Below are 56108 nucleotides of genomic sequence, written 5' to 3' on the forward strand. Positions count from 1 at the left end.
AGCCTTAAAAGCTCCTTTGCCGCTAAAAATGCAGGTTTAAGCCCCGAAGTTACGATTGCTCCTAAAATCGACTTCATCAGAAGACAATATCAGCCCCCAGCTGTATCCAGCCTGTTCAGATGAGCACACGGAAGCTGCAACTGAGCATACGCTAAACCCGGCCTGTTCCATGGTTCCGCATGGACTGGATTCCCGCCTGCGCGGGAATGACGCCCCACGGAGAGGGGAGTTCTTCCTCCCTGCCCTGGATTCCGGTCTGTGCGGGGATGAGAGGGAGATTGCCTTCACAGCTGCTCAAGGGAGGCTCCGGTTCGTGAGTTCCCCCTTGTGCGGGGACAAGGGGGACAAAGCTCCTGCAGCAATGATGGGATTGAGCGATCAGGAGCCCACCCCCTATGTCAGGATCTCTCAGCAGGAACGGTGGGCCTCTCGGTCTGCCTGAGTGCCCACAACCGGGGTGTCGCGCTCTGCCGCGCTCCTCCCGGCCAGCCAACCCGTGGAAAAGGCGGCCTGGAGGTTATAGCCGCCGGTGTCGGCCTGGAGATCGAGGAGCTCGCCAACCACATAGAGGCCTGCCACCTTTTTCGAACCCATGGTCCGGGGATCGATCTCCCGGGTGTCCACCCCGCCGGCGGTGACAATGGCCTCGGCCAGGGGTCTGGGCCGGCGGACATCCAGGCGGAAATCCTTGAGCCAGCTGCGAAGGCGTCGTCGCTGTTTGGCAGAGATGGTGAAACCCAGCTGATCTGCGGCAAGCCCTGTTTTTTTGAGGCAGACCGGTACCAGCTCCCTGGGGAGCAGCCCCCGCAACAGACTCTGCAGCTCCTCCTTGCCTCGCCCGGCGATATCTCGCTGGAGCCGGGCCTCCAGCTTCTGCTCATCCAGGGCCGGTTTCAGGTCCAGGGAGAGGCTGACCCCATTTCCCTGGCGCAGCTCGTCCACCACCTGACCACTCAGGGTCAGGGTCACGGGCCCGCTCAACCCGAAGCTCGTGAAGAGCACCTCTCCAAATTCCTGGCGCCGCCTCTTGCCATTCACCAACAGACGCACCCCGATATTGCGCAGGTTGAGATCCGCCAGCTTGGCTGTATCCACGCCGCTGGTCTCCAGGGGAACCAGGGCCTGGCGGGGGGCGATGATGGTATGGCCCACCGCCTCCAGGAGATGGTAGCCGTCACCACTGGAACCGGTGCGAGGGTAGGAAGCACCGCCCGTGGCCACCACCACAGCATCGCATTCCAATTCCTTGCCCTGGGAACGCACCCCGACCACCCGGCCATCCCTGAGCACCAAGCCATCCACCGGCTGTGCGGTCTGGATCCTGGCCCCGCAGGCCGTGCACCAGCTCCGGAGCTGCTCCGCCACCTCGGTTGCCTTACCACTGGCCGGAAAGACCCGCCCTCCCCGCTCGGTAACCAGCTCCAAACCAAGTTCCTCAAAAAAAGCCATCAACTCCTCACTGAAAAAGCGGGCAAAGGCCTGGCGCAGGAACCGCCCTGAGGGACCGAAGCGGTTGATAAAGTCCCTCACCTCGGCCACATTGGTGAGGTTGCAGCGGCCCTTGCCGGTGATCCGCAGCTTGAGCCCGGTACGCTTCATCTTTTCCAGAACCAGGGTCTCGGCCCCGGCAGCAGCTGCCTGACCGGCAGCCATCAGGCCGGCCGGACCGCCGCCTATCACTATCACTTTACGTCCTTGCATGGTCTTCTGATCCACTCCCCTGGTTATAAAAAATATGGCTATATCCGAATTTCCCAAAAGGGCTTAACAGGTACCCTTCCCAGACAACATGGTTGGGAGGTAAGGTCGCCTGTTCAAAGATTCAGAAACTCCTGAACATTTTTTTGTTCCAGACATGCCGCAGTTAATTAATCCCTGCTCAGGCCGGTATAGAGTGTACCCTTCGCTCTGCTCGCTAAGATGGAGACGCTGGGGGTACGTCACGCTTCCTCCAAAACTGGATTCCCGCCTGCGCGGGAATGACGACTACAAAAACACCAAGTAGGTTGCCAGCAGCCTGGACTATCGCCTGCGCGGCAATGACAGCCAAAAAGCGAATGACTGAAAGGCCCCCCTCGCTGCTCAGGACCTTGGGAGATTCGGATAGAACCAAAAAATGCCGCCCACAGCAGGCCAGCTCCCTATACCATGTCTCCTCGGTCCTGTCTCCCGCCGTAAGCAGCAGAGATGCGAGCTTTTCCGAGCCGACTGTTCCATGGCTGCTTGACAGCCGGAGAGAGCAGACTTAAATGTGCATATGCACATTAATATTCTCTTCCCTCCAGCCTCATGGGATGTGGTGACCCCGCTCCCCCGGCTGGCAGAGGGAAAACCTGCTCACAAGGAGACCCCATGTGGCGCCTACTCAAACTCCTCCACGCTCAGCTGATCATTGCCATTCCCCTGATGTTGGCGGCCGGCTTCCTGGTCGGCTCCCTGGCCGGCTCTGCCAGGGTAGCCCCGCTCAAGGCCCTGATCATGCCCCTGACCTTCCTGATGGTCTACCCGATGATGGTCACCCTCAACGTCAATCACCTGCTCCAGGGCTTGAAAAACGTCCGCCTGCAACTCATCAGCCAGCTGATCAACTTTGGGCTGATCCCCTTTATCGCCTATGGCCTGGGCCTGATCTTTTTTCAGGACCAGCCCTACCTGGCCCTGGGCCTGCTGCTGGCCGCCCTGCTGCCCACCAGCGGCATGACCATCTCCTGGACCGGTTTTGCCCACGGTAATACCGGGGCTGCGATCAACATGACCATCATCGGCCTGACCCTGGGCTCCCTGGCCACCCCCTTCTACGTGCTGGCCCTCCTGGGCACCGAGGTGAGCGTCAACATCTCCATGGTGCTGCAACAGATCCTCTTGATCGTCTTCGTTCCCATGATCCTGGGGATACTCACCCGCCAGTACCTCTTGAAGAGATTCTCCCCAGCCACCTTTAAGCAGGAAATCGCCCCCCGCTTCCCCACCCTCTCCACCGTCGGGGTGCTGGGCATCGTCTTTGTGGCCATGGCCCTCAAGGCCGGCACCATCCTCAGCGACCCCTCCCTGCTGCTCCGGATCCTGCTGCCCCTGGTGCTGATCTACCTGCTCAACTTCTCGCTCTCCACCCTGGTCGGCAAGCTGCTGTTCAACCGCGGCGACGCCATCGCCCTGGTCTATGGCACGGTGATGCGCAACCTCTCCATTGCCCTGGCCATTGCCATCAACGCCTTTGGTGAGGCCGGCGCCAACGCGGCCCTGGTGATCGCGGTCTCCTACGTCATCCAGGTCCAGTCTGCCGCCTGGTATGTCAGGTTCACCGATACCCTCTTCGGCCCCTTGAGCGACCAGCTCCAGGGCTGAACTCGAGGCTGAACTCGGGGGTGGAACTGAAGACCGATCTCCAGGCAGATGGGACTGCCGAGAGCGGCCGGCGGCAGCAGGGATTATGCGAACATACTTTATCGGTCACAACTATAAACTTCTCTTTCCATCCGGCCTGTGTTGCTGCTAACATAGTGGAGTCTGACTGTTCATCGCTGAACCGGCACCGCAACCGACACCGCAACCACCACAGTAACCGGTACAACGCTCACCTTAAGGAGGATCCCATGTTCCAGCAGCAAGCCAAAAGCATCGTACCCCTTCTCACCCTGGTCGCCCTGATCGCCCTGGCCGCGCCTGTCCTGGCCGTGGACTACGGCTCCATGTCCACCGAGGAGCTGCACCGGCTCCGGGGCAGCCTTCGCCAGGCTCCGGCACAGCAGCAGGAGGCCTTCCGTGCAGCCTGGCAAGAGCGGGTCAGGACAATGACGCCCCAGGAGCAGAGCCGTTACCTGGGGCCGGCGAATCGTCCTGCCGCTGTCGGTAAAAAGGGCCCGGGACAGGGGCAGGGGCGCGGCCAAGGACGCGGTCAGGGCCAGGGAGCGAAGCGTTCCGGTCAACGACCCTAATCCTGCAACCAGGGAGCAACCATGACACTGGTCACAGCCAGACAGCTGAACAAGACCTACCTCAGCGGCGAGATCCCGGTCCACGCCATCGTCGATGCCGACTTCACCATCGCCTCGGCCTCCTTTGTCTCCTTTGTGGGTCCCTCGGGCAGCGGCAAGTCCACCCTGCTCAACATGATCGGTTGTCTGGATCCGCCCAGCAGCGGGAGCCTCGAGGTGGCTGGCCAGGATCTCACCACCCTCGGCTCCAGGGAGGCGGCTCGATTTCGCGGCAAACAGATCGGCTTTATCTTCCAGGACTTCAACCTGATCCCGGTGTTGACGGTCTTTGAAAATATCGAGTACCCCCTGCAGATGGTTCAGAACTGGCCCAGGGCAGAGCGCCGACAACAGGTAGAGGCCCTGCTGGCGGCGGTGGACATGGCTGACCAGGCCGGGAAGTTCCCCCACCAGATCTCCGGCGGACAGAAACAGCGGGTGGCCATTGCCAGGGCCCTGGTCAGCCGGCCGCAGCTGGTCCTGGCCGACGAGCCCACCGCCAACCTGGACCGGGAGACCGCCCTGAAGATCATCACCCTGATGAAGAGCATGCGCGACGACTCAGGTACCAGCTTTATCTTTTCCACCCATGACCCCAAGATCGTCGACAATGCCGAGACCATCTACACCTTGGAAGACGGCCGGGTCAAGACAGCGCACAGGGAGGCCAAGGATGCGTAATATCATAAAGATAGCCACCCGCAACCTGCTGCGCTACCGCCGCCGCACCATCCTGACCTCCATCCTGATCACCCTGGGGGTGGTGGCGGTGCTGCTCTTTATCTCGGTCTCCGGCTCCTTCAAGTCGATGATGATCTCCCAGATCACCGACTCCATGATCGGTCACCTCCAGATCCATCGTCAGGGCTACCTGGCCTCCATGGACAGTCTGCCGCTCAACCGTAACCTCAAGCCCGGACAGCTGGCCCGGGTGGAGCAGGCCCTGAAAAAGCTGCCCGAGGTGGCCGCCTTTTCGCCCCGGATCAAGCTGGGGGCCATGTTCAGCAACTACGCAGAGACCACCAACATCCGCCTCAACGGGGTGGACCCGGAGAGAGAAGCGGCCACCGTGCCCATGCTGATGAAGCGGATCATTGCAGGCCAAGGGGAAGGCTTGTTGGCAGCGGGTGAGATCCTGGTGCCGGAGCTGATTGCCCGGGGGATGAAGGTGAAGGTGGGCGACGGTATCGTGCTGGTGGCCACCAACAGGGATGGCTCGGTCAATGGTCAGGCCTTCACCGTCCGGGGGATCCTGGAGGGGATCTCCGGGCCTGGCGGCCGGGATGGCTTCATCCACCTCAACGACGCCCGCAGCCTGCTCCGCCTCCAGGACATGGAGGTCAGTGAGATCGCCGTCCGCCTCCACAGCATGGCCCAGCTGGAGGCGGTGACCCAACAGCTCCGCTCCACCCTGGGCAGCCAGCGAAACCAGCAGGACCAACCGCTCTTTGCCGTCCATACCTGGGAAAAACTGACCCCGTTTTTCAATATTGCCCGGATGATCGACCTGATGACCCTGTTCATCAAGATCATGCTGGTGGCCATTGTCCTGGTCTCGATCATGAATGTGATGGTGATGGCGGTCTACGAGCGGATCAACGAGATCGGCACCATCGCGGCCATAGGTACCAGCCCTGCCAGGATCCTCTGGCTCTTCCTCTGCGAAGGCTTGCTCCTGGGGCTGCTGGGTACGACCATCGGCGTGGTGGTCAGTCTGCTCTCGATCCGGGGAATGGCTGCGGCTGAGCTCAGCTTTGATTTCGGTCGGCAGAAGGGGTTGCTGCTCCAGCCGAGCATCGCCCTCTCCGATATCGTCACCGTCAGCCTGATCGTGATCGCCATCGCCGTGATCGGTAGCCTCCAGCCGGCCATCAAGGCCTCCAGGATGGACCCCATCACGGCCCTGCGCCATGTCTGAGTCGAGCCCACGGTGCGCCGCCGCTACAACGCCATCCCCCCTACTCTTCTCCCGAGGAACTCATCGATGAACGACTCGCCCAATCGCCTGCTCCGTCCGCTGCTGCTCCCCCTCTGCGCCCTGCTGCTCATGGTTCCGGCCACGGCCCTGGCCCTGGACGGTGAGCAGATCCTGGCCCAGGTCGACCGCAACCTCCAGCCCCGGAGCTACGAGATGTACCGCAAGCTGATCAATCTGGAGCCCGACGGCAGCCGCCGGGAATTTGTGCTCTACACCCTGAAGAAGGGCGAGGACAAGATGGTGGCCCTCTTTCTGGCCCCGGCCAGCGAAAAGGGACGCGCCACCCTCAGGCTGGGAGAAAACATCTGGCTCTATATCCCCAAGGTGGGTAGGCCCATCCGGATAACCTCCCTGCAGTCGGTGATCGGCGGGGTCTTTAATAACGCGGATATCCTCCGCCTGGATTTCAGCAGCGAGTACCGGGTCGAGCAGCTCAGGGAAGAAGACGCGCACTACCTGCTGACCCTCAAGGCCCGGACCACGGCCGTGGCCTACGACAGTCTGATCATGGAGGTGGAAAAAAAGCGGCTCCTGCCCACCACCATTGCCTGCCACGCGGCCAGCGGCATGCTGATCAAGACCCTGCGCTACAGCGAGATCAAGGATTTCGGCGGAGGTCTGGTCCGCCCGGCCCGGCTGGAGACCGACAGCCCCCTGCACAAGGGCTATCGCTCCATCATGCTCTTTGCCAGGCTCAGGAACAGGAGCGTCAGCGATGAGGTCTTCTCCCTAAACGGCTTTGCCAAGGTAGATGAACTCAGGTAGGGAACCGGTCCGGGATTCTTGCACCCCCAGCCGCTCACCGGGCAGAGCTTGCCCTGCCGTCCTGCGTGCGGCCAGGCGGGCGGCCCTGGCATGTATGACGGCCCTGGCGTGTCTGGCGGCCACGGCAGGCGATGACTTCAGCTTTGAGCCGGAGGAGTTTGCCAAATCGCCACTGACCACGGGCGGCTACCTGGAGGCCAGCTGGGAGCACCTGGATCTCAATCAGGACTCGGCCCTGAGCAGGCTCAGACAGGACCAGGATCTCCCCGCTTCCAGGGACCGCCTGGCGGGCGCAGTCCAGTTGGACGGCTCCTACCTCAAGGGGATCGCCGGCCTCCACTGGCTGCTCAAGGCCGCAGGCCAGCTGGATGATCAGGGCTGGCTGGACCACGCCGATATCTTTGCCTCCTACCTGAGCCTCAGCCCCGGCCCCCAGCTGGAGCTGAGCCTGGGCAAGCAGAGCTATCGCTGGGGTAAGGGCTATGCCTGGAATCCGGTGGGCTTTCTCAACCGCAGCAAGGACCCCAACAACCCGGAGGAGACCCTGGAGGGCTATCTCACGGCCGAGGCCGAATGGATCAGGAGCAGCTCGGCCCTGGTGGAGAATATCGCCCTGACCGGGGTGGTGCTGCCGGTCTGGCAGGGGGTGAACGAGGAGTTCGGCCGCCGGGATCAGCTCAAGCTGGCGGCCAAGCTCTACCTGCTGTTTAGGGATACCGATATCGACCTGCTCTGGTACAGCGGCTCCGACGGCTCCAGCGGCTCCAACCGTTCCAGCAGCTTCGGCCTGGATTTTTCCCGAAACATCACCACCAACTTCGAACTCCACGGGGAGTTGGCCCACTCCCCCGGGCGGGAAAGAATCATCCTGGAGGCCGACAGCACCACCGCCACGGCCAGGGAGTCGCTGACCTCCTGGCTGCTGGGGCTGCGCTACCTCAACCGCTGGAACCTGACCACCATCCTGGAGTACTATCACAACGGCAGCGGCTACTCGACAGAGGAGCTGGACCGCTTCTATCAGCTGGGAGCAGAGGCGGAGCAGGCCCTCTCCCGGGAGCAGAGGGAGCAGCTCCTCAACCAGGCCAGAAAACTCAGCCTCCAGGGCTATGGCCGGCCCAATCCGGGACGAGACTACCTCTACGCCCGCTTCAGCCTCAGGGAGCCGGGGGAGATCCTCTACTTCACCCCTGCCCTGACCACCATCATCAACCTGGAAGACCGGAGCTGCTCCCTGACCCCGGAGCTCCTCTATACCGGCTTGAGCAACTGGGAGATCCGGCTGCGTTTTGCCCTGCTCCTGGGCAGCAGCCAGAGCGAATTCGGAGAAAAACTGAACAGCAACAGGCTGGAACTGCGGTTGCGCGCATTCTTCTGAGCCGAACGGCCAGGTTCAACCGCCCTGCTCCCCCTGGTGAGGGGGAGCCAGGGGCAGACCAAAACGATCCTGGCCCAGGAGATGGATGGCATCGCCTCCAAAGAGATCGAGAAAGCTGCTGTCTGCCAAGGTACAGCGAAATCCCCGGCAGACCCGGGGTCGGTGGTGATAGATCCTGCAGACGTAGCGCTCATTACGCCGCTCCAGGAAGACGCAGCCCTGGTCATCGGGATGGATCATGAACAGACGCCCCCGGGCCCTGGCCGCCTCCACCAGCTCCTCCATGCTCTGCTCACGCAGTTCATTGAGGCCGATATCCACGCCCACATGGCCTCCCATCTTCTTGATAAACTCCACCTCATCCGGGTGAAGGGCAATCTTGCGAAAGGAGCGGCAGCAGGTGCCGCACTGGCGGCACTCGGCAAAGAGGGTCCGCAGTTCAGCCTGCTCAGGTGAGGTCTTGGCGATCACAGCTTGCTCCCTGGGGTAAAAGTGGTACAGGCCCTGGCTTCATCCCCCTGGCTCAACTCAGGAGGTCACAGGGTCCAGTAGTGGTGGAGGGGATGGTCTGCCAGCACCCGGGCAGCCCGCTGGGAATAGACGAAGCCAGGCCTGGCAGCCACCGGCTCCAGGAGGGCGTCAACGGTGGCCAGGACCGAACGCTCCAGCGACTCGGGATTATAGCCCCCTTCCAGAACAAAGAGCAGCCGGTTCTCACAGACCTCACGGGCCAGGACCTTCAAGAGGGTGGTGATGATCCCGTACCATTGGGTTGAGAGCAGCGTCTTGCTGATGGACTCCTCCTGATGGCCGTCATAGCCGGCAGAGACCAGGATCATCTGGGGCAGATACTGTTCCGCCACCGTACCCAAGACCTGTCCCAGCAGAAAGGAATATTCCTGATCGCCGAACTGGCCGAACACCGGCAGGTTGATGGTATAGCCCCGGCCCTGCTCGCTGCCCACCTCGTCGAAGGAGCCGCTAAAGGGAAAGAGACGTTCCTGGTGGATGGACAGGACCAGGACCTGGTCGCTGTCATAAAAAATCGACTGGGTGCCGTTGCAGTGATGAACATCGAAGTCAACGATCAGCAGCCGCTGCAGGCCGTAGACCCGACAGAGGTACTCGGCCACGATGGCCACATTATTCAACACACAGAAGCCCATGCCCCTGCCCGCCTCGGCATGATGCCCTGGCGGTCGGATCAGGGCAAAGCCGTAATCAAGCTCTCCGGAGAGAATGCGGTCGCTCAGCTCCAGACAGCCGCCTGCGGCCAGATGGGCGGTATAGAGGCTCTGCTCCATCAGGTAGGTATCCTGATCATAGGAGTAGGGATCAGCCAGGTTCAGATGCTCCCGCAGCTGATCGAGATAGAAGTCGGAATGTACCGCCGCCACCTCCGAGGCCGTAGCCTCTCTGGGGGTAACAAGGCGCAGCTTCGAGGCATAGGGTGCGGCCTCCAGGACGGTATAGAGCGATTTGACCCGGTCGGCATTCTCCGGGGAAGGACGGTTGATCTTGTGCTGAAAGTACCTGCGGTCAAGCAGGATTCCCGGAGGTTTAGCCATGGACATAGTGGTAGCTCAGCTCCTCGGCAAAATGATCCTGGTCCAAGCGGTAGAGATGGCCGGTCCGCTCGACCTGGTGATCGAGATAGCCCAGGGAATCGATGAGTTCAAAGCCGAGTTTTTTCAGACATCGTTGCTGGGCTGTGTTGTTGATATCAGTATACATCTCGATGGCACGCACGCCCAGGCGGTTAAAGAGAAAGGTGACCATGATCCGCTGGGCCTCGGTGCCATAGCCCTTGGCGCGCTCTCCGGCCACCGCTATCTTCACGGCCATGACAGCGGTCTCCCGCGCCTCGGCCCGCAGCCAGTAGTGCAGGGTACCGATGGCTGCGCCATCTTTCAGCTCGATCACAAAGGTCTTGCTCTGACCGTTCCAGAGGATCCCTGAGCGCAGTTGATGCGCCAGCTGCTCCAGAGAGAGCCGCTCAGGGGTAAGATAGTCACCATAGGCAAGCCCTTGGTTGCTCCAGGAGGCCAGCTGCTCCAAATCCCTCTCCTCGACACGCCTGAGCTGCAGCCGTAACGAGAAAATACGATCACCAAACAGGGTCATGATTGCTCTCCCCTATTTCAAGGTACCCTCAAGGGCGACGGCAGGATCCGCCCCTGCCGCCGCCTGTTTACAGCTACTGGCACATGTTGTTGACGGCACGCTGCAGGGTCCTGCTGGACTCCATCAGCCGTTCCAGAGCCTGCTCGGTATCGCCCACCGAAGACTCCACCCCCTTGACGGTCTGCTCATTCTCCCCCGAAGAGCTGACCACGTTCTGGATGCCGTCCATGACATGCTGACCATGACCGGCAAGCTGACCGGCCCGGTCCTTGACCTCGTCCACCGAGCCTGAGATCGTCAGGATACCGTCTGAGATCTGATCCATGGCATCCAGGGCGGTGTTGATCACCTTGGAGCCGTCATCCAGCATCTTCATCCCCTCCTGCATGGCGTTGATGGTCTGGCGGGAATCATTCTCCACCATCTTGACGATGTTGGAGATGTCCACTGCGGATTTTGAGCTGTTCTCCGCCAGCTTGCGGACCTCATCGGCAACCACTGCAAAGCCGCGGCCCGCATCCCCGGCCCTGGCAGCTTCGATGGCGGCGTTAAAGGCCAGGAGGTTGGTCTGGGAGGCGATCTCCTTGATGATATCGACAAAGCCGCCGATCTTTTCCACCTGGGTGACCAGGGTGGAGACCATGGTATTATTCTCTTCCATGGACTTGTTGATCTCCTGCATCTTGCCGCCGGCCTCGGCTCCCGCCTTACGGCCGTTTTCCGCCTCCCTGGACATATCCGTGGCCAGCTGATTGACCTTCTCGGTCATGGACAGCATCTTGTTGGAGGAGGACAACATCTTGTTGACGGTCTGTTCCGACTGGGCAAGCTCAACCACCTCACGACCCAGGGTCTCACCCATGACCCCCATGTTGGCGGAGACCAGGGCCATCTGCTGCTGTGAGTCTGCAACCAGCTGGGCCACCTCTTCACTGGCCTGACTGACCAGTCGCTCCACCCCGACCTCACTGGTCACGTCCAGGGCAAACTCAAGGGCCCCCTTGATGTTGCCCTTGGCATCCTTGATCGGGGCACCGGTATACTTGATGGGAATCTCCTTGCCCCCCACCTGGGCCACGGTCTTGGCCATCACCACCTGATCGGTCTTCATGGCCAGGCCACAGGCACATTCTGCGGTGTTGCAGTGGCTGGTGTTGAACAGGGAGTAGCACTTACGGCCGATCACCTCGTCGGTGGAGAGGTTGAGCAGACCGGCACCGGCCGGATTTATATAGGTGATGGTGAAGTCGGTATCAATGGAGAAGATCGGGGTGGGGATGGCATTGAGGTTCTCGATCTTCTCATTGGCCTCCTGACGCTGTTTGGCCTCATCGGTGATATCCAGGATAAATTCCAGGGCGCCGGTGATGTTGCCCTTGGCATCCTTGATCGGGGCGCCGGTGTACTTGACAGGAACAATCAAACCATCCCTGGGACGGGCGATGGTCTCCTCGGAGACCACGCTGTCAGACTCCATGGCCCGCCGACAGGCACACTTGCCGGTCTGGCAGTGGGGGGTCTTGAGGAGGTCGTAGCACTTCTTGCCAATGGCCTCGTCCGGGCTCAGCCCGACCGTCTCTCCACCTGCCGGATTGATGTAGGTGATGGTGTAGTCGGTGTCGATGGAGAGGATCGGGGTGGGGATGGCGTTGAGGTTTTCTATCTTGGCATTGGCATCGTGGCGCTGTTTGGCCTCCTCGGTAATATCCAGGATAAACTCCAGGGCGCCCTTGATATTGCCCTTGGCATCCTTGATCGGGGCACCGGTATACTTGATCGGAACAATCACGCCGTCCCGGGGCCGGGCAATGGTCTCCTCGGAGACCACCCTGTCCCCCTGCATGGCCTGCTGGCAGGCACAGCGTTTGGTCTGACAGTGGGCAGTGCGAAAGACCTCGTAACACTTCCGGCCCACCACCTCATCCGGGGTCAGGTCGACCACCGCCGCCCCGGCAGGATTCATATAGGTCACCGTATAGTCGGTATCGATGGCCATGATCGGGGTGGGAATCACATTGAGGTTCTCGATCTTTTCATCGGCCAGCTGCTGCTGCTTGACCTCTTCGGTCACGTCCAGGATATACTCCAGGGCGCCCTTGATGTTGCCCTTGGCATCCTTGATCGGGGCGCCGGTATACTTGATCGGGACGATCACCCCGTCCTGGGGGCGGGCGATGGTCTGTTCGGTGACCACGGCGTCGGTTCGCATGGCCCGGGCGCAGCCACAGCGCTCGGTCTGGCAGTGGGGCGTCTTGAAGAGATCATAGCACTTCCTGCCAATGGCCTCGTCCGGAGTGAGGCCGGCTATGGCGGCACCTGCCCCGTTCATATAGGTGATGGCAAACTCGGTATCTATGGCCATGATCGGAGTGGGAATGGTGTTCAGATTTTCAATCTTCTCCTGGGCAAGCTGCTGCTGCTTCGCCTCCTCGGTCACGTCCAGGATATACTCCAGGGCGCCGACGATATTGCCCTTGGCATCCTTGACCGGGGCGCCGGTATACTTGATGGGCACAATCACCCCATCCCTGGGCCGGGCAATGGTATGTTCGGTGATGACGGAATCGGTCTTCATGGCCCGGCTGCAGGCGCAGCGCTCGGTCTTGCAGTGGGGGGTCTTAAAGAGATCGTAACATTTTCTGCCCAGGGCCTCGTCCGGGGTGAGGCCGGCGACGGCAGCACCGGCTGGGTTCAGATAGGTGATGAAAAACTTGTCATCGATCTCCATGATCGGGGTGGGGATGACGTTAAGGTCGGTTTCCAACTGCCTCAGCTTGGCCTCGACCCCCTTGATGTCGCTGATATCGGTCAGGGTGACCAGGCTCGACGGGGTCGGGCCATCGATCATCCTGGCCACGGACTGAAAGAAACGGATCCCGTTCTCGGAGTGTTGCACGGCTTCACTGGTAACAGGCCTGTTCAGCCGCCTGGTTTTTTCCACTGCGCAGTCCTTGGTCCCGCAGAGATGGAGGCTGCAGACCTCTTCGCAGGCCATCTTGTTGATGACCTCTGCAGGGCTTGTGTTGAAGGTCGTAAAAAAGGGTTCATTGGCCCAGGTGATGACCAGCTGCTCATCGACAATAAAGCCGGGCTCCACCAAAAGGTCCAGGTAGGATATGGTATTTCCGCTCTTGCCTTCTACTGTTGCTCCCATCTCTTCCTCCGTTCTGCCGTTACATAGGAATGTTTCTCCAGGTGCACTCTTCAGGTCGATGCCAGGGTGGGCTCGGCCGGTTCTTCCCCCTGTCGACAGACCTCCTCCTGCTCCGCATTCTCCGGGACGATTCCCAGATGGTTGCGGACAATATTCTTCACGTTCAGCACCAGCACGTGTTCCATCAGGTCTTCTTCGTTGATAAACTCGATCAAGCGGTCCAGGGTATCCTTCTTCTCCTGCAACTCCGGGCGGAGTGAGGGGGTGGCGTGATACTGCTCCTGTTTAAAGATGGTGACAATCTCATCCACCAGCAGGGCAACCTTTCCCGACTCTGCCCCGGCGATGACCAGCTTGCAGGAGTCACCGTGGCTCCGCTCGCCATGGATCGGATAGAACCGGCGCAGATCCATCACCGGCACAATGGTGCCGCGCAGGTTGATGATCCCGCAGATCATCTCACCGGCGGAGTCGGTGTTCAGGTAGGCGTCGGTATCCAGGATCTCCTGCACGTCTCTGAGTTCTATGGCGTAATGTTTGCCGATGGTGAAGATCAGATAACTGTTCTGGGTAATGATATGCCGCGCCGCCCTGCTGATTGCCTGGGGCTCCTCTTGATCTTCGTTGCGGATCTGCCCCATGGCCTTGATCTTATCCAGCTGCGGTTCGATGAGTTCAGGAATATGGAGCAGGATGATATCCTGATCACTCCCCTCTCTGCAGACCCCGGCAAGGAAGGAGAGGTGATCACCGGGAATGGGCAGGATCTCATCTTCTCCGACCATCAGGATCTTATGGACCCCATCCACGATCATGCCGAAAACGGTCTCTTGGGCGCGCATCACCAGGATCCTGGTCTGGCTGTCGGGAACAAAAGGGGTGTTCCGCTCCCTGCGTAAGATGGCCGCGCTGTTGAGTACAGGGATGGTATGGCCCCGCAGTTGGAGCGCCCCTTCGATCTCACCCTGCCTGAACACCGGATCGAGATCGGCAAAGAAACAGATCTCCTGGGTATCTGCCGCCGAGACCCCGTAGCGTTGTCCGCAGCAGGAAAAAATCACCTGACGCTGGTAGCTCCGAATGGCGGGGACCGGGCCAGATTCCGTTTCCTCCTCCTCTGCCGCCTGAAAGGGAAAGAGCAGCTCCAGGTCCAGGAACTCCAGGGTGCGCTCACCGTTCTCCAGAGTAATCAGGTCGGTGATAACCGCCCCCTCGGCCATCAGCTCCTGAGCCAGGGGTTCTATGGCCCCTGCCTCAACCCGGAAGACGTCACGGATGTCCTCAAACAGGAGACCATACCTGCGCTCAGCCATCTGAATGACCGCCACCTTGGCATCCTGACCATACTCGCTTGCAGCCAGCTTGAGCCGCTTCTTGAGGTTGATGATGGGCAGCACCTCCTGACGGAGGGTCATATAGCCTTCCAGAAAGTCCGCACTGCTGGGTACGGCCTGGATTCTGCCGCCAAGGGAGGTCGCCTCGACCACATGATCGGCCCGGAGAGCGATCTCCAGATCGGTTGAACGATCCAGGATAAAGGATGCAATAAGTCGATCTTGATGTTTCATGCCGTTCTCCCTCTCAATGCACGGATGGATGCAGCCGCTGCCCTGGAGTCAGAGACGCTCTTCGAGCTCTCCCCCTGATCCGGGCTGCTCTCTACTTTTTCTGGCCGCGATCCGGGTGAGGACCGCGACCACATCCTGAAAGTCGCTGTCATGATAGGTGATAAAACGGGGACAGAGGGAATGCCCCAGGGCGATGGTCTCTTCCCCTGCATCCGGCAGGACCAGGATAACAAACAGCTGCTCGAGCCGTGAAGCCAGGTTGGTAAAGGCCTGCAACTCTTCCCGGTCCCGGGCCACCAGCACGATGGCCTCGGGCAGTGAGCCAGGTTCACGAAAACAGCGCATCAACCAGCTGAGCTCCCGACATTTCTCCACAGAACAGAGCGCCTCTATTGAAGGCATGTTCTGCTTGAGCCTGGTTTCCAGCTCACCGTGGTCAGAGTTGTAGAGAAGGATATCCATGGGGCGTACTCACAGGTAGACGAGATCTGGCTTGCTCCCTGCCCCTCCAAAGCAAGAATGGCGCCAGCTCTCAAGAACACCCTCTGACCGGGGGGAAGCCCCTGGGGGCACAAGATAATCAAAGAGAGCCCGGAAAGCCCCCTCCCCTCACTGGGCGGTGAAGGTGTACAGAAAAGGTGACACTGTAGCAGAAAGGGCACACCAACTGTGTACAGAGGTTTACTCGGCCTATGGGGTGGAGAGGGAGAGCTGGTACTTCTTGAGCAGTTGATAGAGGCGGGTCCGGGAGAGCCCGGAGACCCTGCCGGCTTCGCTGATATTACCCTGGGTCTGGGCCAGGAGTCTGTGGAGATAGCCCTCTTCAAAACGACTGCGGGCATCTCTCCAGGCCGGAAGTTCACCCTCCCCGGCGTCAACCTGTGGGCAGGGAGGACTCCCCTGCTCCACCCTGGAGCGGGCATAGGCGGTTCTGATATAGAGGGGAAGATGCTGGGTAAAGAGCAGGGGGGAGTGAACCGCCTCGACAAAGGAGGATTCTATGGCATGGGAAAGTTCGCGCACGTTGCCGGGCCAGGGGTAGGCGCTGAGGTGCTCGATAAAATCCGTCAGATACTCCTTTTTTTCCTGACCATACCTGCGCGACAACCGCTCCAGAAAATAATCGCTGAGCAGACGGATGTCCTGGTTCCGCTCCCTCAAGGGGGGCAGCTGGATATGGATGCCCCGAAGCCGATGGAAGAGGTCTTCTCGAAAGAGCCCCTGCTCGGTCATCGCGGCAAGATCACAGTTGGTGGCGGCAATCAAACGGAAATCGCTGGCCTGCTCCTCATAGCTGCCCACCGGGCAGAAGCAACGTTCCTGGAGGACCCGTAAAAAACTCTTCTGCATCGCCAGGGGCAGCTCCCCGATCTCATCCAGAAACAGGGTCCCCCTATCGGCATGACGGACAAGACCGCGATTGGCCCGGTCGGCACCGGTAAAGGCCCCCCTGACATGGCCGAAGAGGACGCTCTCCACCAGCTGCTCGGGCAGGGCTGCACAGTCCACCACCACAAAATTTGCCTGCTTGCGGCGACTGTTGGCGTGAACCGCCCTGGCAAAGGCCTCTTTGCCGGTCCCGGATTCACCGGACAGCAACACATTGGCATCGCTGAATGCGGCCTTACCCAGCAGCTCCAGACTCTGCAGAAAGGCGGGACTCTCCCCCACCAGCTGCTCCCGCTCCACCGCCTTCATGGTAGCCCGCTGGGAGCGCAGGGTCTGCCTGTACTGCAGGACCCTGCTCAGGGTAAGGCTGAGCTCCTCGAGGATGGCCTGTTTTTCAAGATAGCACCAGGCCCCGGAGTGAAGAGCCGACTCGGCCCCATCCGGATCTCCCTGGTCGGCGATGATAATAATCTGGGGCTCAGAGTCAAGGCCGCGAAGCTGCTCGATGGCCTCCAGGCCGTTGCCGTCGGGAAGGCAGACATCCAGCAGGATCAGGTCATAGTCACCCTGCCCGGCCCGCGCAATCCCCTGCCTCAGTGTATGGGCAGATGACGGCACCTGCCCCATGGCAGCCAGGGTATCACAGACGCTCTCTGCAAAGCGATGATCCTTATCAATAATCAGAATTGAAGCCATTGTCTTTCCTTGGTGACGGTGAGGGAACAGGCCCAGGGCGGAACAATGCTGCTTACTTCATGAAATGATAGAAAAATTGTAGCTGAGGACAGATTCATTGTCAACGCCGGATCATCTTTTTTCCGGGACCCGGTTTTTCAGCGGGACCAGTTTGGCAGAGCGCCCCTCTCCGGCTTCCTCGCCGCCGGCTGAGCCAGCTCACCTGCCCCTGGAGACAACGGCCTCTGCCGGGCGCACCTGGGCGCGCCCTGCTCCCCTGGCCAGAGTTTGCCCCCTGGCCCGGGATAGAGCCGCTGATCCCGCTCTTTCCCCTGCTCGCTTGCCGGCGGCCAGGGGGCAGGCCAAAACTGGGTCGTTTCCCCGGAACTCAAGTAAAACGGCAGGAGACCGCGCCCACATCCCCTTGATCTTTCATAAAGATTAGATTGTCCCTGAGCTGATAATCAGGTATATGATTCCCCAGGGGCAGGCCCTGGAGCAGCAGGCGGCCATGCCCTACCCCGCTCGACAGAACAGCTCCGGACTCTTCCCGTTTTTGCCCCCTCCGGGGAGGGGACAAAAAAGAGCAGGCCATGCTGATGGTTCCTGTTTACATCCAGGGATGGAAGGACTATGTTGGCATTTTTTCATGCTCTCCCCACCTATTCCACCGTGGAATCCCTTACGTTGCTGCAGGTCAGCCAGGGGCAGAGGCAGAGTTATCCGTTACCAGCACCACACCCCCCGAAACGCTCCCCTGCAACCACGCTTAACAACATCTATCCCGAATAAATTCATGGCGATTGTACGAAGAAAGCATACTAAAAAGAAACAAGCGCTCCAGTTCACTGCAACCTGTGGATCCGGACTGGAATCCTTGGTCGAGGAAGAGATCATCTCCTTTGGCGGCCGGGAAACAACCACATCGCCGGGCGCCGTCTCCTGGACCGGTACCCTGGAATCCGCCTACCGGGCCTGCCTCTGGTCGCGCTGCGCCTCACGGGTTCTCCTTGAGCTCTCCCGCTTTGATGCCGCAGACCCGGATATCCTCTACCGGCAGGCCGGCAGAATCCTCTGGGATGAACACTTTGATCAGGAGGCCACCTTTGCCGTCTTCACGACCCTGGTTGATGCCAAGATTACCCACAGTCAATACGCCTCACTCCGGGTCAAGGATGCCATTGTCGACCAGTTCCGCAAACGCTTCGGCAAGCGGCCCACCGTTGACACCTATCAACCCGCGGTCCGTTTTCATCTCCACATCAATGGAGTCAAGGCCACCCTCTCCCTGGACCTTTCCGGGGACAGCCTCCATCGGCGCGGATATCGAAACACCGGCGGCGAGGCACCGCTGAAGGAGACCCTGGCCGCAGCCCTGATCCAGCTCTCCGGATTCCTCCCTCAACTGGACCAAAACAGCTACCTGCTTGACCCCATGTGCGGCAGCGGCACCCTCTTGATCGAGGCCGCCTTAAAGCTCAACAACTCTGCCCCGGGCCTGCTCCGCAAGCACTTCGGATTCATGGGCTGGCAGAAGCATGATCCCAGGCTCTGGGATCGGCTGATCAAGGAGGCCCTGGAACTGGAAGAGGGGGGGGTGCCGGAAGAGATGCCCCAGATCATCGGCTATGATGCCGATCCACGGGTGGTGGCGGCGGCCCGCCAGAATGTGATTGCCGCCGGCCTGCGCGGGATGATCACCATCCGCCAGCGTCAGCTGGCCCACCTCCAGTGCCCGGGAGCGCGGGGATTCATCATCACCAACCCACCCTATGGCGACCGGCTTTCGGAGAAGCAGGCGGTCAAGTACCTCTACCGCTTCCTGGGAGAGCGTTTTCGCGCCGAATTCAAGGGCTGGCAGCTGGCCTTCTTTACCGGCAACCCTGATCTGGCCGAGATGCTCAAGCTGCCCTGGCAGGAGCGACACAAGCTGTTTAACGGCCCTATCCGCTGCCAGCTCCTGGTGGGCGGCGCTGATGCGGAGCAGGCGGTGCCGGAAACAGCACCCTTCCCCTGGACCCTGGCCCCTGTAAGCGAAGCCGGCCCGGCAGAGGACTTTGCCAATCGCCTCCGCAAAAATTGCCAGATCCGTCTGCCCTGGGCCGAGGAGGAGGGAATCAGCTGTTTTCGCATCTATGACCGGGACATCCCGGAATACAACCTGAGCGTGGACCTCTATGAAGAGTGGGTGCATGTCCAGGAGTATGCTCCACCGTCCACGGTGAGCGAGGAAAAGGCGGCAGAACGGTTTAACCTGGCCCTCCAGAGCCTGCGCCAGGTCCTGGAGGTCCCCCACAGTCGAATCTTCATCAAGACCCGCAAGAAACAGAAGGGGAAGGAGCAGTATCAGAAGAAGGCAAAGACGACTAAGCAGGAGAAAAAGGCGGCGCCCCTGTTGATCGTCCGGGAAGGGGGGTGTCGATTCCTGGTCAACTTTACCGATTACCTGGATACCGGCCTCTTCCTGGACCACCGGCGCACCCGCGCCTTCATCGGCCGCCAGGCCCAGGGGCTCAGCTTCCTCAACCTCTTTGGCTACACCGGCTCGGCCACCGTCTTTGCCGCCCGTGGCGGCGCCTCGGCCACCACGACGGTGGACATCTCGGACAAGTATCTCCAGCGGGCCCAGGCCAATCTCTCGCTCAACGGCTATGGCGGCCCCCTTCACCAGACCGTGGAGGCCGACTGCCTGGAGTGGTTGCGCAGGGAACGGAGCCGCTACGGCCTGATCTTCGTGGATCCGCCCACCTTTTCCAACGCCCGCCACCGCAAGACCACCTTCGACATCCAGTCTGACCATCAAGACCTGCTGGAGTTGGCCATGCAACGCCTGGCCCGGAAGGGACTGTTGGTCTTTTCCACCAACTTTCGCAAGTTCAAACTGGCCCCGGAACTCAGTGAACAGTTTCTGGTCGAGGAGATCACCGAGACCACCCTGCCCCCTGATTTTGCCAGGAAACCACCAATCCATCGCTGCTGGACCTTCAGACACCCCCTGGAAGAGCAGGAGGAGGCTGAGCAGTTCTGAGGCCAGGCGCTGCCGAGGGGGCCTTCCCCGGCAGCGCCTCTTTTCCCCCCTGGATCGCCCAGATCCAACACAGCAGCCTCCTGCTGCAGTGCCCCCCTGCCCGCCTGCCCGGTCTCAGCTCAGCCTGCCCAGGGCTGAGCCCTACACTCCTGCTCATCTTCACCTGCTGGAGCCGGCTCTCAAGCCTCTGCTTCGCTCCACTCCGGGAGCGGCTACAAAGGCTCTCCCCTTGCCCGCGCCCACAGGCCAAGACAGGAGAGAACAGACCGGGAGGAGAGATGCACGATGGCAGGAAAAGAGCTGAGAGCAGGAGGAAGCGAGGGTTCTGGAGGACCTTCCTGGAGGACCTTCATGGAGGCGTGATGGTGGAGGCGGCTTAAAGGCTTAAGAACTTAAGCTCGGAGCAGCGGACGGATTGCCCGGCATAGACCGGCACGGACCGACATAAGGGAAGAGCCGGGAGCAGACCGCTGCCAGCCCCCGGCCAGCTGGGCAGGGCAAAGCTCAGCAGCCGGGAGCGGCGACGCCTCATCAGGGGGCGTTGGCCTTTGCAGAGACAGGCCTGCCTGTCGTCTAGGGAAGCGGTTAGAGGACGATCAGGGGAGCGGTTGCTGCCAGAGGGTGAAGAGCTCTTCGATGCCCTTCTGGGCCAGGGCAGCCATCCTGGGAAACAGGGCCGGGCTAAAGGGTTGCCCTTCGGCAGTGGACTGGATCTCGATGAAACGGCTATCCCCGCTCATCACGAAGTTGGCATCCACATCTGCACTGGAATCAAGCCCATAGTCCAGATCGAGCACTACCTCGCCAGCCACAACCCCTACACTGACCGCAGCCACGGGCAGGATCTTGGGCAACTCTGCCAGCCGCCCCTGGGCCACCATGGTCTGCAGGGCCTGACGCAGGGCCAGGGCCCCACCGGTGATGGAGGCGCAACGGGTCCCACCGTCGGCGTTAATCACGTCGCAGTCCACCCTGAGGGTATGTTCCCCCAACTGCCGGAGATCAACCATCATCCGCAGCGAACGGCCGATCAGACGTTGAATTTCATAGGTGCGCCCGGATTGGCCGGAAACCGCCTCCCGGCGGCCGCGGGTATGGGTGGCCCTGGGCAGCATCCCGTATTCGGCGGTGATCCAGCCCTTGCCGCTGCCGGAGAGAAAGGGAGGGACCCGATCCTCCACCGAGACTGCGCAGAGCACCTGGGTATGACCCATATGGAGAAAGACCGAGCCTTCGGCCTGGGGTTGGACATTGTAGTCCAGAGAAAAGGGCCGCAGACAGTCCTGGGCCCTGGTGGTGGTATCCATTAGCTTGTTCCTCTTTAGCTGTTGTCTGCCGGCCGCAGCCGACCTTGCCTCTCCGGCCGATCCCCCCTTACAAGACCACCAGGGTCACCCCGGGATTGGCCCGGTTCAGGTCCCGGTGATTGGCCAGAAAGGGAAAACGACGGACCAGCCGGCGAATCCGGCTGGAGTTGCGGGAAAACTCTTCCCCTAAGATCAGGTCATTGATCCGGCCGCCATGGAGGAGAAAGCCCAGGTGGCGACGCACCTCTTCCCTGATCACCCCACCCTTGCCCGAAGAGCCGTAACCATGGATCAGGGTCAGGACCCGGACCCGATGCTGCCGCCCGACCACCAGCTCGCTGCGCAGTCGCTCCAGGGCCTGATGGAGCTGCGGCCGGCCCTGCTCAAGGTTGACCAGTCGGTGCTGGGGCCCGGCTGCGGAAGGCGGGGAGGCGATCCGGCTGGACTGACAGTGGGGGCAGAAGGAGCAGGCCGGGTCCACCTCATTGCCGCAGACCGCACAGATCACCTCGGAGTTCTCCATTCTCCCTTCCTCGGATACGCCCTGCGGCCTAGACCCTGCGGACCTCGATGACCACCGCCATCTGCTGGAGATGCTGCTTGATCAGGCGAAGCTGTTGGAGGTCGGTGACCTCGACCACCACCTTAATCGCAGTGATATTCTCCGCCGTGGTCCGGACGGTCATCTCGACGATATTGGCGTCATCGGTACTGATGGTGCTGCTGATCTCGGCCAGCACATTTTTCTTGTTCTCAGCCCTGATCAGGAGCGCAGAACGATGGCTGGTTTCCACGGTCCCGGACCAGGTCACATCGAGCCAGCGGCAGGGATCGGAGTTGAGCAGGTTGGGACAGTCGGAACGGTGGATGGAGACCCCGGAACCCATGGTGATAAAGCCCATGATGGCATCGCCGGGCACCGGCCGGCAGCACTGGCTGATCTTGACCAGCATGTCATCCACGCCATCGATATCAAAGGCCTCCTTGCCCGGGGCCGGGGGCCGTTGCTCGGCGGCCCTTCTGGCGCGTTCCTCCAGCTCTTCCTGGCGGCGTTTTTCTTCGGCCTCTCGATACTCTTCGGGCTGAAGGGCCCGCATCAGCCTGGGGATGGTGATGGCCCCGGAGCCCACCTTGATCAGGAGGTCGTCCAGGGAGCTGCAGCGCAGATCCTTTAAGAGCAGACGCAGGTGCCCCCCCTTGACCAGGCCGCGAATGGAGACATGGTACTTGCGCAGCTCCCGCTCACAGATCTCCCGACCGAGCTTAAGGGAACGTTCCCTCTCCTCCCGCCGCAACCACTGACGGATGCGGGTCTTGGCCCTGGAGGTCTGGACAATCTGCAGCCAGGCCTGTTTGGGATGCTGTTGTTTCTGGGTAAGGATCTCGACGATATCGCCACTCTGCAGCTCATGCTTGAGCTGCACCATCTGACCGTTGACCTTGGCACCGACACAGGTATCCCCCACCGCCGTATGGATGGCATAGGCAAAATCGATGGGCGTGGATCCCCTGGGCAGTTCCCGGACCTCGCCGGTGGGGGTCAGGGCATAGACATCGGGCTCAAAGAGCTCACCGCGTACCGACTCCATAAACTCTCCCGGATCCTCAACATCCTGGAGATTCTGGACCAGCTGCTTGAGGTCCTGGAAGAGCCGGGCGTCGTTACCGGAGATCTTCTGCCCCTCCTTATAGGCCCAGTGGGCCGCGACCCCCTCCTGGGCAACCTTGTCCATCTCTTCGGTCCGGATCTGGATCTCGATGAAATGCTCATGGGGCCCCACCACGGTGGTGTGGAGCGACTGATAGTTGTTGGATTTGGGGGCAGAGACAAAGTCCTTGATCCGACCCGGTACCGGAGTCCACTCGCCATGGACTGTGCCCAACGCCTCGTAGCACTCCTTGATGCTGCGGACGATGATCCGAAAGGCCACCTTATCGTAGACCCGCGACAGGGGGATCTTCTGGACCACCAGTTTCTTATAGATCGAGTAGATATGTTTGGGCCGGCCGATGATCCGCACGGGCACCACCTGGTTGACCCGCAGCTTCTGATAGAGGATGCCGATGACCTCCTCCACATAGGCCTGCCGCTCCTCCAGGGTGTCCTCCAGGTGGCTGACCAGGTCTTCATATTCGGTGGGAAAGAGGTATTTAAAGGCCAGGTCCTCCAGCTCCCGTTTGAGCCAGTCGATCCCCAGACGACTGGCCAGGGGTGCATAGAGATCCATGGTCTCCCGGGCCTTGTGGCGGCGAACCTCCTCATCCACCACATCCAGGGTCAGCATGTCCTGGAGCCGGTCGGCCAGCTTGACCAGGAGCACCCTGATATCGGCACCGATGGCCAGCAGCAGTTTGCGGATGTTCTCGGCCTGATGGGCCAGCTCGGAGTTGTAGCGGACATGGGTGATCCGGGTGGCACCGTCCACCAGGTGGGCCACATCCCGACCAAAGCGCTCTTCCAGCTCCTTGAGGGAGGCGACCTCCTCCTTGAGGGTCCCATGGAGCAGGCCGGCGATCACCGTGTCCAGGTCCAGCTTCATGGCGGCCAGACTGGAGGCCACCTCCGTCAGATGATCGATATAGAGCTCACCTGAGGCATGGCGTTGACTGGCATGGCGCTCGCAGATAAAGTCATAGGCGCTGCTCAGCCTTGTCAGATCGACATCATGGAGATAGCCTGTGGTCAGGGCCAGGAGATTTTGAAAATCCGACATCTCTATCCTCGTGGGACAAATTCAGGCATGATTTCAGCTCAGGGCCTTGGAGAGCAGGTCATCCACATAGGCCACGGTCTCTGCATAGGGCAGGCTCACGGTCTCGCCGCTCCTGCGCTGACGCAGTTCCACCTCACCGCTCTTCTCATAGGTCTTGCCGATGGTCACCCGCAGGGGGATGCCGATCAGGTCCGCATCCTTGAACTTGGAGCCCGGCCGCTCATCACGGTCATCGTAGAGGACATCGTAGCCCAGCGCCCTCAGTTCCTGGTACAGCCCTTCTGCGGCCTTGCAGGTCTCCTCGTTCTTCAGGTTGAGATTGAGGATGATCACCTGAAAGGGGGCCATGGGAACGGGAAAGATGATGCCGTTCTGGTCGTGGTTCTGCTCAATGGCCGCTGCCACCACCCGGCTGACCCCGATACCGTAGCAACCCATCACAAAGTACTGCCCCACCCCTTCCTGATCCTGGTAGGTGGCATTCATGGCCTCGGAATAGCCGGTACCCAGCTTGAAGATATGGCCGGCCTCGATCCCTTCGGTGAGGGTGAGGTTGCCGCCGCAGAGGGGGCAACGATCCTCCGGGGTGATCTGGCGCAGGTCACCCACCAGCTCAGGCTGGAAGTCGCGGCCAGGGTTGACCCCGGTCAGGTGGGCCCCCTTGGCATTGGCACCACAGACCGCGTTGACCAGGCCCATCACCTCATAATCGGCAACGACCCTCATATCCAGCCCCACCGGTCCCAGATAGCCCACCGGCAGCTGCAGCCTGGGCCAGACCTCTTCCTCGGCCAGGGGTTCAACCTCGGAGGCGCCCAGGAGGTTCTTGAGCTTGACGCCCTGGACCTCACGGTCGCCCCGGACCAGCACCGCCACCACCTGATCGTCGGCCTCAAAGAGCAGGGTCTTGATGATCTCCTTGGCCTCGACCCGGAGAAACTCGGCCACCCGATTCACCTTCTTCATTCCCGGGGTCTCCACCTGCTGCAGTTCTGCCAGGGCGATCCCGCTCTGCGACTCTTCCGGGGGAGGGGCGATGGCGGCCTTCTCCACGTTGGCGGCATAGTCACATCCGCTGCAGATCACCAGGGTATCCTCACCGGTGTCGGCCAGGACCATGAACTCATGGGAAAAGGAACCGCCGATGGCCCCGCTGTCCGCCTCAACGGCCCGGAATTCGAGGCCGCAACGCTGGAAGATCCGGTGATAGGCCTGGCGCATGGTCTCATAGCTGATGCTGGCCGCCTGGTCATCCACATCAAAGGAGTAGGCATCCTTCATCACGAACTCACGGCCCCGCATCAGGCCGAACCTGGGCCTGATCTCATCCCTGAACTTGTTCTGGATCTGGTAGAGGTTGATGGGCAGCTGACGGTAGGAGTGGAGCTCCATCCGGGCGATATCGGTGATCACCTCCTCATGGGTGGGTCCCAGACAGTAATCGCGGTTGTGCCGGTCGCTGAAACGGAGCAGCTCAGGACCATACTTCTGCCAACGCCCGGACTCCTGCCAGAGGTCTCCCGGCTGGACCATGGGCATCAGGATCTCCTGGGCCCCGGCCCGGTTCATCTCCTGGCGGACAATCTCGGTTACCTTCTGGAGGACCAGAAATCCCAGGGGCAGGTAGGTGTACATCCCGGAGGTCAACTTACGGATAAAACCGCCCCTGAGGAGCAGTTGATGACTGATCACCTCGGCCTCGGCAGGGGTTTCCTTGGTGGTGGGCAACAACAGCTGTGAGTAGCGCATGGCTTTTCTCCAAACAGTAAATAAAAAAAAATCGCTTAAATGAGTATCTCTTGCTCGCGGCCTTTCGGCACCGGCCCGGAGCGTAGCGGTTCGCCTGGCTGGGGCTGAGCACTCAGCTTCAGGCGCATCGGGCCGGGAGGGGGAAGAGCCCGCTTCAGGAGAGCCGAAGGCCCCTCAAATCCGCGGACAGAGACAGGCCGGGAGAGCATTCAGGAGGAACGCTTATTCTCCTGCTCCAGCTGTTCCAATTCGGCCAGAAAGACAGGCAGGAGCTGCTCTTCTGCCACCTTTTTAAAGATCTTGCCCTTCTTGAAGATGATCCCCACCCCATGGCCCCCGGCGATACCTATGTCCGCCTCCCTGGCCTCACCCGGACCGTTGACCACGCAGCCCATGACCGCAACCTTGAGCGGACTCTCCATGGTCTGCAGCCGCGCTTCCACCTGTTCGGCCAGGGCAAAGAGATCGATCTTGGTCCTGCCGCAGGTGGGGCAGGAGATCAGCTCCGGGCCACGCTCCCGGATGCGCAGAGAACGCAGCAACTCATAGCCGACCTTGATCTCTTCCACCGGATCCCGGGTGAGCGAGACCCGCAGGGTATCGCCGATGCCCTCGTAGAGGAGAATCCCCAGGGCAACGCTGGACTTGACGGTCCCGGCAATCAGTCCGCCGGCCTCGGTAACGCCGATATGGAGGGGATAGTCACTGACCTGGGCCAGCTGCCGATAGGCCGCAATGGTGGTCAGGGTATCCGAGGACTTGATCGAAATCTTGAGCTCGTGGAAGCCCTGCTCTTCCAGCAGGGCAACGTTACGCAGGGCACTCTCGATCAGGGCATGGGGATGCTCCGGGCTTGGGTAGCCATGTTCCTGGAGCAGATCCTTCTCGATGGAGCCGGAGTTGACCCCGACCCGGATGGGCACCCGGTGCTGCTTGGCCGCAGCCACCACCAGGGCCAGTTTTTCCCGCCCCCCCAGGTTGCCGGGATTGATCCGGATGGCCTGGGCCCCATGTTCCATGGCAGCCACGGCCAACCGGGCATCAAAGTGAATATCAGCGATCAGGGGCAGATCAATCTGGGCCCGGATTTCGGTCAGGGCCCGGGCCGCCTCCAGGTCCGGCACCGCCACCCGGATGAGCTCACAGCCCACCTCCTGGAGCCGATGGATCTGGGCCACGGTGGCCTCCACATCGGCGGTGTCGGTGTTGGTCATGGACTGGATGATCACCGGGGCATCGCCGCCCACGGCAACGTTGCCGATGAAAATCTGTCGGGTCTTCCTGCGTTCAATCATAGCTGCGCTCCTGGAACATCTCTCTCTATCTGGAGGCTGCGTCGGCAGCCTTTTTTTTGGCCAGGTTGATCTCGGCCTCTGAGGCCCGGACATAGAGCGGCGCAAGCCCGGCAGGAGTGCTTTCTGTGCCTGCTGCCAGCAGTTCGGCCCCCAGAAAACCGATCATGGCGGCCCTGGGCTGAATCAGCGCCGGCGACACCAGGGTGATCAGGGGGTTGGCGGCAAATGATTCCTGATAGACCTCAAGCCCTGGGCCCACCATCAGGGTAGGTTCGCTGATAAGGCGGCTCAGTTCCTCGGGAGTACAGCCTAGGATTTCTCCCCGACGCTGTGGATTCCCGCCGGGAGCGGCCGCATCATAGAAGGCTCCATAGACCTGCTCCTTGCGGGCATCGAGCAGGACGCAGAGTTGGCACCCGGCCGGCGGACATTGACAGGCCAGGCCGTCGAGGGAGGTGACACCGAACAGCGGCAGGCCAGCGGCCATGGCGATCCCTTTGGCCGCAGCCATGCCGATGCGCAGGCCGGTAAAGGAACCGGGGCCCAGGCTGACGGCCACCGCGTCCAACTGGTCCCAACCGAGTCGGCTGGCGGTCATGATCTCCCGGACACTGCCCAGGAGTCTGCGGGAGTGGCTGAGATCAGGACGATGGGTATATTCGGCCAGGACCCTCCCCTGCTGGAGCGTACCCCGGGTCAGGGCAACACTGCCGCAGCCGGTGGAGGTCTCTATGGCCAGGATCAGTGAGTCAGCCAACGTTGGACGAGCCGTAAAATATCATTATAAAAGACGAATATCATCAGGGTTCCCAACAGGGCGATGCCGATCCGCTGACTTATGGCCATGGTCTGTTCATTCAGGGGTCTTCTCCGGATCCCCTCCAGGGTGAGGAAGACCAGGTGGCCGCCGTCCAGTACCGGGATGGGCAGCAGGTTGAGGATCCCCAGGTTGACGCTGAGCATGCCCATGAAGGAGATCAGATTAAGCCAGCCTGCCTCCAGCTGCTGGCCGGCAATCTCGGCGATCCGGATGGGACCGCCCAGTTCGCTGGCCGGGATCACCCTCTGGATCATCTTGACTATGGCCATGACCGTCAAGTAGGAGAGGTTCCAGGTCTGCACCAGGGCCGCCTCTCCTGCCTGGAGCAGGGAGACCGGCTGATAGACCAGCTCCTCGGCGCGGACAATGCCCAGAAGGTAGCGCTCACCCACCTCCTCGCCAAAGAGGTTCTTGGTCTTGGACATGGTGGGCCGGGCAATGATATTCAAGAGCTCGCCGTCACGACGGACGCTCAGCTCCACCGGCTCTCCGCCGCTCTCCCGGATCATCCCCGAGACCTCCTGCCAGCTGGTGGTTTCGACCCCGTTGATGGCCAGAATCTCGTCGCCTGACTCGATCCCGGCCTGCTGGGCGGCGGAATCGGCGGCGACCTCACCGATCACGGTGGTATCGATGGCCTCGGGCAGGCCGGTGACGGCAAAGATCATGAAGAAGAGGCCAATGGCAAAGAGCAGATTAAAGAGGGGGCCGCCAAGCACGATCCCGAAACGTTGCCATACCGGCTTATGGGCAAAGGAGCGGTGCTGTTCCTCACCAGCCACCTCATCGCCCTCATGTTCGCCGTACATCTTGACATAGCCGCCCAGGGGAAAGGCACTGAGCAGGTACTCGGTCTCACCCCACTTGCGGCCGACCACCTTGGAGCCGAAGCCCAGGGAAAACTTGAGCACCTTCACCCCAAAGGCCTTGGCAAAGAGGAAATGACCCAGCTCATGGACAAAGATGAGGATACCAAGGACCAGGATAAACGAAAACAGAGAATTCATAGGGGAATGCTCCCTAAAGGAGATGGGCGGACATGATCAGCCGCGGCAAAGCCGCTCGATCTGGTTAGAGGCAATGCCGCGGGCCTGATGATCGGCAGCCAGGATGGCCTCAAGCTCCAGCTCATCACCCTGGGTCACACTGCTCAGGGCCTCTGCCACCACCTGGGTAATCTGGAGAAAAGCGATCCGGCCCTGGAGAAAGGCCTCCACCGCCACCTCATTGGCAGCATTGAGCACCGCCGGGTGTATTCCCCCGGCTTCAAGGGCGTCATAGGCCATCTTCAAGGCCGGAAAACGTACCAGGTCAGGGGCTTCAAAGCAGAGGTCGCCGCACTCCACCAGGCTGAGCCTGGAGAGCCCCAGCTCCAGCCGCTTGGGATAAGAGAGGGCATAGGCGATGGGAATCTGCATGTCAGGGATACCGAGCTGGGCAACCACCGAACCATCCACATACTCCACCAGGGAGTGGACGATGGACTGGGGATGGACCACCACCTCGATCTGGCTGGGCAGGACCGCAAACAACCAGCGCGCCTCGATGACCTCCAGCCCCTTGTTCATCAGGGTGGCGGAATCGATGGAGATCTTACGCCCCATATCCCAGTTGGGATGGGCCAGGGCCTGTTCCGGTGTCACCTCGGCCAGCTCTGCCTGTCCCAGGCTGCGGAATGGGCCTCCCGAGGCGGTGAGGAGGATCTTCTCCACATCCTGGCTCCTGCCGGCTTCCAGGGCCTGGAAGATGGCACTGTGTTCCGAGTCGATGGGAAAGAGCCTGACCCCAGCAGCCTGGACCGCGTCCATGACCAGCCGCCCGGCCATCACCAGGGTCTCCTTGTTGGCCAGGCCGATGTCCTTGCCGGCCTCGATGGCGGCAAGGGCGGGCAGGAGGCCGACACTGCCCACCACGGCGGAGACCACCATCTCGACTTCCGGCAGGGCAGCGGCGAGGCAGTTGCCGTCACTGCCGCTGACGATACGGCTACGCAGAGGCAGGGGCAGCAGTGCTGCCAGGGCATCCACCAACTGCGGATCCCCGATGCTGATCAGCTCGGGCTCGAACTCGCAGGCCTGTTCAGCCAGGAGCGTGACGTTGCTCCCGGCGGTGAGGGCCGCGACCCGGTATTTCTGAGGAAACCTGCGGACAACAGCCAGAACATTGCGGCCGATGGAGCCGGTGGAGCCGAGGAGGGATATGGTCTTCATCGCAGGAGGTTCCAACTGAGCAGAAAGTAGAGGGCAGGTCCGGCCAGGAGCAGACTGTCGATGCGGTCCAACACGCCCCCGTGTCCGCCCAGGAGGGTGCCGGAATCCTTGATGGCAAAGGAGCGCTTCAAGACCGATTCGGCCAGATCACCGATCATGCCGATGAGAATAAGCAGCCCACCGGCCAGGAGCAGTCGACCGGGATGGGGGTTCAAGGGCAGCAGCCAGGAGATCCCCAGGGCCACTGTAAGCCCGCTGACCAGGCCGCCCACGGCACCGGCAACGGTCTTTTTGGGACTGACCGCGGGCAGCAGTTTTCGCCTGCCCCAGGTCTTGCCCACATAGTAGGCGCCGCTATCGGAGCCGGCAATCAGGGCAAGCAGGACCACCATCCAGAGCGGACCGTTGGCCTGGGTGGTCACCAGCCCCAGCAGCGCCAGGGAGGTGGAGATGTAGAGGGCCCCGAAGGCGCAGCAGCAGAGGGTGGTGAAGACATTCTCCAGCCTGGGATAGCGCTGCAGGCAGCTGATGACCGCGGCCAGGAGACTGGCCACCAATCCGGCAAGGACCGCCTCAACCGTGCCAAAGAGGCCGCCGATGGCCGGCAGCAGGCTGACGCCCAGTGCCTGGCCGAGACGGAGGCCGGACAGCGCCGGGGCAATGATCCGAACATACTCCAGCAGACCCAGGACGGCGACCAGCAGCAGCACGCTGCGAATCATGGCACCTGAGCCCAACAGCAGCAGAGCAAGGCAGCCCCCTGCCATCAGGACTCCAGGTATCAGCCGATTCATTTCCCGGCTTCCCCCTGTACCTGGGCTCCGGTACGACCAAACCTGCGCTGGCGCTGATTAAAGACCTGGATGGCCTCCATGAGCTGGGCCTTGCGGAAGTCGGGCCACTTGGTATCGGTAAAATAGAGCTCCGCATAGGAGGCCTGCCAGAGCAGGAAATTGGAGAGTCGATGCTCGCCGCCGGTACGGATGAGCAGGTCCGGGTCTGCCTGGCCGGCGGTGTAGAGGTGATCGCTGATGGTCTGTTCAGAGATCTCCTCCCAGTTGAGTTCACCGCGCTCACAACCGGCCGCGATCCGGCGGATGGCATCACGCAACTCGACCCGGCCGCCGTAGCTCAGGGCCAGGTTCAGGTTCATGGTGCTGCAGCCGGCAGTATCCGCGATGGTCTGCTCCAGCACCTGACGGACCTCCATGGGCAGCCGCTCGGCCTGACCAAGACAGCGCAACCGGATATCGTTGCTGCGCAGGTTCTCCAGTTCGGCCGAGAGATAGGTCTTGAGCAACCCCATCAGGCCGCTGACCTCGCCGCTGGGCCGATTCCAGTTTTCGGTGGAAAAGGCATAGAGGGTGAGATGCTGCACCCCGATTTCCCGGGCTGCCTCAACGATGTCCCGCACCGAATCCACCCCGGCCTTATGACCGAACAGACGGGGACGCTTACGTTCTTCAGCCCACCTGCCGTTGCCATCCATGATGATGGCAATATGGCGGGGGACCAGTTGATCTTCCAGATGATCTATCACAGATGCAATACCGCTGTAGGGGTTAAACTTCCATCACCTCTTTTTCCTTACCGCTGACGATTTCATCGATCTGCTTGATGAAATCGTCCGTGGCCTTCTGGGCGTCTTCCTGGAGGCGAAACATATCGTCTTCGGAGATCTCCTTATCCTTCTTCAACTTCTTCAGGGAGTCGTTGGCCTCACGGCGGACATTACGGATGGCGACCTTGAACTCCTCACCGATCTTCTTGACCTGCTTGACCAGCTCCTTGCGCCGTTCTTCGGTAAGGGGCGGAATGTTGAGACGGATGACATTGCCGTCGTTGGCAGGGGTGAGGCCCAGGTCTGAGGCAAGAATGGCCTTTTCGATGGCCGGCAGCATCTGGGGGTCCCAGGGCTTGATCGCGATCATGCTGGACTCGGGGATGGTCATGGTACCGACCTGATCCATGGGCATCTGTGATCCGTAGGCATCAACCCTGACACCATCGAGCAGGGAAAGAGAGGCCCGACCGGTACGAATCCTTACCAGCTCTTTTTTCAGGGCGTCAATGCTTGAGCTCATTTTCTCGTTTACTTGCACTAGAATATCGTTTGCCATAACATACACTCCTTGGAGGTCATCAGGATCATCGGATGGTTTTCAAGAGACACGGGGATACACCTGAGCGCCGGCTCAACGGGTGGTAATCAGACTCCCTATCCCCTCGACGCCGGCGGCGGCCTTGGCAATGTTGCCCTCCACTTTCATGTTAAAGACCATGATGGGCAGCTCATTGTCCCGGGCAAGGGAGATACCGGCGGCATCCAGGACCCGCAGGTCGTCGCGCAGCACCTTGTTATAGGTGAGGTGGAGGTAACGGTTGGCCTCAGGATTCTTTTCAGGGTCAGAGTCGTAGACCCCGTCCACCCGGGTCGCCTTCATCACCACATCGGCCTTGATTTCCAGCCCCCTGAGTACGGCTGCGGTATCGGTGGTAAAGTAGGGATTACCGGTACCGGCGGCAAAGATCACCACCCTTTTGTTTTCCAGGTGGTCCAGGGCCTTGAGCCGCTCGTAAGGTTCACAGACGTTGAGCATGGTGATGGCGGACATCACCTTACAGGGTATGCCGATGGATTCAAGCCCATCCTGGACGGCCAGGGAGTTCATCACCGTACCCAGCATCCCCATGTTATCCGCCGAGCCGCGATCCATCCCGCTGGCAGCACCGGCAACCCCGCGGAAGATATTGCCCGCTCCAATGACCATGGCCAGCTCGATACCCTGATCATGCACTTTTTTTATCTCCGCAGAGAGATAGCGAATGACATCGGTACTGATACCGTAGTTGTTGTCGCCCATCAGCGCTTCGCCGCTGATCTTCAAGAGGATTCTGTTAAATCTCATGCTGTTGCCCTGCTTTTCTGTTTGCCTGGGAGTTATACTGAATGGATGCTTGTACTGATACTACACGACAGGACCCGAAGGGTCTGTAAAGAAAGGGGCCAGGGGCCGATCATGGAGACGATCGGCCCGGGGTCCGACAAAAAAAGCTAGAGCTTACTCACCGATCTGAAAACGAGCCATTTTCTTGATGGAGATGTTCTCGCCCATCTTGGCGATGAGTTCGTTGAGCTTGTCCTGAACACTGAGATCAGGATCTTTGACAAATTTCTGCTCCAGCAGGCAGATCTCGGAGAGATATTTTTCAATCTTACCGGTAACGATCTTTTCGACGATCTGCTCTGGCTTACCAGATTCCAGGGCCTGGTTGGTGTAGATCTCTTTTTCCCGTTCCACCAGTTCGGCAGGAACCTCGTCACGGCCGATGGAGACGGGATTGACCGCTGCGATATGCATGGCCACGTCTTTGGCAAAGGCGCGGAAATCGTCGGTCTTGGCGACAAAGTCGGTTTCGCAGCCTACCTCGACCATGACGCCGAGTTTACCGCCGCCGTGGATGTAGGTCTCGATGACCCCTTCGCTGGTGGCCCGATCGGCACGCTTGGCAGCAACGGCAAGGCCCTTCTGACGGAGCAGATCCACGGCTTTTTCCATGTCACCCTCGGTATCACCCAGGGCTTTTTTACAATCCATCATTCCTGCGTTGGTCTTGTCACGGAGTTCCTTGACCATTTGGCTTGTAATCTTCACTTTCTTTCTCCTTAGTTCAGGACCCTTGCCCGAGGCGCGTTCCTGGGCATGCCGGTCCTGCATAGCGTAATATACAGCAGGTCAGGGCCCCCAGGACCCTGACCCGGTGGTCGTGTTGTGTGTCTGCCTGTCAGGCAGCAGGTGTGGACGGGGTGGCAGCGGCTGCATCTTCGGAGGCTTCCGGTGCAGTCTCTGCGCCTGCGGCGCTCATTGCTGCCTCCAACTCCTCGTTGTTCACAGCAACCTCTTCTCCACGTCGATCCTTGCCCTCAAAAACCGCCTGGCTGATATTGGTGGCAATCAGTTTGATGGCCCGGATGGCGTCATCGTTACCCGGGATGATGAAGTCAACTCCATCGGGATCACAGTTGGTATCGGTCAGGGCCACAACAGGGATACCGAGTTTCTTGGCCTCACTGACGGCGATGTCTTCCTTGTTGGGATCGATCACAAAGAGCACGTCCGGCAGGGAGCGCATGTTCTTGATACCGCCGATGTTGCGGTCGAGCTTGACCCGCTCTTTTTCCATCTTGAGGATCTCTTTCTTGGGAAAGCGGTTGATGGAACCATCTTCCTGCATGGACTCGATCTTCTTCAGGCGATCAACCGAGTTCTTGATGGTCTGGAAGTTGGTCATCATCCCGCCGAGCCAACGGTGGTTGACAAAGTACATCCCGCAGCGCTTGGCCTCTTCCTTGATGATGGACTGTCCCTGCCGCTTGGTGCAGACAAAGAGGACGGAACCGCCGTCGGCAACGACATCGGAGATGTAGCTGAAGGCCTTGCGGTACATCCGCATGGTGACATCGAGATTGACGATATAGATGCCGTTACGGGGCCCGTAGATATAGGGCTTCATCTTGGGATTCCACCGTCTGGTCTGATGACCGAAATGGAGCCCGGCTTCGAGCATCTGTCGCATGGTTACCTGGGTCATGATACTACTCCTGATTTTATGGTTATTCCTCCATTCCTAAGCCCAATCCCCACAAGGGGACACCAAAGGGCAGGCGGAATGTGTGAGATAGGGCTGCCGGCAAGCCGACAGCCATTTGAAAAACACTGCAAGCTACCACAGTTCAAGGCTGATTTCAAGGAGTCAATCAGCCCGTGGGGTGCAATTGCTCTTCCCCGGCAGAGATCAGCTATCTTCGCCGCAGAGCCGAGGGCCCGCCAAGGTGCTGGCGCAGCCATTGAAAGCCGAATTGGAGCAGGGCCCCGTCGTCCCGTTTGATCCGGTTCCGGCCGGCCTTGTCCACCCCAAACCGTTTGAGCAGTCCATGGGCCTCGGTATAGGCACGAAAGTCGTCGATATTGTAACAGACCATAAAGGCCAGCTGCTGCAGAGGGCCGGCCTTGCCCTCCCCCTGCCAGGGATTGGTGGCAAAAAAGGCATCCACCTCGGCCCAGAGATCGTTGTGGAGGTTGTACTCATGGAGGGCCTGATCGCGCTGCCACTGCTTTAAGGTGTAGCTGCGCTCTTCAAGATGGCCCTTACAGTAGGGATGATGGGTCAGGAAATAGTACTCCTTCATGGCGCCGCCCTTGCCAGTTGAGGACACCCCGCGCTCGAGTGGGTAGGTACGGCAGGCAGAAGGCCGATCAGGATAGACCGTGCAGCCCTGGTCAGAGAGAAACGGACAGGGGAGCCCCTCTGCTGTGCCCAGCTTCAGCAGGACCCCGGGAAAGAAGGGATGGCTCCCCTCACCCAAGAAGGTGTGACGCTGCATGAATTCCCCGGAATGCAGCTTGAGCCGATTCTTGAGCCGGATGATGTCATAGGGGAAGAGGTGAAGACGGACATCGTGGCAACACTTGAGATAACAACTCACCCCCGGATGACAGTGAAAGTTGAACTGGTTGTTTTCCAGGGTGGTACGTCCTTCAGGGATATCAATTTCTTGGGGCAGCTCAGACATGGTTTCCCTCATAAGGGCCCCTTAAACAACTGCTATCTTGCCCAATCTCGGCGTTATGCACGAAAAATCAGCCATGGAATATCAGACCCATACCTGTGGCGTTTTTTCTCGCATGCCTTGATCTTGAACAACATATCTCATTATCCAAGGCAGCCATAAATCCATAAAAAAAAGCCGGTATGATGACTCATACCGGCTTGCTAACAAATCCATGGGGTGCTTCAAGGTGTGCTTAGTCTTCCACCTCTTGGTCGGCCTGGTAGCCTACCAACTCGACGATGGCCATGGGAGCGGCATCGCCACTTCTGAAACCGGTGCGGATGATCCGGGTGTAGCCACCCTGACGATCTGCATACTGTTCAGAGAGCTGATCAAACAGCTTGGCAACCACATCTTTGGAGCGGATGTAGCTCAGGGCCTGGCGCTTGGCATGGAGATCGCCGCGCTTACCCAGAGTGATCATCTTCTCCGCCATCCGACGGGCTTCCTTTGCCTTTGGTACGGTGGTTACGATTCGCTCGTGCTCCAGCAGTGAAGTTACCATGTTGCGAAGCATTGCTTTTCGGTGTGCAGTGGTACGGCCAAGCTTACGGCCGACTTTTCTATGTTGCATGATCCTGTCCTTTCATTAATTATACGGCTATCAGCACTGGATGGTATCTCTCACGAACGCTTCCTACTCGGCAAGTTCTTCCCGCTTATTCGGGGAAACCCATCCTTCGTGTTTCATGCCCAGGGTCAAGTCGTGCTCAGAGAGCAGGGCCTTGATCTCGTTGAGTGACTTACGCCCAAAATTCTTGGTCTTCAGCATTTCAGCATCAGTCTTCTGGACGAGTTGCCCAATATACTGGATCTGGGCATTTTTAAGACAGTTGGCTGATCTGACGGAGAGCTCCAGGTCCTCGACATTCTTGTCCAGGAACGGCGGGTAACTGGAGTTTTCATCGTCATTGTCCTGCTTATCCGGAGCCTTGGCCTGCTCTTCATTAAAGTTAATGAAGATGGTCATCTGCTCCTTGAGGATTTTCGCGGCATAGGCCAGGGCATCCTGGGGAGCAACACTGCCATCGGTTTCGATCTCCATGGTCAGGCGATCGTAATCGGTTTTCTGTCCAACCCGTGCCTGGGTCACCACATACTGGACCCGGACGATGGGGGAGAACAGGGCATCGATGGGAATGACGCCGATGGCCTGATCTTCCTTCTTGTTGAACTCGGCAGGGACATACCCTTTTCCCCACTGGACCTCGAGTTCGGCGCGAAAGGTGGTCTCACTGGTGATGGTGCAGATTACCTGTTCCGGATTCATCACATCCACGTGCGGAGCACCGTTGATGTCTCCGGCGGTAACCGTTCCAGGCCCGTTTTTTTCGATCACAACGGTGTGCCCGACAGGCCCGTTGAGTTTCAAACGGACCTGTTTGAGGTTGAGGATGATCTCAGCCACGTCTTCATGGATACCATTGATGGAGGTAAACTCATGGAGGGCATTGTCGATCTTCACCGAGGTGACGGCAGCCCCTCGGATGGAGGCCAGCATAATCCGCCGCAGTGAGTTGCCGATGGTCGTTGCAAACCCGCGCTCAAATGGCTGACAGACAAACTTGCCATACTGATCGGAGTGGGTTTCATCGTTTACTTCAAGCCGCTCAGGAGTTATGAGATCGTGCCAGTTTTTGTAAAAGGGGTTGGTATCCCTGATTTCCTGTGCCATGATTACCTGATCGCTATGGTTACTTGGAGTAAAGTTCGACGATGAGCTGCTCTTGAATAGGCATGGTAATCTCTTCCCTGTTGGGCAGGGCCTTGACGGTACCTTGCATCTTGGTCTGGTCGATCTCCAACCAACTCGGTACACCACGTCGTACAGCGCCTTCGATATTGTCCTTGATCAGCTCATTCTTACTGCTCTTCTCTTTCACGGTGATCACATCACCGGCAGTGACCTGGTAGGAAGGGATGTTTACCTTCTTGCCGTTCACCAGGAAGTGGCTGTGGCGGACAAACTGTCGAGCCTGGTTCCGTGAGCTGGCAAAACCAGCGCGGTAGAGGGCATTGTCCAGACGACGCTCGAGCAGAATCAGCAGATTCGCACCGGTGACGCCCTTGGCGCGGTCGGCTCGCTCGAAATAGAGCTTGAACTGTGCCTCCAGCATGCCGTAGATCTGCTTGACCTTCTGCTTCTCACGAAGCTGAGTAGCGTAGTCTGAAACTTTGCGGAATCGATTCTGCCCATGCTGACCCGGGGCAAATGAGCGGCGCTCAAATGCACACTTGTCGGAGTAACACCGATCGCCTTTTAAAAACAATTTAAGGCTTTCGCGCCTGCACATCCTGCAGGAAGCCCCTGTATATCTAGCCAAGATTTACCTCCATAATAGGTACTGCGACCTTTCGCCGCAGCTTGCAACCAAGAATTCTTTTATTACACCCTTCTGCGCTTGGGTGGTTTACAACCGTTATGTGGCAGCGGGGTTACATCTACAATGCGACTCACATCAAGCTCAACAGTTGTGAGGGCACGCAGGGCGGCCTCTCGACCGGGCCCAGGCCCTTTGACTCGCACCTCAACCTTTCTCAAGCCATGCTCTTTGGCCTTGGCCACGGCATCACTCAGGGCATTCTGGGCAGCAAAGGGAGTGGATTTCCTGGACCCCTTGAAGCCGATAACACCGGCGGTCGACCAGGCAAAGGCATTGCCCTGTCGGTCGGTGATGGTGATGATTGTGTTATTGAAGGTTGAGTAGATAAAGATTATCCCTTCAGCAATATTCTTCTTTTCACGGCGCTTGGATTTCCCAGCCGCCTTTCCTGCCTTTGCCATAATAACTCCGTAAACTCTTTCGTTAGGGCAACCTGATCACAAATCAGCGCTATTTTTTACGAACAGCAGCGCCTCTTTTCGGTCCCTTACGAGTGCGCGCGTTGGTTTTCGTTCTCTGTCCACGGCAGGGCAACCCTATCCGATGTCTTCTCCCACGATAGGCACCGAGATCCATGAGCCGCTTGATGTCCATGGAAATTTCGCGACGACGGTCACCTTCGACCAGGAAATCGTTTTCGATGATCTTCCGAATGCGGGTTACATCATCACTGCTGAGGTCGTCACTGTTCATCTGATAGGGCAGATCCGCCTTATCAAGAATCTGACGAGCTGAGGTCAAGCCGATGCCATAAATATAGGTCAGCGCTCGATCCATGTGTTTGTTACGTGGTAAATCCACTCCAGCTATACGTGCCAAGACATTTCTCCTGTTTTAAAGTCTCACTCTTGTAGACGAGTTTAACCTTGCCGCTGTTTGTGCTTCTTATTCTTGCAGTTAACTCTGACGACACCTTTTCGCTTGAGAATTTTACAGCTACTGCACATTTTTTTTACTGATGCTCGTACTTTCATACCTGTAACCTGAGATCTATTCTATGGTTATTTTTTAGCTCTGCCGCCTTTTGCCCGAAAAGTGACCCTGCCTCTTGTCAAGTCGTATGGTGACAATTCAACGGTGACCCGGTCGCCAGGTAGGATTTTTATATAGTGCATTCGCATCTTACCGGAGATATGGGCAAGAACCTTGTGCCCATTATCCAACTCGACGCGAAACATTGCGTTGGGCAATGGTTCTATAATAGTACCTTCTACTTCAATGGCCTCTTCTTTTGCCATGTCTCCACCACTCTTTTTTTGTGGCCGAAAAGGTATTGAATATATCGAAGTTGCTTCAATATATCAACTCTTTTCTCGGCTTAATGTTAAAAAATTGTCCCTTTTCTGACTGTTTACTCACTGCCGAGTTGACTGAGGATCAACGGGCCATCCTCGGTCACGGCGACCGAATGTTCGAAATGGGCCGAAGGCAGACGGTCCCTGGTAACCACGGTCCACTGATCGCGCAGGACCTCTACCTTGCTGGTACCCATATTGACCATGGGTTCTATGGCAATAACCATTCCGGCGATGAGTCGGGGGGAGGATTGCCTTTGGACATAGTTGGGCACCTCAGGTGCCTCATGGAGTTCACTGCCGATGCCGTGGCCGACAAACTGGCGAACCACGGAGAAACCGTTGCCCTCGGCGTGGCTCTGCACGGCCCGGGAGATATCGGAGATCCGGTTGCCGACCTGCACCTGTTGGATACCTCGAGCCAGGGACTCCTCGGTAACCTGGAGCAGCCTGCTGATCTCTGCGCTGACCCGCCCTACAGGGATGGTGACAGCAGCGTCACCATAAAACCCCCTGTAGTGGGTGCCGAAATCAACAGAGATGATATCCCCTTCCCTGAGCCTGACTTTCTTGGAGGGGATCCCATGGACGACCTGCTCGTTGACCGATGCACAGAGACTGGCCGGGAAGCCACGGTAGCCCTTAAAGGCGGGGGCTGCTCCATGGTCACGACAGTACTCTTCCGAACGCCGATCCAGATAGTGGGTGCTGACTCCGGGAGCAACCTCCTCTTTGAGCATGGCGAGTACGCCGGCTACAATCTGGTTGGCCTGACGCATGATCGCCAGTTCTTCAGCGTTCTTGACCGTGATGGTCCTCTTCTCGCTTCGATCTCCCACAGTCTTTACCTCAACGTCGTCCCTTAATCCTACCAGCCTTCATAAAGCCGTCATAGTTGCGCATCACCAGATGGGATTCGATCTGGGAGATGGTATCGATTGCTACCCCGACCACAATCAGCAGGGCTGTACCGCCAAAATAAAAGGGTACATTAAATTTACTGATCAGCAGGGTCGGCATCACACAGATCAGACTGAGATAGATCGCCCCCACCACCGTCAGCCGGGTCAAGACCCGATCGATGAACTCGGCGGTTCGTTTCCCTGGCCGGATCCCGGGTATGAAGCCGCCATTCTTCTTCAGATTCTCTGCCACATCATCTGGCTTGAAGGTCACTGCCGTATAAAAGAAGCAGAAGAAGACCACCATGGCCACAAACATGATGTAGTAATAGACGGTTCCCGGGCTCAGGGCCGCAGAGATCCGCTGTACCCAATCGATCTGGATGAAGGAACCGATGGTTGCCGGAAACATCATGATCGAGGAGGCAAAGATGGGCGGAATGACCCCGGAGACATTGATTTTCAACGGCAGGTGGGACGCCTGGCCGCCATAGACCTTTCTGCCCACCACCCGTTTGGCATACTGGATGGGAATCCTTCGCTGGGCGGTCTCGACAAAGATGATAAAGGCCACGATCAAGACCATGGCCACCAGCATTACCGGGATAAAGACCATGGCAAGTTCGCCGGCCTTAACCAGTTGCAGGGTGTTGCCTATGGCTGCGGGCATACGTGCCACGATCCCGGCAAAGATGATCAGGGAGATCCCGTTACCGATGCCCCGCTCGGTCATCTGCTCGCCCAGCCACATGATAAAGGCGGTTCCCGAGGTGAGGGTGAGCACGGTCATCAGTTTGAACTGGAGCCCGGCCTCAATCACGATCGGCACCCCGGAGGGTCCGCTCATCCCCTCGAGTCCGGAGGCAATAAAAAAGCCCTGGATGATCGAGAGCACCACCGTCCCGTAACGGGTATACTGGGTGATCTTTCTCCGCCCGGCCTCCCCCTCCTTGGACAGGGATTCCAGTTGGGGAATGACCACGGTCAGGAGTTGGATGATGATGGAGGCCGAGATATAGGGCATGATCCCCAGGGCGAAGATGGAAAAATTTTCCAAGGCGCCACCGGAGAACATGTTAAACATGCCAAAGAGGGTACTGGCATTTTGCTCGAAAAAGGCAGCTAAGGCCTGCCCGTTAATTCCAGGTGTTGGAATCTGAACACCCATCCTGTATACAAAAAGCATGAAGAGGGTGAACAGCACCCTCTTGCGTAATTCAGGAATTGTGGCAGCACTGGCAAGACCGCTCATGTAATTACTCCTTTACAGTACCACCTGCTTCAGTGATTTTATCCGCTGCACCTTTACTCACCTTGTCGACATCAACGGTGACCGCCTTGGTCAACTGGCCGTTGGCAAGAACCTTCACCGGCTTCTGGCCGTCGATGATCCCGGCCTCGAGCAGGGCCTTGACATCAACCACTGCACCGCTCTCAAAGGTATCAAGCTGGGCGAGTGTGACGATGGCATACTCGGTCTTGAAGATGTTGGTGAAACCACGCTTGGGCAGGCGACGATGCAACGGCATCTGACCGCCCTCGAAACCACCTGCCAGGCTGTAGCCGGAACGTGAGCGGGCACCCTTGTGACCGCGTCCGGAGGTCTTACCATGTCCGGAACCGTGGCCGCGCCCGATACGTTTACGCTGTTTCCTGGCTCCAGCTGCAGGACTGAGATTATTCAACTTAAGCATGATCTACTCCTCCACTCTGACAAGATGCCTGACCTTATTGATCATGCCTCGGATTTCTGGAGTGTCTTTTCTGGTTACAGTTTTGTGCATTTTGGTCAAACCAAGGCCGACCAGGGTCGCCCGGATTTTCTTGGTACTGCCAATGCCGCTCTTGACCTGGGTCAATGTAATAGTATCACTCATGATGGAAAACCTGTATATCGTGATGGGCCTAAGCGACCATCTCTTCAGTTTTAAGACCACGAAGTTTGGCAATCTGCTCAGCAGAACGGAGTTGCCGCAACCCGGCTATAGTCGCCTTGGCAAGATTGTGCGGGTTGTTGGACCCCAGACATTTGGTGAGAATATTATTCACCCCAGCTGCCTCGAGTACCGCCCGGACGGCTCCACCGGCGATCACACCGGTACCGTCTCCGGCGGGCTTCAACATGACGCTGCCGGACTTGAACTTGCCAATGGTTTCATGTGGGATGGAGACATCGGTCATGGCCACGGACTGCATGTCCTTCCGCGCCCTCTCGATTCCCTTGCGGATGGCTTCAGGGACCTGGTTGGCCTTACCCAAGCCATAGCCGACCTTGCCCTTTCCATCACCGACAACAACGATTGCACTGAAGCTGAAGCGACGTCCACCCTTTACAACTTTGGCAACACGGTTGATAAAAACGATCTTTTCTATGAGCTCTTCTTGGTTTCCGTCTTTAGCTCTTTTAAAATCAGCCAAGAAACACCCCCGTAGGATATTGTTGAATTACGAGAAAATAAGTTGTCTTAAAACTTGAGTCCGCCTTCGCGGGCCCCATCGGACAGTGCCTTGACCCGACCATGGTAGATATAGCCACCGCGGTCAAAGACCACCTCTTCTATACCGGCTGCCTTCGCTTTTTCGGCCAGCATCTCACCGACCTTCTTAGCCAGCTCACAACGATCTTTCAGGCCAGATCCGTCAAACTCCTTGCTCTCGGTGGACATGGAGGTGATGGTCTGCTGCTTGAGATCATCGATGAGCTGTACATATATGTGCTTGTTGCTGCGAAATACCCGCATGCGTGGCTTGTCACCGGTGCCACTGATTTTCTTGCGGATCCGTTTGATCCGTTTCATACGGGCAGTAACTTTAGGATGTGTTTTAGCCATGATGTTACTCTTTCAATGATTAATTAACTTGCTGCACCGGCTTTACCGACTTTCCGGACAATATGCTCATCAACATAACGGATGCCTTTGCCCTTGTACGGCTCAGGCTTACGGATGGCCCGGATGCGCGCAGCAGTAAGTCCCACCAGTTCCTTATCGATACCGGTAACGGTAATGTTGTTGTTCTTGTCGACTTCAGAACTGATACCTGCCGGCAGAACAAACTCAACCGGGTTGGAGTATCCAACGTTCAGGGTGAGGGTATCATTGGAGAGGTTGGCTCGATAACCCACACCCTCAACGGTCAGTTTCTTCTCAAATCCGGTGTTCACCCCGACCACCATGTTGTTGACCAGTGACCTGCTCATGCCCCAGAAGGCCATGACTTTCTTGCTGTTGCCCTTGGGGGTAAGGATGAGTTCATTGCCCTCTTCCCTACACTCAATCTCTGGGCGCAGGTCTCTTTCCAGAGTACCCTTGGGCCCGGTCACTGTAATGTGTGTACCTTGTATTTCAACCTTTACCCCAGTGGGTACAGGGATCGGTTGTTTTCCGATTCTGGACATTTTGAACTCCTTGTCGTCAGAAAATGCAGTTACCAGATTTCACAAAGCAACTCACCACCTATCCGGCGTGCACGTGCTTCTCTGTCGCTGATCACACCCTGGGAGGTCGTCAGTATACCAACGCCCAGCCCGGTCATTACCTTGGGGATACGATCGTTCTTTTTATATTGGCGCAATCCTGGTTTACTGACCCGCTTGATGCCGGTGATAACCTGCTCACCATTGGGCCCGTATTTCAGATCAATCTTCAGGATGCCCTGCACCTCTTGCTCAATGACCTGGTAATCGGTGATATACCCTTCATCCTTGAGCACTTTGGCGACATTGACTTTGATTGTTGACAGAGGCATTTCCACGGACTCAAAGCGGGCCTTTACGCCGTTTCTGATTCGGGTCAGCATATCTGCCAGTGGATCACTCATAGACATTGATTTTTTCCTCTTTTAAAAAGCGAATTGCTGGACATTTGCTCAAACAACTTCTTCAAGTCGTCCTCGTCAGGGGCAGCACTGCCTGTTCATCTACCAGCTTGACTTGGTAACCCCGGTCAATTCTCCCTGTGAGGCCAGTTTCCGAAAACACAGCCTGCAAATGCCAAACTTTCTCATATAGGCTCTTGGACGACCACAAAGAGGACATCTGTTGTAAGAGCGTGCTTTAAATTTTGGTTTACGTTTTGCCTTGGCAATGAGTGATTTTTTTGCCACTGCATCCTCCTGAAGAATAGTTGTTATTTGAGACAAAAGAAGTAAGCGGCTTACTTCTTTTTGAATGGCATACCCATAGCTTTCAACAAAGCGCGACCCTGCTCATCGCTATCGGCAGAGGTCACTATGGTAATATTCAGTCCTCGAATTTTGTCGATCTTGTCGTAATCAATCTCCGGGAAAATGATGTGCTCGGTGATCCCCATGGAGAAGTTACCACGCCCGTCAAAGCCTTTGGGGGAAATCCCGCGAAAGTCGCGAACCCGAGGCAGGGCGATGTTGATTAATTTTGATAGAAAGTCATACATCCTTTCACTGCGCAGGGTTACCCGTGCACCGATGGGCATGCCTTCACGCAGTTTAAAGGTGGCAATGGATTTTTTGGCTTTGGTTACAACGGCCTTCTGGCCAGCAATCAGGGTCAGCTCACCAGCAGCCTTATCCACTGATTTAGGATTCTGCACCCCCTCACCGATCCCCATGTTGAGAACGACTTTCTCAATCTTAGGAATCTCCATTACACTTTTGAGGTCAAATTCTTCTTTCAGTTGAGATTTGATCTCGTTATCGTACTGTTCTTTAAGTGTTCCCATCGTGTACTCCGTGGTCAGTGAGAATCCTTACGATTTTGTAGTTTCAAGAGTTGCGTTACAGCCTTTACAGACACGCACCTTTGTACCATCTTCCAGGTTGCTCTTTCCGGTACGTACTGTCTCGGTACATTCAGGGCAGACAATCATTACATTAGAGATATGGATTGAGGCCTCTCTCTCTATGATCTGTCCCGGCTGTGTCGCATCAGTTCCCTTTTGATGTTTCTTAATCATGTTGATTCGTTCGACGACGACACGGTTACGACTGCGGTCCACCTTGAGGATCTTTCCTACCCGACCTTTGTCTTTACCGGCAATGACTTCAACCTGATCATTAACTCTAAGACTTGCTTGTCCCTGACGCATTGTTCTTACCTCGTTTCCCTTCATCTATGGTCTTGCTGTAAGGTCAGGACCTCACAGAACTTCCGGTGCAAGGGATATAATCTTCATAAAACCTAACGATCTGAGTTCGCGGGCAACCGGTCCGAAAATACGCGTACCAATCGGCTCTCCATTTCCACTCAGGAGGACCGCAGCATTCTCATCAAATTTGACAGCTGTATCTTCTGGTCGCTGTATCTCTTTTTTAGTCCGCACGATAACGGCGTCTAAAACATCGCCCTTCTTCACTTTTGCATGGGGAATGGCTTCCTTTACCGTCACGACGATAATATCCCCAATGCTTGCATATCGTTTCCGTGTTCCCCCCAGCACCCTGATGCACAATACTTTCTTAGCACCGGAGTTGTCGGCAACATTTAACATGCTTTCGGTTTGAATCATGGTTCCACCTGAAATGCTTTATTTGCAGCTACTTACAATCATCCACCAGGGTATCTGGTCAAACAGAGCGCTCTATGATTGACCGTACAAGCCAGCGTTTATTCTTAGACAAAGGACGACACTCTTCGATCAGGACAACATCACCGATGTTGCACTCGTTGGCCGAATCATGTGCCATATATTTTACGTTACGACGGATATACTTGCCGTAGAGTTTGTGCCGTACTTTTCTTTCAACAAGAATAACGACACTCTTATCCATCTTGTTGCTTACAACCGTACCCTGGCGGGTCTTTTTGTTTTTTGCTGTCATCGCTCTATTCCTGTGGCTCTTAAGCTCGCTGTTGGTTGGCCTATTGTTTTTCTGCAATCACAGTCTTGATCTGGGCAATGTCTTTCTTCAACTGTCCCAGTCGAGCCGGATTTTCCAGGCGCCTGATTCCATGTTGGAATTTGAGCTTGAAAAGATCTTCTCGAACGTCGTTTTCCTTCTTCTTCAGAGCGTCGAGATCAAGTTCGCGGAGTTCTTTTACCTTCATATCGTCTCCCTCCTGGTGATTACTTTCGTAGGAAAGGGGAGTTTATAACTGGCCAGCTTCAGCGCTTCGAGGGCAAGCTCTTCCGGAACTCCTTTGAGTTCGTAGAGCACCTTGCCGGGTCGGATGGTGGCCACCCAGTACTCAGGAGAACCCTTACCCTTACCCATCCGGGTTTCGGCAGGCTTCTTGGTGATCGGCTTGTCAGGAAAGACCCTGATCCACAGCTTTCCACCACGTTTGATTTTCCTGTTGATGGTAATACGAGCAGCTTCGATATGTTGGGCCGTCATCCGACCACAACCAACAGCCTTCAGCGCGAAGTCACCAAAAGAGATGTCTGATCCGCGTTGGGCCTTCCCGCGCATTCTACCTTTGTGTTGTTTTCTATGTTTTACTTTGCGTGGACTTAACATATTATTATTCCTGCATATGGGGTTATGCTGTCACAAGGAGTAAAGAACAGATGATATCGATTGGCAGGCGGATTACTTCTCCGCTACCATTTCGCTGTCGGAAAGAACTTCTCCTTTGAATATCCATACTTTAACCCCTATAATACCGTAGGTGGTCTTTGCCTCGGCAGTACCATAGTCTATATCGGCACGAAGGGTGTGCAGGGGTACTCGACCCTCTTTGAACCATTCGGTACGTGACATCTCAGCACCACCCAGACGTCCGGAGCAGGAAATCTTGATCCCCTGGACACCAAAACGCAGCGCGGAGTTGATGGACTTTTTCATGGCCCGGCGGAAGGCAATTCGACGCTCGAGCTGCATGGCGATGTTTTCGGCAACAAGCTGGGCATCCGCTTCCGGTCGGCGAACCTCTTGGATATCAATTAAGCAAGATCGCCCGAACTTCTGCTCCAGATCCTTTTTCAAGCTCTCTATCTCTGACCCTTTCTTGCCGATAACGATCCCCGGCCGGGCAGTAAACAGTTTAACTTTAACTTTTTCTCCGGTGCGCTCTATGACAATACGGGCAATTCCGGCATGATATAAACGTTTTTTCAGATACTTCCGAATAAGTTGATCTTGATGCAAGTTATTCGCATAATCTTTATCGGCATACCAGATAGATTCCCATGACCGGGTTATGTTCAACCGCAATCCAATGGGATTTACTTTTTGACCCAAGATAATCCTCCGTTCCCTCTATCTTTAATCTCTAGTGACCACTGTTTTAAGATCAGGTTTCATCGACAACCACGGTGATGTGGCTGGTTCTCTTTAAGATACGGGTCGCTCTGCCTTGGGCTCTCGGACGGAACCTCTTTAACATCGGTCCACCATCAACAAAGATCTCTTTCACGTAGAGTGTATCCACATCGATTGAGTCACTTTGATCGGCGTTGGCAACAGCTGACTCGATTACCTTTCTTAAGATTCGAGCGGCTTTCTTTGGCATAAACCGCAGGGTGGTAATGGCATTTCCGGCGTCCATCCCCCGAACCACGTCTGCAACCAGACGGGCCTTTTGCGGTGAAATTCGTATGTGCTTAGCGACGGCTTTGGTTTCCATCGTTTGACTCCTTAGCGCTTTCTTGAAAAGTCAGCTGTTAGCGTCCCTTTCTATCAGAGGCATGGCCATAGTAGGTACGGGTAGGAGAAAATTCTCCAAGTTTATGACCAACCATATTTTCTGTGACATACACTGGAATGAATTTTTTCCCGTTGTGGACGGCAAATGTCAGTCCTACCATTTCCGGTGTAATATCCGACCGTCTAGACCAGGTCTTAATGACCTTTCGTGAACCACTCTCCTGCGCCTGTTCAACCTTCTTCTGCAGATGGTCGTCGACAAAGGGACCTTTTTTAATGGAACGAGCCATATCCAAATACTCCTGTTTTACTTACGTTTGGTGACGATATCGCGGTCAGAGGCTTTCTTCTTACGGGTCTTAAAGCCTTTGGTCGGTACACCCCAGGGTGAAACCGGGTGCCGTCCACCTGAACTCTTACCTTCGCCGCCACCCATGGGGTGATCGACCGGGTTCATGGCGACACCTCGGACAGAGGGCCGCTTCCCTTTCCAGCGGTTACGCCCGGCCTTGCCAAGCTTCTGGCTGGAGTGCTCGGAGTTACCGACCTGACCGATGCAGGCACGGCAATCCTTGTGGAACCTTCGCACTTCGCCGGAGGGCAGCTTGACCAGCACCTGGTGTCCGTCCTTGGCCATCAGCTGGGCTGAGGCTCCGGCGGAGCGAACCAGCTGCGCCCCCTTGCCGATCTTCATCTCGATGTTATGGATGATGGTACCGAGGGGAATATTGATCAGCGGCAAACAGTTGCCGGGCTTGATATCAGCGTCGGCTCCGGCCATGATGGTATCACCCACCAGGATGCCGTTTGGTGCAAGGATGTAGGTTTTTTCGCCGTCAGCATAGGTCAACAGGGCAATATGGGCAGACCGGTTAGGATCGTATTCTATTGCCGTTACCGTGGCCGGAACCGTGGTTTTGTTTCTCTTCCAGTCAATGACCCGGTACTTCCTCTTATGGCCACCACCCTTATGACGGGAGGTGATGCGACCGTAGGAGTTTCTCCCGCCGGTCTTTTTCAAAGGACGGAGGAGACTCTTTTCAGGTTCTTTATCAGAAAGATACTCCTGTTTCACAGAAACGTAGTGACGTTTTCCGGGTGATGTCGGCTTATGGGTTTTGATTGCCATTGTTATTCCTGTAATAGTATATCTTCAGGTGTAAACCGAGATGTTACACAAGTGGATTAAAGCTCTTCAAGAAAGTTGATCTCGCCCTCGGAGAGGGTGACGTAAGCTTTTTTCCAATCGTTCGTCTTCCCAACTGACTTCAAGCCTACGCGCTTCTTCTTACCGCGCATATTTGCAGTTGCAACATTGGCCACCTTCACATTGAACAGGCTCTCAACGGCCTCTTTGATCTCGATCTTGTTGGCACGGCGATCGACTTTTAACGCGACGGTTCCCTGTGTTTCCTGCAGGATATTACTCTTCTCAGTCAGGCATGGGCCTTTTATGACATTATACATTGCCTTCATACCATTATCCTCTCTTCAAGCTTGGCAACACTGCTTTGGATCAGCATGAGTTTGGGGTACTTAAGGATATCAAAGACATTGACTCCAGCCACCGGCAAAACCTTATACCCTACGGCATTACGCGCTGACTTGCTGAGAACCTCATCATTGTCTGCAGTGACAATCAGGCAGTTCCCAAACTCGAAGTTATTCATCACCTTGACAAAGCCCTTGGTCTTGATTCCCTCAAGGCCGAAGTCATCGATGACCACCACGTTTCCCTCTGCAAAACGGGCACTGAGCGCCATGCGCAGGGCCAGACGTTTCACCTTTTTGGGCATGGAGTAGCTGTAGTCCCTTGGCCTGGGTCCGAAGACGGTCCCACCGCCACGCCAGATGGGTGAGTTTTTGGTACCGGCGCGTGCACGGCCCGTCCCCTTCTGGCGCCAGGGCTTGGCTCCACCGCCGCGGAGTTCACCACGGGTCTTGGTAGAGGCGTTGCCGCTTCTTCTGTTGGCGCGCTGCATGCAAACAATTTCATGCAGAATACTTTCTTTAACTTCTACACCGAACAGGTCGTTATTGAGTTCTATTTCGCTAACTTTTTCTGCCAGGTTATTTACGACATCACAAACTGCCATGAGTATCTCCTTCTGAGCAGCTCCGGTTTACGCTTTTGTGTAAATACTGAGCAAACCGTTTTTTGCTCCGGGCACGGGTCCTTTGACAAGTACGACATTGTCTTCGTCCCGTATATCGATAATCTTATAATTTTTCTGCGTCACCAGCTCGTCACCCATGTGACCGGGAAGCTTCTTCCCCTTGACAACACGGGCTGGCCAGGCGCTACAACCGATTGAACCTGGGGCACGGTGGAATCCGGAACCATGAGAGGCCTTACCACCGGCAAAACCATGTCGCTTCATGACGCCCTGGAAACCATGGCCTTTTGATTTACCGGAGATATCTACCGTATCTCCGATCTTCAGGATCTCACTCACGGTGATCTCCTGACCGAGTTCGTAGGCCTCTGGATCGCTGATCCTAAATTCGCGGATATGGTAAAAACCGGTACCGCCTGATCGTTTTGCATGGCCAGCTTCGGGCTTGTTGAGACGACTGGCCTTCTTTTCAAGAAAACCCACCTGAATGGCATCATACCCTTCTTTGGCAGTGGTTTTTTTCTGGAGAATTTTACAGGGACCAGCTTCAATCACGGTGACGGGAATGGAGCGGCCATGTTCATCATAGACCCTTGTCATTCCCACTTTTCGTCCCAGTATTCCTTTTGTCTTCGGCATTTGTCTACCTGTGTTCTGTTAACTCACTGTGCAGATGAACTTTCCGCCTGTTTACCCTTAGGGGGTGGAGATCAAGGAATCTTGATCTCCACATCAACTCCGGCTGACAGTTCCAATTTCATCAATGCATCGATGGTCTGCTGTGTTGGTTCAAGTATGTCCAGGAGTCTGCGATGGGTTCTCATCTCAAACTGTTCCCGTGATTTTTTATCAACATGGGGTGAACGCAGGACAGTATACTTGTTCTTACTTGTCGGCAATGGAATAGGACCAGCTATGGTAGCGCCTGTTCGCCTTGCAGTTTCAACGATTTCCCGAGTTGAAAGGTCAAGCAATTTATGATCGTAGCCTTTCAGCCTGATACGAATCTTATCTGCCGGGATCATAGTACTCCTCTTATTCGATTATTTCGCTGACAACGCCTGCACCAACGGTGCGCCCACCTTCGCGGATCGCAAAGCGAAGACCGACTTCCATGGCGATCGGAGTGATCAACTCTCCACTGATGTGGATGTTGTCTCCGGGCATTACCATCTCTACGCCTTCCTCAAGGGTAACCACGCCGGTTACATCCGTTGTCCGGAAGTAGAACTGGGGCCGATAACCATTGAAGAACGGGGTATGACGACCACCCTCTTCCTTGGTCAGAATATAGGCTTCCGCCTTGAACTTCTTGTGGGGGGTGATGGAACCGGGCTTGGCCAGTACCTGCCCGCGCACGATCTCTTCACGCTTGACCCCGCGGAGCAGGGCTCCGATGTTGTCCCCTGCCTGTCCTTCATCCAGGAGTTTACGGAACATCTCAACCCCGGTACAGGTGGTCTTCTGGGTATCGCGGATACCGACGATCTCGATCTCGTCACCCACATGAACAATACCGCGCTCAACCCGACCGGTGGCCACGGTGCCGCGTCCGGAGATGGAGAAGACGTCTTCCACAGGCATCAGAAAGGGCTTGTCTACATCACGCTCTGGCTCGGGCACATAGCTGTCAACCGCAGCCATCAGCTCCCAGATGCACTTGGCTTTCTCCTCGTCTTCGGGATTTTCCAGGGCCATCAGGGCAGAGCCACGGACGATGGGGATGTCGTCGCCGGGGAAGTCATACTTGTCCAGCAGCTCCCGCAGTTCCATCTCGACCAGCTCGATCAGTTCCTCGTCGTCGACCATGTCGCACTTGTTGAGGAAGACCACCATGGCAGGAACACCTACCTGGCGTGCCAGGAGGATGTGCTCACGGGTCTGGGGCATGGGACCGTCATCGGCACCAACCACCAGGATCGCGCCGTCCATCTGGGCGGCACCGGTGATCATGTTCTTGATGTAGTCAGCATGGCCGGGACAGTCAACGTGGGCATAGTGCCGAATCTCGGTCTCATACTCAACGTGGGCTGTTGCAATGGTAATACCACGTTCTTTCTCTTCCGGAGCCTTGTCAATATCACTGAAATCGGTGAAGTTGGCCTGGCCTTTGGTGGACAGAACTCGGGTGATTGCAGCGGTCAATGTGGTCTTACCATGATCGATGTGACCAATGGTTCCCACATTAACATGTGGCTTTGTTCGCTCAAATTTTTCCTTTGCCATTGCAGCTACCTCTCAAGCTGTTAGGACTGATTAAACGCCTTTTATCTTTTGTATTATTGCCTCAGCTTTTTTTGCCGGTACTTCGGCAAACGCTGAAAACTGCATCGTAAACGTGGCTCGTCCCTGGGTTGCAGAGCGTAAGTCGGTGGAGTAGCCGAACATCTCCGATAACGCCACCTTAGCCTGGATGGTCTGAATGCCACCCTCTGCATCAACCCCGTTGATCTGCGAGCCTTTCTTGTTCAGGTCATTGATGACATCGCCAAGATAGTCATCAGGGGTAATCACCTCCAGCTCCATGATGGGCTCCAGCAGAACCGGTTCCCCCTGGGCAGCTGCCTGCCTGCAGGCCATGGTCGCCGCAATCCCGAAGGCCATCTCTGTGGAGCGCTCTTCATCAAAAGAGCCTCCGACCAGTACCGCCTCCACATCGGTCAGCGGATAGCCGATCAGCGGCCCGGAGTCGAGACAGCCGAGCACGCCTTTTTCTATGGCCTCCAGATAGATGGTCGGGATCTGCCGCTCATCCACCTGGGAGACGAAGCTGAGCCCTGCGCCCTTCTCGGCCGGCCGGAGTTCCATCTCCACGTGACCGTACTGCTCCTTGCCGGTGGCCTGGGTCTCAAATCGACCCTCTGCCCGGGCTACCACAGTCAGGGCCTCGCGGTAGGAGACCTGGGGCTTACCGACATTGGCGGCAACCTTGAACTCACGGACCAGACGGTCAACGATGATCTCCAGGTGCAACTCGCCCATCCCGGAGATGATCCGCTGACCGGTGTCCTCGTTTACCGACACCTGAAAGCTGGGATCCTCCTTGGAGACCTTGTCCAGACTCTCCATCAGCTTGCCCTCATCGGCCTTGGACTTCGGCTCGATGGCAATCCCGATGACAGGCTCCGGAAAAGACATCTCCTCAAGGACGATGAAGTCTCCGGTGGCACAGAGGGTATCCCCGGTGGTGGTAAACTTAAGCCCGACAATGGCGCCGATATCTCCGGCGGTCAGCTCATCTACCTCTTCACGCTTGTTGGCATGAAGTTTTATCAGTTTCGAGATTTTTTCCGTCTTCCGTTTCAGCGGGTTAAAGACCTTGTCTCCTACCTTGAAACATCCTGAGTACACTCTGATAAAGGAGAGGTTACCCACAAACGGATCGCTCTGCAGTTTGAAAACCAGACCGCAAAACTTTTCGCTTCGCTCTGACTTGCGGATAAGGGGCGCACCGTTCTTATCCGTCCCCTCTACAGGGGGAGTATCGTTGGGTGACGGCAGGTACCAGGTAACAGCATCCAGCAGCGGCTGGACCCCTTTGTTCTTGAAGGCTGATCCGCATAATACCGGGACCAGTTCCAGGGAAAGGGTTGCCTTCCTGATTGCTCTGCGCAAATCACCGGAAGCAATCTCTTGATCGTTTAAATATTGTTCCATGACCTCCTCATCGAAGTCGGCCAACTTCTCGAGGAGCGCCATTCTGGCGGCCGATGAATCTCCTGACAATGCGTCAGGAATGGGTTCCATGGAGACGACTTCTCCCTTGGACCGTTCATCAAATGTGAGCAGTTTCTCTTCGACCAGATCAATGACGCCGCTGAAGGTCTCTTCTCCTCCCACCGGCAGGGTCACCACCAGGGGCTCGGCCCCAAGTCGTTCCCTGATCTGATCGACGCATCGCTCAAAAGAGGCCCCTATGCGGTCCATCTTATTCACAAAGGCGATGCGGGGGATGGCGTACCGATCGGCCTGTCGCCAGACAGTTTCCGACTGGGGCTCAACCCCTCCAACTGCACAAAAGACGGCTACCACTCCGTCCAGCACCCTCAGGCAGCGCTCCACCTCCACGGTGAAATCGACATGCCCCGGGGTGTCGATAATATTTATACTGGTTCCCTGCCACTGGCAGGTGGTAGCAGCGGAGGTGATGGTAATGCCACGCTCCTGCTCCTGCTCCATCCAGTCCATGACGGCGTTGCCGTCATGAACCTCACCTATCTTATGTGACTTGCCCGTATAAAAAAGAATACGTTCAGTAGTGGTGGTCTTTCCTGCGTCGATATGGGCCATTATGCCTATATTGCGCACCTTGGATAACGATTGCGGTCCAGCCACAGCGTACACCTGTATTCTTTGCTATCATTCCAGGCTCGATGGTCCAGAAAAATGAGGTTAATACTTCAGTGGCTGAACTTTGTCAACCACTTTCTTCCCTTTGGTCGATTTACCAGCGATAATGGGCAAAGGCCTTGTTGGCCTCAGCCATCTTGTGGGTATCGTCCTTCTTCTTCACAGAGGCTCCACGACTGTTATAGGCATCGAGCAGTTCAGCAGCGAGCTTCTGGGCCATGGCCTGACCGGAACGCTTCTGGGCGAAACCGATGATCCAGCGAATGGCCAGGGCATTACGACGCTCAGGGCGGACTTCCACCGGCACCTGATAGGTGGCGCCACCGACCCGCCGACTCTTCACCTCGATCCGAGGCCGGACGTTCTCCATGGCCTCCTCAAAGATGGTGAGCGGCTCTTCGTCGGAGACCTTCTCCTCAACGATGTCCATGGCCCCGTAGAAGATGGCCCGGGCAGTGGTCTTCTTTCCGTCCTGCATCAGACCGTTGGTGAACTTGGAGACCAGCACGGAGTTAAACCGGGGATCTGGAGCAACAGGTCGCTTATCGAGTAATTTCTTTCTTGGCATAACTATTCCTACCTTGCTCAGCAGGCGACCTACTTAGGTCGCTTTGCTCCATATTTAGACCGTCCCTGACGACGATCACTCACACCTAAGGTATCCAGGGTACCACGAACGATGTGATAACGAACACCAGGTAAATCCTTTACACGGCCACCGCGAATGAGCACCACAGAGTGCTCCTGCAGATTATGCCCAATGCCAGGGATATAAGAGGTAACCTCTATACCATTGGTCAATCGAACCCTGGCAACCTTCCTCAAAGCTGAGTTGGGCTTCTTCGGTGTGGTCGTATAGACACGTACGCAAACACCTCGCCGCTGCGGACAATTCTGCAGAGCAGGGGTGTTTGACCTCTTGGTAGTTTTTTTACGTCTCTTCCTGACGAGCTGATTTATTGTGGGCATTCAAACCACTCCTTTTATAAATAAAACATCATGCATCATCAACCGTGACTTGAGCACGAAAGGTTGGATATATAAACAATATAGGGAGAAAGGTCAAGCAAAATATCCCTTAATTGTTCCGCTTAAGCTGATAGCGTTCCAGGCCGGTTCCGGCAGAGATCAGGCGGCCCATGATCACGTTCTCCTTTAAGCCGGAGAGGTCGTCGATCTTGCCGGCCATGGCGGCGTTGGTCAGGACCTTGGTGGTCTCCTGGAAGGAGGCCGCGGAGATAAAGGAATCCGTGGACAGGGAGGCCTTGGTGACCCCGAGGAGCAACGGCTCGGCAGAGGCCGGCTGGGTGCCTTCGGCCAGGAGCCGCTCGTTCTCTTCCTGGAACTTCCACCATTCCACCTGCTGGTCCAGCATAAAGATGGAGTCACCGGGATCGGTGATCCGCACCCGCTTCAGCATCTGGCGAACGATGGTTTCGATATGCTTATCATTGATACGAACCCCCTGGAGACGGTAGACTTCCTGGATCTCGTTCACCAGGAACTTGGCAAGCTCCTCGGCTCCCAGGACCCGAAGGATGTCGTTGGGCAGAATCGCTCCCTCCATCAGCTGCTCTCCGGCCTTGACATGGTCACCCTCGTGGACGGTGATGTGCTTGGCCTTCTGCACCAGGTACTCCATGGGCTCCCCGGTTTCAGGGGTAACAATGACCCGCCGTTTCCCCTTGAGATCCTTACCAAAGGAGACCCGACCGTCGATCTCGGTGATCACGGCCTGTTCCTTGGGTTTCCGTA

65 protein-coding genes (1 of these 65 running past the window's edge) are annotated in these 56108 nt (G+C 57.4%); 7 read left to right on the forward strand and 58 right to left on the reverse strand.

Going from position 1 to position 56108, the window contains the following annotated elements:
- Nucleotides 1–408: 408 nt before the first annotated feature.
- Nucleotides 409–1701: a BaiN/RdsA family NAD(P)/FAD-dependent oxidoreductase gene (locus G494_RS23775; protein ID WP_051305792.1), complete on the reverse strand. Its 1293-nt coding sequence runs from the start codon at nucleotides 1699–1701 to the stop codon at nucleotides 409–411.
- Between the two features lie 651 nt (nucleotides 1702–2352).
- On the opposite strand from G494_RS23775, the gene G494_RS0114770 reads away from it, so the two are divergent.
- The 6 genes from G494_RS0114770 to G494_RS0114795 all read left to right on the forward strand — a co-directional run bounded on the left by G494_RS0114770 (nucleotide 2353) and on the right by G494_RS0114795 (nucleotide 8095).
- Complete coding sequence (locus tag G494_RS0114770; protein WP_028585135.1) at nucleotides 2353–3345, forward strand: arsenic resistance protein; 993 nt, start codon at nucleotides 2353–2355, stop codon at nucleotides 3343–3345.
- A 248-nt stretch (nucleotides 3346–3593) separates the two neighbouring features.
- A complete protein-coding gene (locus tag G494_RS0114775) occupies nucleotides 3594–3935 on the forward strand; it encodes a hypothetical protein (RefSeq protein WP_028585136.1) in 342 nt (113 codons plus the stop codon).
- A 21-nt stretch (nucleotides 3936–3956) separates the two neighbouring features.
- Nucleotides 3957–4655, forward strand: coding sequence for an ABC transporter ATP-binding protein (locus G494_RS0114780; RefSeq protein ID WP_028585137.1), 699 nt, complete (start codon nucleotides 3957–3959; stop codon nucleotides 4653–4655).
- Complete coding sequence (locus G494_RS0114785; RefSeq protein WP_028585138.1) at nucleotides 4648–5892, forward strand: ABC transporter permease; 1245 nt, start codon at nucleotides 4648–4650, stop codon at nucleotides 5890–5892. Before G494_RS0114780 ends, G494_RS0114785 begins: the two co-directional genes overlap by 8 nt.
- Before the next feature lie 66 nt (nucleotides 5893–5958).
- A complete protein-coding gene (locus G494_RS0114790) occupies nucleotides 5959–6717 on the forward strand; it encodes an outer membrane lipoprotein-sorting protein (protein WP_035246905.1) in 759 nt (252 codons plus the stop codon).
- Entirely contained in the window at nucleotides 6704–8095 is a 1392-nt protein-coding gene (locus tag G494_RS0114795) for a hypothetical protein (RefSeq protein ID WP_153305908.1), read from the forward strand. Before G494_RS0114790 ends, G494_RS0114795 begins: the two co-directional genes overlap by 14 nt.
- Nucleotides 8096–8110: 15 nt before the next feature.
- Here the strand turns inward: G494_RS0114795 and G494_RS0114800 are convergent, their stop codons facing one another.
- From G494_RS0114800 to G494_RS0114830, 7 genes are all read right to left on the reverse strand, one after another.
- Nucleotides 8111–8566: a YkgJ family cysteine cluster protein gene (locus tag G494_RS0114800; protein ID WP_028585141.1), complete on the reverse strand. Its 456-nt coding sequence runs from the start codon at nucleotides 8564–8566 to the stop codon at nucleotides 8111–8113.
- A gap of 65 nt (nucleotides 8567–8631) precedes the next feature.
- Nucleotides 8632–9669, reverse strand: coding sequence for a histone deacetylase family protein (locus G494_RS0114805; protein ID WP_232362568.1), 1038 nt, complete (start codon nucleotides 9667–9669; stop codon nucleotides 8632–8634).
- Complete coding sequence (locus tag G494_RS25645; protein ID WP_051305741.1) at nucleotides 9656–10219, reverse strand: GNAT family N-acetyltransferase; 564 nt, start codon at nucleotides 10217–10219, stop codon at nucleotides 9656–9658. The genes G494_RS0114805 and G494_RS25645 overlap by 14 nt, the downstream gene beginning before the upstream one ends.
- A 73-nt stretch (nucleotides 10220–10292) precedes the next feature.
- Nucleotides 10293–13373, reverse strand: a complete 3081-nt coding sequence (locus tag G494_RS0114815; RefSeq protein ID WP_028585143.1) for a methyl-accepting chemotaxis protein — start codon at nucleotides 13371–13373, stop codon at nucleotides 10293–10295.
- A 50-nt stretch (nucleotides 13374–13423) separates the two neighbouring features.
- The gene (locus G494_RS0114820; RefSeq protein WP_028585144.1) at nucleotides 13424–14941 is read right to left on the reverse strand and encodes a chemotaxis protein CheW; all 1518 of its coding nucleotides are present in this window, start codon (nucleotides 14939–14941) and stop codon (nucleotides 13424–13426) included.
- Nucleotides 14942–14989: 48 nt separating this feature from the next.
- Nucleotides 14990–15403 carry a hypothetical protein gene (locus tag G494_RS0114825; protein ID WP_028585145.1) on the reverse strand — a complete coding sequence of 138 codons (414 nt, stop codon included), beginning with the start codon at nucleotides 15401–15403 and terminating at the stop codon, nucleotides 14990–14992.
- A gap of 228 nt (nucleotides 15404–15631) precedes the next feature.
- The gene (locus tag G494_RS0114830) at nucleotides 15632–17026 is read right to left on the reverse strand and encodes a sigma-54-dependent transcriptional regulator (RefSeq protein ID WP_028585146.1); all 1395 of its coding nucleotides are present in this window, start codon (nucleotides 17024–17026) and stop codon (nucleotides 15632–15634) included.
- Between the two features lie 775 nt (nucleotides 17027–17801).
- Between G494_RS0114830 and rlmKL the strand changes: the two genes are divergently transcribed.
- Complete coding sequence (gene rlmKL, locus G494_RS23785) at nucleotides 17802–20033, forward strand: bifunctional 23S rRNA (guanine(2069)-N(7))-methyltransferase RlmK/23S rRNA (guanine(2445)-N(2))-methyltransferase RlmL (RefSeq protein ID WP_035246908.1); 2232 nt, start codon at nucleotides 17802–17804, stop codon at nucleotides 20031–20033.
- 596 nt (nucleotides 20034–20629) lie between these two features.
- Here rlmKL and rph read toward each other — a convergent pair.
- The 50 genes from rph to rpoC all read right to left on the reverse strand — a co-directional run.
- Nucleotides 20630–21340 carry a ribonuclease PH gene (gene rph / locus G494_RS0114850; protein ID WP_028585148.1) on the reverse strand — a complete coding sequence of 237 codons (711 nt, stop codon included), beginning with the start codon at nucleotides 21338–21340 and terminating at the stop codon, nucleotides 20630–20632.
- A 67-nt stretch (nucleotides 21341–21407) separates the two neighbouring features.
- Entirely contained in the window at nucleotides 21408–21863 is a 456-nt protein-coding gene (locus tag G494_RS23790) for a Smr/MutS family protein (RefSeq protein WP_035246911.1), read from the reverse strand.
- Nucleotides 21864–21891: 28 nt separating this feature from the next.
- On the reverse strand, nucleotides 21892–24054 hold the full coding sequence (locus G494_RS0114860; protein WP_028585149.1) for a RelA/SpoT family protein: 2163 nt from the start codon (nucleotides 24052–24054) through the stop codon (nucleotides 21892–21894).
- A 33-nt stretch (nucleotides 24055–24087) separates the two neighbouring features.
- Complete coding sequence (locus G494_RS0114865) at nucleotides 24088–25803, reverse strand: proline--tRNA ligase (protein WP_028585150.1); 1716 nt, start codon at nucleotides 25801–25803, stop codon at nucleotides 24088–24090.
- Between the two features lie 209 nt (nucleotides 25804–26012).
- A complete protein-coding gene (gene ispG / locus G494_RS0114875) occupies nucleotides 26013–27098 on the reverse strand; it encodes a flavodoxin-dependent (E)-4-hydroxy-3-methylbut-2-enyl-diphosphate synthase (RefSeq protein WP_028585151.1) in 1086 nt (361 codons plus the stop codon).
- A 25-nt stretch (nucleotides 27099–27123) separates the two neighbouring features.
- A complete protein-coding gene (tsaB, locus tag G494_RS0114880; protein ID WP_028585152.1) occupies nucleotides 27124–27855 on the reverse strand; it encodes a tRNA (adenosine(37)-N6)-threonylcarbamoyltransferase complex dimerization subunit type 1 TsaB in 732 nt (243 codons plus the stop codon).
- The gene (rseP, locus tag G494_RS0114885; protein WP_028585153.1) at nucleotides 27840–28925 is read right to left on the reverse strand and encodes an RIP metalloprotease RseP; all 1086 of its coding nucleotides are present in this window, start codon (nucleotides 28923–28925) and stop codon (nucleotides 27840–27842) included. Before rseP ends, tsaB begins: the two co-directional genes overlap by 16 nt.
- A 36-nt stretch (nucleotides 28926–28961) precedes the next feature.
- Complete coding sequence (locus G494_RS0114890) at nucleotides 28962–30128, reverse strand: 1-deoxy-D-xylulose-5-phosphate reductoisomerase (protein ID WP_028585154.1); 1167 nt, start codon at nucleotides 30126–30128, stop codon at nucleotides 28962–28964.
- Nucleotides 30125–30922 (reverse strand): phosphatidate cytidylyltransferase, encoded by a 798-nt coding sequence (locus tag G494_RS25650; RefSeq protein ID WP_084456931.1) that lies wholly within the window; start codon nucleotides 30920–30922, stop codon nucleotides 30125–30127. The genes G494_RS0114890 and G494_RS25650 overlap by 4 nt, the downstream gene beginning before the upstream one ends.
- Complete coding sequence (locus G494_RS0114900; RefSeq protein WP_332307532.1) at nucleotides 30919–31668, reverse strand: isoprenyl transferase; 750 nt, start codon at nucleotides 31666–31668, stop codon at nucleotides 30919–30921. Before G494_RS0114900 ends, G494_RS25650 begins: the two co-directional genes overlap by 4 nt.
- Nucleotides 31669–31690: 22 nt before the next feature.
- A complete protein-coding gene (frr, locus tag G494_RS0114905) occupies nucleotides 31691–32248 on the reverse strand; it encodes a ribosome recycling factor (RefSeq protein WP_028585156.1) in 558 nt (185 codons plus the stop codon).
- Between the two features lie 75 nt (nucleotides 32249–32323).
- Nucleotides 32324–33037: a UMP kinase gene (gene pyrH / locus G494_RS0114910; protein WP_028585157.1), complete on the reverse strand. Its 714-nt coding sequence runs from the start codon at nucleotides 33035–33037 to the stop codon at nucleotides 32324–32326.
- Nucleotides 33038–33190: 153 nt separating this feature from the next.
- Nucleotides 33191–33784 (reverse strand): translation elongation factor Ts, encoded by a 594-nt coding sequence (gene tsf / locus G494_RS0114915; protein ID WP_028585158.1) that lies wholly within the window; start codon nucleotides 33782–33784, stop codon nucleotides 33191–33193.
- 130 nt (nucleotides 33785–33914) lie between these two features.
- Complete coding sequence (rpsB, locus tag G494_RS0114920; RefSeq protein WP_028585159.1) at nucleotides 33915–34721, reverse strand: 30S ribosomal protein S2; 807 nt, start codon at nucleotides 34719–34721, stop codon at nucleotides 33915–33917.
- A gap of 208 nt (nucleotides 34722–34929) precedes the next feature.
- On the reverse strand, nucleotides 34930–35703 hold the full coding sequence (locus tag G494_RS0114925) for a YkgJ family cysteine cluster protein (protein WP_232362570.1): 774 nt from the start codon (nucleotides 35701–35703) through the stop codon (nucleotides 34930–34932).
- Between the two features lie 232 nt (nucleotides 35704–35935).
- A complete protein-coding gene (gene rplQ / locus G494_RS0114930; protein WP_028585161.1) occupies nucleotides 35936–36316 on the reverse strand; it encodes a 50S ribosomal protein L17 in 381 nt (126 codons plus the stop codon).
- Between the two features lie 63 nt (nucleotides 36317–36379).
- Nucleotides 36380–37417, reverse strand: a complete 1038-nt coding sequence (locus tag G494_RS0114935) for a DNA-directed RNA polymerase subunit alpha (protein ID WP_028585162.1) — start codon at nucleotides 37415–37417, stop codon at nucleotides 36380–36382.
- A 19-nt stretch (nucleotides 37418–37436) separates the two neighbouring features.
- A complete protein-coding gene (gene rpsD / locus G494_RS0114940; RefSeq protein ID WP_028585163.1) occupies nucleotides 37437–38066 on the reverse strand; it encodes a 30S ribosomal protein S4 in 630 nt (209 codons plus the stop codon).
- Nucleotides 38067–38128: 62 nt separating this feature from the next.
- Nucleotides 38129–38527, reverse strand: coding sequence for a 30S ribosomal protein S11 (rpsK, locus tag G494_RS0114945; RefSeq protein ID WP_028585164.1), 399 nt, complete (start codon nucleotides 38525–38527; stop codon nucleotides 38129–38131).
- Nucleotides 38528–38576: 49 nt separating this feature from the next.
- On the reverse strand, nucleotides 38577–38945 hold the full coding sequence (gene rpsM, locus G494_RS0114950; RefSeq protein WP_028585165.1) for a 30S ribosomal protein S13: 369 nt from the start codon (nucleotides 38943–38945) through the stop codon (nucleotides 38577–38579).
- A 41-nt stretch (nucleotides 38946–38986) separates the two neighbouring features.
- Entirely contained in the window at nucleotides 38987–39100 is a 114-nt protein-coding gene (gene rpmJ / locus G494_RS26400) for a 50S ribosomal protein L36 (RefSeq protein WP_084456932.1), read from the reverse strand.
- 27 nt (nucleotides 39101–39127) lie between these two features.
- Nucleotides 39128–39364 carry a translation initiation factor IF-1 gene (gene infA / locus G494_RS0114955; protein WP_028585166.1) on the reverse strand — a complete coding sequence of 79 codons (237 nt, stop codon included), beginning with the start codon at nucleotides 39362–39364 and terminating at the stop codon, nucleotides 39128–39130.
- 113 nt (nucleotides 39365–39477) lie between these two features.
- Nucleotides 39478–40260 carry a type I methionyl aminopeptidase gene (gene map / locus G494_RS0114960; protein WP_269746600.1) on the reverse strand — a complete coding sequence of 261 codons (783 nt, stop codon included), beginning with the start codon at nucleotides 40258–40260 and terminating at the stop codon, nucleotides 39478–39480.
- Nucleotides 40261–40270: 10 nt separating this feature from the next.
- The gene (gene secY / locus G494_RS0114965) at nucleotides 40271–41575 is read right to left on the reverse strand and encodes a preprotein translocase subunit SecY (protein WP_028585168.1); all 1305 of its coding nucleotides are present in this window, start codon (nucleotides 41573–41575) and stop codon (nucleotides 40271–40273) included.
- Nucleotides 41576–41579: 4 nt separating this feature from the next.
- The gene (rplO, locus tag G494_RS0114970) at nucleotides 41580–42017 is read right to left on the reverse strand and encodes a 50S ribosomal protein L15 (protein ID WP_035246916.1); all 438 of its coding nucleotides are present in this window, start codon (nucleotides 42015–42017) and stop codon (nucleotides 41580–41582) included.
- Between the two features lie 3 nt (nucleotides 42018–42020).
- The gene (gene rpmD, locus G494_RS0114975) at nucleotides 42021–42200 is read right to left on the reverse strand and encodes a 50S ribosomal protein L30 (RefSeq protein WP_028585170.1); all 180 of its coding nucleotides are present in this window, start codon (nucleotides 42198–42200) and stop codon (nucleotides 42021–42023) included.
- A gap of 28 nt (nucleotides 42201–42228) precedes the next feature.
- Nucleotides 42229–42741 carry a 30S ribosomal protein S5 gene (gene rpsE, locus G494_RS0114980; protein ID WP_035246919.1) on the reverse strand — a complete coding sequence of 171 codons (513 nt, stop codon included), beginning with the start codon at nucleotides 42739–42741 and terminating at the stop codon, nucleotides 42229–42231.
- A 47-nt stretch (nucleotides 42742–42788) separates the two neighbouring features.
- Entirely contained in the window at nucleotides 42789–43154 is a 366-nt protein-coding gene (gene rplR, locus G494_RS0114985; RefSeq protein WP_028585172.1) for a 50S ribosomal protein L18, read from the reverse strand.
- 23 nt (nucleotides 43155–43177) lie between these two features.
- The gene (gene rplF, locus G494_RS0114990) at nucleotides 43178–43720 is read right to left on the reverse strand and encodes a 50S ribosomal protein L6 (RefSeq protein ID WP_028585173.1); all 543 of its coding nucleotides are present in this window, start codon (nucleotides 43718–43720) and stop codon (nucleotides 43178–43180) included.
- A gap of 29 nt (nucleotides 43721–43749) precedes the next feature.
- Nucleotides 43750–44148: a 30S ribosomal protein S8 gene (gene rpsH, locus G494_RS0114995; protein ID WP_028585174.1), complete on the reverse strand. Its 399-nt coding sequence runs from the start codon at nucleotides 44146–44148 to the stop codon at nucleotides 43750–43752.
- A 93-nt stretch (nucleotides 44149–44241) separates the two neighbouring features.
- Complete coding sequence (locus tag G494_RS26405) at nucleotides 44242–44427, reverse strand: type Z 30S ribosomal protein S14 (protein ID WP_084456935.1); 186 nt, start codon at nucleotides 44425–44427, stop codon at nucleotides 44242–44244.
- Between the two features lie 50 nt (nucleotides 44428–44477).
- Nucleotides 44478–45020, reverse strand: coding sequence for a 50S ribosomal protein L5 (gene rplE, locus G494_RS0115000; RefSeq protein ID WP_028585175.1), 543 nt, complete (start codon nucleotides 45018–45020; stop codon nucleotides 44478–44480).
- A 27-nt stretch (nucleotides 45021–45047) separates the two neighbouring features.
- Nucleotides 45048–45410: a 50S ribosomal protein L24 gene (rplX, locus tag G494_RS0115005; protein WP_232362571.1), complete on the reverse strand. Its 363-nt coding sequence runs from the start codon at nucleotides 45408–45410 to the stop codon at nucleotides 45048–45050.
- A gap of 27 nt (nucleotides 45411–45437) precedes the next feature.
- Nucleotides 45438–45806 carry a 50S ribosomal protein L14 gene (gene rplN, locus G494_RS0115010; protein WP_028585177.1) on the reverse strand — a complete coding sequence of 123 codons (369 nt, stop codon included), beginning with the start codon at nucleotides 45804–45806 and terminating at the stop codon, nucleotides 45438–45440.
- 58 nt (nucleotides 45807–45864) lie between these two features.
- Nucleotides 45865–46119, reverse strand: coding sequence for a 30S ribosomal protein S17 (gene rpsQ / locus G494_RS0115015; protein ID WP_028585178.1), 255 nt, complete (start codon nucleotides 46117–46119; stop codon nucleotides 45865–45867).
- A 40-nt stretch (nucleotides 46120–46159) separates the two neighbouring features.
- Nucleotides 46160–46345 (reverse strand): 50S ribosomal protein L29, encoded by a 186-nt coding sequence (gene rpmC, locus G494_RS0115020; RefSeq protein WP_028585179.1) that lies wholly within the window; start codon nucleotides 46343–46345, stop codon nucleotides 46160–46162.
- The gene (gene rplP / locus G494_RS0115025; protein WP_028585180.1) at nucleotides 46342–46758 is read right to left on the reverse strand and encodes a 50S ribosomal protein L16; all 417 of its coding nucleotides are present in this window, start codon (nucleotides 46756–46758) and stop codon (nucleotides 46342–46344) included. Before rplP ends, rpmC begins: the two co-directional genes overlap by 4 nt.
- Nucleotides 46759–46830: 72 nt before the next feature.
- A complete protein-coding gene (gene rpsC / locus G494_RS0115030; RefSeq protein WP_028585181.1) occupies nucleotides 46831–47481 on the reverse strand; it encodes a 30S ribosomal protein S3 in 651 nt (216 codons plus the stop codon).
- Nucleotides 47482–47533: 52 nt separating this feature from the next.
- Nucleotides 47534–47866: a 50S ribosomal protein L22 gene (rplV, locus tag G494_RS0115035; protein ID WP_028585182.1), complete on the reverse strand. Its 333-nt coding sequence runs from the start codon at nucleotides 47864–47866 to the stop codon at nucleotides 47534–47536.
- 37 nt (nucleotides 47867–47903) lie between these two features.
- Complete coding sequence (rpsS, locus tag G494_RS0115040) at nucleotides 47904–48176, reverse strand: 30S ribosomal protein S19 (protein WP_028585183.1); 273 nt, start codon at nucleotides 48174–48176, stop codon at nucleotides 47904–47906.
- Nucleotides 48177–48193: 17 nt separating this feature from the next.
- Complete coding sequence (rplB, locus tag G494_RS0115045; RefSeq protein WP_028585184.1) at nucleotides 48194–49015, reverse strand: 50S ribosomal protein L2; 822 nt, start codon at nucleotides 49013–49015, stop codon at nucleotides 48194–48196.
- Nucleotides 49016–49071: 56 nt separating this feature from the next.
- On the reverse strand, nucleotides 49072–49362 hold the full coding sequence (locus tag G494_RS0115050) for a 50S ribosomal protein L23 (protein ID WP_028585185.1): 291 nt from the start codon (nucleotides 49360–49362) through the stop codon (nucleotides 49072–49074).
- Nucleotides 49359–49982, reverse strand: a complete 624-nt coding sequence (rplD, locus tag G494_RS0115055) for a 50S ribosomal protein L4 (protein WP_028585186.1) — start codon at nucleotides 49980–49982, stop codon at nucleotides 49359–49361. Before rplD ends, G494_RS0115050 begins: the two co-directional genes overlap by 4 nt.
- A 27-nt stretch (nucleotides 49983–50009) precedes the next feature.
- On the reverse strand, nucleotides 50010–50642 hold the full coding sequence (gene rplC, locus G494_RS0115060; RefSeq protein ID WP_028585187.1) for a 50S ribosomal protein L3: 633 nt from the start codon (nucleotides 50640–50642) through the stop codon (nucleotides 50010–50012).
- Between the two features lie 71 nt (nucleotides 50643–50713).
- Nucleotides 50714–51025: a 30S ribosomal protein S10 gene (gene rpsJ / locus G494_RS0115065; RefSeq protein ID WP_028585188.1), complete on the reverse strand. Its 312-nt coding sequence runs from the start codon at nucleotides 51023–51025 to the stop codon at nucleotides 50714–50716.
- A gap of 13 nt (nucleotides 51026–51038) precedes the next feature.
- Complete coding sequence (tuf, locus tag G494_RS0115070; protein WP_028585189.1) at nucleotides 51039–52229, reverse strand: elongation factor Tu; 1191 nt, start codon at nucleotides 52227–52229, stop codon at nucleotides 51039–51041.
- Nucleotides 52230–52259: 30 nt separating this feature from the next.
- A complete protein-coding gene (fusA, locus tag G494_RS0115075) occupies nucleotides 52260–54338 on the reverse strand; it encodes an elongation factor G (protein WP_028585190.1) in 2079 nt (692 codons plus the stop codon).
- A 109-nt stretch (nucleotides 54339–54447) separates the two neighbouring features.
- Nucleotides 54448–54921, reverse strand: a complete 474-nt coding sequence (gene rpsG, locus G494_RS0115080) for a 30S ribosomal protein S7 (protein ID WP_028585191.1) — start codon at nucleotides 54919–54921, stop codon at nucleotides 54448–54450.
- A gap of 29 nt (nucleotides 54922–54950) precedes the next feature.
- Nucleotides 54951–55322 (reverse strand): 30S ribosomal protein S12, encoded by a 372-nt coding sequence (gene rpsL, locus G494_RS0115085; protein WP_028585192.1) that lies wholly within the window; start codon nucleotides 55320–55322, stop codon nucleotides 54951–54953.
- Between the two features lie 109 nt (nucleotides 55323–55431).
- Nucleotides 55432–56108: the end of a DNA-directed RNA polymerase subunit beta' gene (rpoC, locus tag G494_RS0115090; RefSeq protein WP_028585193.1), read on the reverse strand. 3388 nt of this gene lie beyond the right edge of the window; 677 of the gene's 4065 nt are visible here — the last part of the coding sequence; its start codon lies beyond the right edge, outside the window; its stop codon occupies nucleotides 55432–55434.

The organism is Desulfogranum mediterraneum DSM 13871 (assembly GCF_000429965.1).
GTDB classification, from domain to species: Bacteria; Desulfobacterota; Desulfobulbia; order Desulfobulbales; family Desulfobulbaceae; genus Desulfogranum; species Desulfogranum mediterraneum.

Bases quoted from the DNA above. Each gene is read 5' to 3' on its own strand.
- rplD (WP_028585186.1), bottom strand. From the start codon at position 49,982: ATGGCAGTTTGTGATGTCGTAAATAACCTGGCAGAAAAAGTTAGCGAA.
- rplX (WP_232362571.1), bottom strand. From the start codon at position 45,410: ATGAAGGGAAACGAGGTAAGAACAATGCGTCAGGGACAAGCAAGTCTT.
- G494_RS23790 (WP_035246911.1), bottom strand. From the start codon at position 21,863: ATGGAGAACTCCGAGGTGATCTGTGCGGTCTGCGGCAATGAGGTGGAC.
- G494_RS0114825 (WP_028585145.1), bottom strand. From the start codon at position 15,403: ATGGATATCCTTCTCTACAACTCTGACCACGGTGAGCTGGAAACCAGG.
- rplF (WP_028585173.1), bottom strand. From the start codon at position 43,720: ATGTCCAGAATCGGAAAACAACCGATCCCTGTACCCACTGGGGTAAAG.
- G494_RS0114860 (WP_028585149.1), bottom strand. From the start codon at position 24,054: ATGTCGGATTTTCAAAATCTCCTGGCCCTGACCACAGGCTATCTCCAT.
- G494_RS0114925 (WP_232362570.1), bottom strand. From the start codon at position 35,703: ATGTCTGAGCTGCCCCAAGAAATTGATATCCCTGAAGGACGTACCACC.
- rpsH (WP_028585174.1), bottom strand. From the start codon at position 44,148: ATGTCTATGAGTGATCCACTGGCAGATATGCTGACCCGAATCAGAAAC.
- G494_RS0114770 (WP_028585135.1), top strand. From the start codon at position 2,353: ATGTGGCGCCTACTCAAACTCCTCCACGCTCAGCTGATCATTGCCATT.
- G494_RS0114795 (WP_153305908.1), top strand. From the start codon at position 6,704: ATGAACTCAGGTAGGGAACCGGTCCGGGATTCTTGCACCCCCAGCCGC.
- rplC (WP_028585187.1), bottom strand. From the start codon at position 50,642: ATGCCGAAGACAAAAGGAATACTGGGACGAAAAGTGGGAATGACAAGG.
- G494_RS0114790 (WP_035246905.1), top strand. From the start codon at position 5,959: ATGAACGACTCGCCCAATCGCCTGCTCCGTCCGCTGCTGCTCCCCCTC.
- rplQ (WP_028585161.1), bottom strand. From the start codon at position 36,316: ATGCAACATAGAAAAGTCGGCCGTAAGCTTGGCCGTACCACTGCACAC.
- G494_RS0114890 (WP_028585154.1), bottom strand. From the start codon at position 30,128: ATGAAGACCATATCCCTCCTCGGCTCCACCGGCTCCATCGGCCGCAAT.
- G494_RS25650 (WP_084456931.1), bottom strand. From the start codon at position 30,922: ATGAATCGGCTGATACCTGGAGTCCTGATGGCAGGGGGCTGCCTTGCT.
- G494_RS23775 (WP_051305792.1), bottom strand. From the start codon at position 1,701: ATGCAAGGACGTAAAGTGATAGTGATAGGCGGCGGTCCGGCCGGCCTG.
- tuf (WP_028585189.1), bottom strand. From the start codon at position 52,229: ATGGCAAAGGAAAAATTTGAGCGAACAAAGCCACATGTTAATGTGGGA.
- infA (WP_028585166.1), bottom strand. From the start codon at position 39,364: ATGGCAAAAGAAGAGGCCATTGAAGTAGAAGGTACTATTATAGAACCA.
- G494_RS0114805 (WP_232362568.1), bottom strand. From the start codon at position 9,669: ATGTCCATGGCTAAACCTCCGGGAATCCTGCTTGACCGCAGGTACTTT.
- rlmKL (WP_035246908.1), top strand. From the start codon at position 17,802: ATGGCGATTGTACGAAGAAAGCATACTAAAAAGAAACAAGCGCTCCAG.
- G494_RS25645 (WP_051305741.1), bottom strand. From the start codon at position 10,219: ATGACCCTGTTTGGTGATCGTATTTTCTCGTTACGGCTGCAGCTCAGG.
- rplV (WP_028585182.1), bottom strand. From the start codon at position 47,866: ATGGAAACCAAAGCCGTCGCTAAGCACATACGAATTTCACCGCAAAAG.
- rplN (WP_028585177.1), bottom strand. From the start codon at position 45,806: ATGATTCAAACCGAAAGCATGTTAAATGTTGCCGACAACTCCGGTGCT.
- rpsG (WP_028585191.1), bottom strand. From the start codon at position 54,921: ATGCCAAGAAAGAAATTACTCGATAAGCGACCTGTTGCTCCAGATCCC.
- rpsS (WP_028585183.1), bottom strand. From the start codon at position 48,176: ATGGCTCGTTCCATTAAAAAAGGTCCCTTTGTCGACGACCATCTGCAG.
- G494_RS0114775 (WP_028585136.1), top strand. From the start codon at position 3,594: ATGTTCCAGCAGCAAGCCAAAAGCATCGTACCCCTTCTCACCCTGGTC.
- pyrH (WP_028585157.1), bottom strand. From the start codon at position 33,037: ATGAGATTTAACAGAATCCTCTTGAAGATCAGCGGCGAAGCGCTGATG.
- rseP (WP_028585153.1), bottom strand. From the start codon at position 28,925: ATGAATTCTCTGTTTTCGTTTATCCTGGTCCTTGGTATCCTCATCTTT.
- G494_RS0114935 (WP_028585162.1), bottom strand. From the start codon at position 37,417: ATGGCACAGGAAATCAGGGATACCAACCCCTTTTACAAAAACTGGCAC.
- rplR (WP_028585172.1), bottom strand. From the start codon at position 43,154: ATGGCTAAAACACATCCTAAAGTTACTGCCCGTATGAAACGGATCAAA.
- rplP (WP_028585180.1), bottom strand. From the start codon at position 46,758: ATGTTAAGTCCACGCAAAGTAAAACATAGAAAACAACACAAAGGTAGA.
- rplB (WP_028585184.1), bottom strand. From the start codon at position 49,015: ATGGCAATCAAAACCCATAAGCCGACATCACCCGGAAAACGTCACTAC.
- G494_RS0114830 (WP_028585146.1), bottom strand. From the start codon at position 17,026: ATGGCTTCAATTCTGATTATTGATAAGGATCATCGCTTTGCAGAGAGC.
- rpmD (WP_028585170.1), bottom strand. From the start codon at position 42,200: ATGAGTGATACTATTACATTGACCCAGGTCAAGAGCGGCATTGGCAGT.
- G494_RS0115050 (WP_028585185.1), bottom strand. From the start codon at position 49,362: ATGAAGGCAATGTATAATGTCATAAAAGGCCCATGCCTGACTGAGAAG.
- G494_RS0114780 (WP_028585137.1), top strand. From the start codon at position 3,957: ATGACACTGGTCACAGCCAGACAGCTGAACAAGACCTACCTCAGCGGC.
- frr (WP_028585156.1), bottom strand. From the start codon at position 32,248: ATGGCAAACGATATTCTAGTGCAAGTAAACGAGAAAATGAGCTCAAGC.
- rpsB (WP_028585159.1), bottom strand. From the start codon at position 34,721: ATGACCCAGGTAACCATGCGACAGATGCTCGAAGCCGGGCTCCATTTC.
- rpsL (WP_028585192.1), bottom strand. From the start codon at position 55,322: ATGCCCACAATAAATCAGCTCGTCAGGAAGAGACGTAAAAAAACTACC.
- rplE (WP_028585175.1), bottom strand. From the start codon at position 45,020: ATGGGAACACTTAAAGAACAGTACGATAACGAGATCAAATCTCAACTG.
- rpsK (WP_028585164.1), bottom strand. From the start codon at position 38,527: ATGGCAAAGGCAGGAAAGGCGGCTGGGAAATCCAAGCGCCGTGAAAAG.
- G494_RS0114815 (WP_028585143.1), bottom strand. From the start codon at position 13,373: ATGGGAGCAACAGTAGAAGGCAAGAGCGGAAATACCATATCCTACCTG.
- rpmC (WP_028585179.1), bottom strand. From the start codon at position 46,345: ATGAAGGTAAAAGAACTCCGCGAACTTGATCTCGACGCTCTGAAGAAG.
- rph (WP_028585148.1), bottom strand. From the start codon at position 21,340: ATGGATACCACCACCAGGGCCCAGGACTGTCTGCGGCCCTTTTCTCTG.
- G494_RS0114865 (WP_028585150.1), bottom strand. From the start codon at position 25,803: ATGCGCTACTCACAGCTGTTGTTGCCCACCACCAAGGAAACCCCTGCC.
- ispG (WP_028585151.1), bottom strand. From the start codon at position 27,098: ATGATTGAACGCAGGAAGACCCGACAGATTTTCATCGGCAACGTTGCC.
- secY (WP_028585168.1), bottom strand. From the start codon at position 41,575: ATGAGCGGTCTTGCCAGTGCTGCCACAATTCCTGAATTACGCAAGAGG.
- rpsQ (WP_028585178.1), bottom strand. From the start codon at position 46,119: ATGACAGCAAAAAACAAAAAGACCCGCCAGGGTACGGTTGTAAGCAAC.
- rplO (WP_035246916.1), bottom strand. From the start codon at position 42,017: ATGCTTAAGTTGAATAATCTCAGTCCTGCAGCTGGAGCCAGGAAACAG.
- G494_RS0114785 (WP_028585138.1), top strand. From the start codon at position 4,648: ATGCGTAATATCATAAAGATAGCCACCCGCAACCTGCTGCGCTACCGC.
- rpmJ (WP_084456932.1), bottom strand. From the start codon at position 39,100: ATGAAAGTACGAGCATCAGTAAAAAAAATGTGCAGTAGCTGTAAAATT.
- G494_RS0114820 (WP_028585144.1), bottom strand. From the start codon at position 14,941: ATGAAACATCAAGATCGACTTATTGCATCCTTTATCCTGGATCGTTCA.